Below are 56048 nucleotides of genomic sequence, written 5' to 3' on the forward strand. Positions count from 1 at the left end.
AGCCCCTGCCTGAACCGGCCGCGCGGCCGGTTCAGGCAGGGGCTGCGCCGGGCGAAGGGCTGCAGCTCGGCCAGCAGCGGCGCGATCTCGTCGGCCGCCGCGATCATCGCCCGGCCGCTCGAGGACAGCTGGGCGGGGGCGATGTCCGGATCGGCGAAGCGGCCGCTCAGCCGGATCGGCACGTCGAGGGCGAAGCTGCTGGTCGTGGCGCTCTCGCTGGCGACCAGGACGTCCATCCAGCGGCGCGACAGGTCGAAGCGGCCCTGGCCATAGAGGGTGCCCTGGTCGGTGCGGATGCGCAGCGGCGCCACCTGCCCCTCGGCCCCGCGCAGGTCGATGACGGCGACCAGGCAGCGCAGCGGCACCATGCCCGGCGCCCGGCGCAGCAGCCCGCGCAGGTCGGTGGACGCCGCCTCGATCACCGCGCGCTCGATGCTGCCGGCGCGCATGGCGATCACCGCCGAGGCCTGCGCCGCATGCCAGGCGGCGTTCAGGGTCGCGCCCTGCCCGGTCACCGCGGCATGGCCGTCGAGGCGGCCCTGCAGCGGCAGGGCGCCGAGGCCCAGCGTGCGGCCGAGCACCTGCACCTCCAGCCCGGTCGCGTCGATCCGTCCGCTGACCGCGCCGCCCGCCCCGTCCTCGGTCGCAGGTCGCCCCTCGATGGCGCCCTCGCCGCGCAGCGACCCGCCCTGCCAGCCGATGGCCAGCTCCGGCACGGCGATGCGGCCGGCGCTCTGGCTGAGGCGCAGCTTCGCCTCGGCGGCGCGCAGCCCGGCATAGACCAGCTGCCTCGCGCCGATCGTCAGCTCCAGCAGCGTCCCCGGCGCCGGGTCGACGGCCAGCGGAAGATCGGCATGGCCGGGCGGGGCGTCGCGCCCGGCCAGCAGGGCGTTGAGGTCGAGCCGGTCGAAGCCGAGCTCGAGCGCAAGCTGGTCGGGCTGGCGCGGCCCGCCCTCGCGCAGACGGATGCGGCCTTCGGTCAGGGTCGAGCCACCCAGCGCGCCGCGCGCCTCGGCCAGCTCCCATTGCCGGTCGTGCCGGGTCAGCACGCCCTCCAGCCGCAGCGGCATGGCCCAGGGGCTGGGCTTCTGCAGCATGGCCAGCAGCGCGCCGGGATCCGGGGCGGCCAGGGTCAGCTTGCCGGTCGCCTCGTCGACCGCCACGGGATCGGCGAAGCGGCCGTCGAAGTCGAGCCGGGTCTCGCCGGAGCGGAAGCCGAGCCTGGCCGGAAACGGCCGGCGGGTGTCGCGCAGATCGGCGAAGCTGCCCAGCGCCGCGTCGAGCGCGAGCGGCACGCCCTGATAGGTGCCGGCGGCGGTCAGCCGGGCGGGCGCCGCCTCGTCGCCGGCCTCCAGCGCCGCCTGGTCGAGGCCGATGGCGATGCGCTTGCCTTCCAGCGTGTTGATGGCGAGGCTGCCGCCGGCCAGCCGCAGGCCGAGCAGCGTGGGGAAGCCCCTGCGCGACTCCTCGGGATGCGGCGCGGCGCGCGGGCCTGCGCCAAAGCGCCAGTTGGCCTGGTCCCCGGGGCCGTGCTCGAGCAGCAGATCGGCGCCCTCCAGCGTCAGGTCGCGCAGCCGCAGCGGCCCGGAGAGGATCGAGAAGACGTCGAGGGAGGCGGTGGCGCCGGCCAGGCGCAGCATCTCCGGCCGGCTGCCGCCCGGCAGGTTGGCGACGGAGAGACCCTCGAGCCGCAGCGCCATCCAGCGGCCGGGCTCCACCCGCAGGGAGGCGATGGCGACGTCGCGCCCCAGCCGCGCCTGCAGCCGCGCCGCGGCGAAGCCGCCGAGCTCCAGCCGCGGCAGGGCCAGCACGGCGCCGGCCAGCAGCAGGACCGCCAGCAGCGCGACGCCGGCCAGGACACGCGGCAGGCGGCGCCGCCGCGGTGGCGGGGCTTGCGGGATCAGGGTCAGCGACATGCGATGAAGGTAGAGGCTGGGGGCGTCGCTGTCGCCCCCAGCCGGCCGCGCCGCGGAAACTAGCGGCTGAGCAGCACGTCCGGCAGCCAGGTGACGATCACCGGGAACAGGGTGATCAGCGCGACCGTGACGACCAGCATCAGGAAGAAGGGCAAGGACGCCTTGGCGACGTCGGTCTGTTCTCGTCCTGTCATGGTCTGCATGACGAAGAGGTTGAAGCCGACCGGCGGCGTGATCTCGGCGATCTCGACCAGCAGCACGATGAAGATGCCGAACCAGATCAGGTCGAAGCCGGCGGCCTGCACCATGGGGACGACGATGGAGGTGGTCAGCACGATCATTGAGGTGCCGTCCAGCGCCGTGCCCAGGATGACATAGACCACGGTCAGCATGGCGATCAGCCCGTAGGGGCCGAGGTTCAGCGCCGCCACCGCCTCGGCCAGCGCCGCCGGGATGCCGGTCAGCGCCATGGCCTTGGTCAGATAGGCGGCGCCCGCCAGGATGAACATGATCATGCAGGACAGCCGGGTGGCGCCCTTCAGGCTCTCCAGGAAGCTCTCCCAGGTCAGGCAGCGGGTGACCGCGGCGAGAGCCAGGCTGCCGAGCACGCCGAAGGCCGCCGCCTCGGTGGCCGTCGCCCAGCCGACGAACATGGTGCCGATGACGGCGATGATCAGCAGCGCGCAGGGGATCAGCTGCGCCGACTGGCGGAGCTTGTCCATCAGCGGCATGCGCGGCTCCATCGGCGGCTGCTTGTCCGGGTTCAGCTTGGCCCAGACGGCGATGTAGAGGCTGAACAGCAGCATCACCAGGAGGCCCGGCAGGCAGCCGGCCAGGAAGACGCGGACGATCGAGACCTCGGCCGCCACCGCATAGACCACCATGATGATCGAAGGCGGGATCATGATGCCGAGCGTGCCGGAGGTGGCGAGGCTGCCGATGGCGACATCCTCGTCATAGCCGCGCCGCTTCAGCTCCGGCAGCGCGATCTTCGACACCGTGGCGCAGGTGGCCGCCGAGGAGCCCGACACCGATCCGAAGATGCCACACGCGAGAATATTGACGTGCAGCAGGCGGCCGGGGATGCGGCGCACCCAGGGGGCCAGGCCGTTGAACAGCTCTTCCGACAGCTTGGTGCGGAACAGGATCTCGCCCATCCAGACGAACATCGGCAGGGCGGCCAGCGTCCAGGAGCCGGTGGCCTCCCAGAAGGCGCTGGCGAGATAGGTGCCGGGCTGCGGATGGACGAAGCTGACCGCGACGAAGCCGACGACCGCCAGGCTCATGCCGATCCAAAGGCCGCCCGCCAGCAGCAGGCCGAGCAGCAGCAGCAGCAGGCCCGAAAGTTCCAGCAGATCCATGGCGCCCTACACCTCGGCCGAGAAATCGCCGCGCGCCGCCCGTTCCTCGGCCGCCAGCACATAGTTGGGGCGGTTGCCCCGGAGCACCGTCACCAGCTCGTCCAGCACGGCGATCAGCAGGATGCCGGCGCCGAGCGGCATGGCGAGCTTCGGGATCCACAAGGGGACCGCCAGCGCCCCCTGCGCCACATCCTCGATCTCGTAGGAGAAGAGCACGTCGTCCATCGTCCAGAAGACGCAATAGGCGACGCCGGCCGTGGCCAGCGTCAGGGCGAAGATCTCGACCAGCCGCCGCGCCTTCGGCCCCAGCGTCTCGATGAACAGGCCGACGCGGATCAGCTCGCCGCGGCGGAAGGTATGGGCGAGGGCGAAGAAGGTGGTGGAGACGCAGAGATAGGCGCTGATGTCGTCGGCGGCAGGAAACTGCCGGTCGAGCTCGCGCAGCGCCACCTGCGCCATCATGACCAGGAAGATCGAGAGGAGGGAGAGCGCGGCCAGACCCGCGCTCGCCACGTAAAGGGCATCCAGCCCGCGACGGAGCATGCGGCGCCCGCGCTCAGCCGGCCCGATAGGCGTCGATGAGCTTCTTGCCGTCCTCGCCGGTGCGGCTGACCCATTCGTCGGTCATGGTGGCGCTGATCTTCTGCAGACCCTGCTTCAGCGCCTCGCTCGGCTGCAGCACCTGGATGCCGCGGGCGGCGAGCGTGTCCTGCGCCTCCTTCTCGGCGGCGCGGGCCATCTCCAGGCCGCGCGCCTGGGCCTTGACCGCCGCCTCCCGCACCGCCGCCTGCTGCGCCGCCGGCAGCGCCTCGAAGGCGCGGCGACTGACGAAGATCAGGTTGTTGGTGTAGGTGAAGTTCACCGGCGTGTAGACCTTGCAATAGTCCCAGGCCTGGGTGTCGACGCCGGTGGCGGCGCTGGTGACCATGCCGTTGATCACGCCGGTGGCGAAGGCCTGCGGCACTTCCGAGGCCTGCACCAGCGTCGGCGAGGCCTGGATCAGCGTCGCGAAGCGGTTGGTCATAGCGTTGAAGGTGCGGAAGCGGCTGCCCTTCAGCGCCTCCAGATTGGCGATCGGCGCGTTGGAATAGAAGCCGCCCGGTGGCCAGGGCACGGTGTAGAGGGTCATCAGCCCGCTGCGCTGGAAGCGGGCCTCGATGAAGGGCCGGGCCAGCACCTGCAGCTTCGCCGCCGCCTCGAAGCTCGGCGCCAGCAGCGGGATGCCGTCCACCTCGAAGAAGGCGTCCTCGTTGCCATAGGCCGAGGACAGGATTTCGCCCAGCTGCACCTGGCCGGACTGCACGCCGCGCTTGATCTGCGGCATCGGCAGCAGCGACTGGTTGGTGTGCAGCTGGATCGCCAGCTCGCCATTGGTCGCCTTCTGGATGTCCTCCACGAAGGCGCGGACGTTCTTGGTGTGGAAATTGGTGTCCTGATAGGGCGTGGCGAACTGCCAGCGCGTGGCGGCGAGGCCTGGACGGGCCAGGCCGCCCGTGGCGGCGAGGCCGGCGGCCATCAGAAGCGAGCGTCGGGTGGGCTGCATGGATCCGGACCCCTCATATCGGTCGATATGTGGAACTATTCCGGGGCTTTGCGGCCGCCACAAGCCGTGAACTGGTCGCATGGCCCGGCTTATGCGGCCAATGCGCAAGTTCTTGCCAAATCTTTAGGCAGGCGGGCCGGCTTCTGCCCGCCCTGCCCCGCCGCCGCTGTTTGATTTCGCGGCCGCAGCATTGCGCCGACGGGCCGAGTCACGCGGCGGCGACAGAGTCCGGCCAGGCCTGCAGGGCGGTCGCGACCACGCGCCGCAGCGCCTCGCGCCCGGCTCCGGACTTGGCCTGCACCGCCATGCCCTGGGCCAGCGCCATCACATAGCGCGCCAGGTCGTCGGGATCGGCGCCGGGCGGCAGCTGCCCGGCGGGGGCCGCGCGCAGCCGCTCGGCCAGCCGGGCCTCCACCGCCCCGCGGCGGCGGGCGAGCTCCTGCCGCACCGGCTCGGAGGCCTCGGAACAGGCCAGCGCGCCGTTGACGCCGAGGCAGCCCGCCGGCGTGTCCTGGCCCGACTGCGCATCGGCGAAGCCATAGAGCAGGCCGGCCACCGCCTCCCGTGCCGGCTCCTGCCGCATCGCCTCGGCCATGAAGCCCATCACATGGCTCTCGTAGCGGTCGAGCGCCTTGCGAAACAGCTCCTCCTTGTTGCCGAAGGCGGCATAGAGGCTGGGCCGCGTGATGCCCATCGCCTCCGTCAGGTCGGACAGCGAGGCGCCTTCATAGCCCTGGCGCCAGAACACCTCGAGCGCCTGGCCCAGCGCCTGGTCGGGGCAAAATTCACGCGGGCGGCCCATGGCGGCGGTCCATCTCCTGCTGCGGCGGCCGGATCACTAGCCATCTTGACGGCCGAGGTCCAGAACCATACCACACGGTACGAAACCGTGCGAGTCCTTTCGCGCGGCTCCTTTTCCAGGACACCGTCCGATGCCGATCCCCTTGCACGCCGCCTCCACCGCGATCTTCCTGCGCGGCCTGACCAACCTTGCCGCCCTGCTGCAGAAGGCCGAGGCGCATGCCGCGGCGCAGGGCCTGGCGCCGGAGGCGCTGATCCAGGCGCGGCTGGCCCCCGACATGCGCGACCTGGCCGGCCAGGTGCAACTGGCCAGCGACGCCGCCAAGGCCGGCGCCGGGCGGCTGGCCGATGTCGCGCGGCCGAGCTTCCCCGATGTCGAGACGAGCTTCGCCGAGTTGCAGGAGCGCATCGCCAGGACCATCGCCTATGTCCAGGGTATCGACCCGGCGGCGACCGAGGCCGGCGCCGACCGCGCCATCACCCTGACCGTCGGCGGCCGCGACTATCATTTCACCGGCGCTGCCTACCTGACCCAGTTCGCCCTGCCGAACTTCTTCTTCCACGTCACCACCGCCTACGACATCCTGCGGGCCCAGGGCGTGGGGCTGGGCAAGCTGGACTATCTCGGCCCCTTCTGAACCTTTGCGCAGCCGCGCCGGATCCAGCCACAGCCGCAGATTTTTCTGTGCTGGCCTGGATCCGGCGCAAACCACGGGCGGCGCGCCGCGTTCCGGCAGGACACCCTTCGGAACCAATCCATGGCCGCGCCGCCCGCCTCCGTCCCGCTCCGCGCGCTGCGCGGGCTGGACGCGCTCAACTTCTTCCTGGCCGATGTGCGGGACGGGCTCGGGCCCTATCTCGCCATCTACCTCGTCGCGGTGCGCGGCCCGGAGGGTGGCTGGGACGAGGCGACCACCGGCCTGGTCATCACCCTGGCCGGGCTGGTCGGGCTGGTGGCGCAGACGCCGGCCGGCGCGCTGATCGACGGCAGCCGCCGCAAGCGCGTCATCGTCATCGCCGCCGCGCTGGCCGTGACGCTGAGCTGCCTGGCCATCCCCTTCCTGCAGAGCTTCTGGGCGGTCGCCGCCAGCCAGTCGCTGGCCGCCATCGCCGGCGCCATCTTCCCGCCGGCCCTGGCCGCCATCACCCTGGGCGTCGTCGGTCCCCGCCTCTTCGCCCGCCGCATCGGCCGCAACGAGGCGTTCAACCATGCCGGCAACGCGGCCTCGGCGGCGCTGGCGGCGGGCGGCGCCATCCTGTTCGGGCCGCTGGTGGTGTTCTGGCTGATGGCGGCGCTGGCCGTGCTGAGCATCGGCGCCATGCTGATGGTGCCGGCGGCCGCCATCGACGACCGCCAGGCGCGCGGCCTGACGCCCGCCGCCGACCATGGCGAGGCGCGGCCGAGCGGCCTGGCCACCCTGCTGGCCGACCGGCCGCTGCTGATCTTCGCCCTGCTGATGGCCGCCTTCCACCTGGCCAATGCCGCCATGCTGCCGAGCCTCGGCCAGCTGCTGGCGCGCGGCATCGGGCAGGAGCATGCGACCTCGCTGATCGCGCTCTGCATCCTGGCGGCGCAGGTGGTCATGGTGCCGGTGGCCCTGGTCGCCGGGGCGAAGGCCGACCGCTGGGGCCGCAAGCCGCTGTTCCTGGCGGCCTTCGGCGTGCTGGCGCTGCGCGGCTTCCTCTACGTCGTCTCCGACAGCCCCTACTGGCTGATGGGCGTGCAGCTGCTGGACGGCATCGGCGCGGGCCTGTTCGGCGCGCTCTTCCCCGTGGTGGTCGCCGACCTGACCCGCGGCACCGGGCGGTTCAACGTGGCCCAGGGCGCCATCGCCACGGCGCAGGGGCTGGGCGCCGCGCTGAGCGCCAGCCTGGCCGGCGGACTGATCGTCGCCGCCGGCTTCGACGCCGCCTTCCTGACGCTCGGCGGCATCGCGGCAGCGGGCTTCGTCGCCTATCTGCTGTTCATGCCGGAAACCCGCCCCGGCAGCATCGCCGCGGGCGGCGAGCCGCCGGCCGCGACCCTGCAGCCGGCGGAATAGCGGTCAGCCCTTCCCGACGCCCCAGAACAGCGGGAAGGGCGCCTGCTTCACGCCTGTGACGTTGCTGCGCCAGGCGGTGTGGCCCAGGAAGAAGCCGGTCGGTATGAAGGTGACGTGGTCCATCCCGGCGCGGTTGACGCCCTCGATGGCCGCCTTCTCGGCGGCCAGGTCGGGGGCCTGGTACCAGTCGGCGATGTGCCGCTCCACCTCGGCGGACTCCGGCCAGCCGAACCATGCCTTGTCGCCGCTCGCGCTGACGCCCTTGTAGGGCGCCGGATTGATGCAATCGACGCCCGAATGCCAGCTGAAGAAAATGCTCCAGCCGCCTTCGGCCACCGGCTTCTTGCTGGTGCGGCGCGAGCCCACCGTGCCCCAGTCGGTCGCGATATAGTCGACATTCATGCCGATGCGGGCGAGCATGTCGGCGGTGACATCGCCCTGCGCCTTGGTGATCGGCACGTCGGTCGCGACCAGCAGGGCGACCTTCTCGCCGTTGTAGCCGGCCTGTTTCAGCATCTCGCGGGCGCGGTCATGGTGGCGCGGGCCCTTCAGCCGCTCGGCGCCGGCCTCGGTGTAGAGCGGCGTGCCCGGCGTGAAGAAGCTCGGCATCGTCTTCCACAGCGCGGTGTCGTCGCCGACGATGGCGCGCATATAGTCTTCCTGGCTGACCGCCAGCTGCAGCGCCTGGCGCACCAGCTTGTTGTCGAATGGCGCCTGCAGGTGGTTCAGCCGCATCGAGCCGACATTGCCCAGCGGGTCGCCGATCGCGACCTTCACGTTGCGGCCGCGGCCGAGCAGCGGCACCAGGTCGGCGATCGGGTTCTCCCACCAATCGACCTCGCCGCTCTGCAGCGCGCTGGCGGCGGTGCCGGGGTCGGGCATGGTCAGCCACTCGACGCGGTCGACCAGCATCCGCTTGCCGCCCGCCAGCCAGTCCGGCGCCTCCTGCCGCGGCTGGTAGCCGGCGAAGCGCTCGAACACCGAGCGGGACCCCGCCACCCACTCGTCGCGCCTAAAGGCCATCGGGCCGGAGCCGACATATTCGGTGATCTGCTTGAACGGATCGGTCCTGGCGATCCGCTCCGGCATGATCACCAGCAGCGGCGTGTTGCTCTTGCCGAGCGCGTAGAGCAGCTTCGGGAACGGCGCCTTCAGCCGGAAGCGGAAGTTGCGGTCGTCCACCGCCTCCAGCGCGTCCAGCTGCGACTGGATCATCTGGCCCATGCCGTCGCGCACCATCCAGCGCTGGATGCTGGTCACCACGTCGCGGCTGCGCACGGGCTCGCCATCATGGAACTTCAGGCCCGGGCGCAGGCGGAAATCCCAGATCCTGCCATCGGCCGAAACCTCATGCCCCTCGACCATCTGCGGCTTCGGCTGCAGGTCGGCGCCGATGCCATAAAGCATGTCGAAGACCAGCAGGCTGGCATTGCGCACCACCAGCTGCGTGCCGGCCACGGCATCCAGGTTCGGCAGGTCGGCCTGCGGGACGAAGCGCAGCACCTTCGAGGACTGGGCGCGGGCGTAGGACGGCGCGGCCAGGGCGGCACCGGCGGCGAGCAGGAGACTGCGGCGTTGCATCACAGGAAAAAGCTCCAAGAGAAGCAAGGCTGGGGGGAAGTATCCCCCCAGGCCCCCCTCTATTTCTGTCCATGGGCGCTGCGGGCACGGTGGGCGCGTCCCGGCCGATACATCGGCCTCCGGGCTGCCGCCGTCACGCCCCTTGCCGGCCATGAAATCCCTGAGCCAGACCGGCTTTGCCCAGCATGTCGGCATTCTCCGCGGCAGGCGGCAGCAGCTGCACTCGTCGGAAGCATCCAGCTGTCGGCATGGCCTTTTTGCAAGGCAGACTCAATTTGTGCGACGCAACATAGGCGTGTCAATTTGAAGGAATGTCGTCGACGACCACGGCGCCCTCCGCCGCTTCCCTCGCTTCCGCGCCGCGGCTGGTGCTGGCGCTCAGCACGCTGATGGCCTTCGGCGCCATGTCCACCGACATGTACCTGCCCGCCATGCCGGCGCTACAGGCTTCCCTGCAGGCCAGCCCGGCGCGCATCCAGCAGACGCTGTCGCTGTTCCTGGTGGGCTTCGCCCTCGCCCAGCTGGTCTGGGGGCCGCTCGGCGACCGCTATGGCCGCCGGCGCCCGATCATGGCCGGCGTCGCCCTGTTCATGGCGGGCTCGATCGGCTGCGCGCTGGCCACCAGCGCCGAGGCCATGCTGGGCTGGCGCCTGCTGCAGGCGGTCGGCGCCTGCGCCGGGCCGGTGCTGGCCCGCGCCATGGTGCGCGACCTCTATGGGCGGGAGCGCGCGGCGCAGATCCTCTCGGTGCTGATGCTGGTGATGGGCGTGGCGCCGCTGGTAGCACCCATCATCGGCGGCCAGCTGCTGGTCTTCTTCTCCTGGCGCAGCATCTTCTGGGTGCTGCTGGGCTTCGGCGCCCTGGCCTTCCTCGCCGCCTGGAGCCTGCAGGAGACGCTGCCGGCCGACCGCCGCGCGCCACTCGGCTTCCGCAACCTGGTCTTCGGCTATCTCGGACTGCTCGGCGACCGGCGCTTCCTCGGCTACGCGCTGACCGGCGGCTGCTTCTATGGCGGCATCTACACCTACCTGGCCGGCTCACCCTTCGCCTATATCGAGTTCCACCAGGTGCCGCCCGAGGCCTATGGCTTCCTCTTCGCGGTCAACATCTGCGGCATGATGGGGCTGAACATGGTCAACAGCCGGCTGGTGCCGCGGCTGGGCACGGACCGGCTGTTCCGCATCGGCCTTCTGCTCGGCGCGGTCTCCGGCGTGGCCCTCGCCCTTTCCGCCCGCTTCGGCTGGCTCGGCCTCTTCGGACTGGCGGCGCCGCTCTTCGTCTATGTCTCGATGCTGGGCTTCATCGTCGCCAATTCGGTGGCGGGCGCGCTCGCCGCCTATCCGCGCAAGGCCGGCCAGGCCTCGGCCCTGCTGGGCACCCTGCATTACGGGCTGGGCGGGCTGTTCAGCGCGCTGCTGGGCCTGCTGGCCGATGGCACGCCCGGGCCGATGGGGCTGCTGATCGGCGCGCTGGGGGTGTCAGGCCTCATCGCCGGCCTGCTGGTCGGATCGGGGAAGTAGCCGTCACCGCGCCGTGGTGTAGCTGGCGACGATGGCGTCGTAGCGGCCGCTGGCGCGCAGCTGCTTCAGCCCTTCGTTGAAATCGGCGCAGAGCGCCGGATCGCGGAAGCCGACGCGGTACTGCGCCGGCTCGAACAGCGGATGCAGCGCCACGGGCTGCCGGGTCTCGGCGCTGTCCGGCAGGGTGCGGTTGAACCAGTTGAAGATGTTGATGTCGCCGACCACGACATCGACCCGGCCGGCGAAGAGCATGGCGTTCTGGGTCTGCTGGTTGGCGGTTTCGGCATAGGCCGGATTGTCGGCCGTCACCGCGTTGAAGGCCGGGCCAAGATAGAGGCGGGCGTTCTGGAAGGCGCGGATGGTCTTGCCGCGCAGGTCGTCCATCGCCTCGATCTTCAGCCCGCGGCTGGCCAGGCTGATGGCGTAGTTGCGGTAGATGACGTGGACGTCGGAGAAGCAGACCCGCAGGCCTGAATCCGCGTTCACGGTCAGCGCCGCATCGCCCGTCCCGCGTTCCAGCTCGACCGGGATGCGGGCGAAGGGCACGTATTGCGGCACCATCTGGTGGCCGCGCAGCGCCAGCGCCTCCTTGACGATGTCGTATTCGACGCCGCGGTTCTCGCGCTCGATGATATAGGGGGGCAGCGAGTTGCCGATCAGCACCCGCACCTCGGCGGCCTGCGCCGCGGGCGCCGTCCAGGCGGCGCCAAGCGCGAGCAGCAGGGTGGAAAGCAGCGACAGGCGGCCACGCAGGCGCATCAGGGGATCTCCGACCCGGGAGCGGCGGCGAGTGGCACGAAGCCGATCGCCGTCATGTCGTCGCGCAGCGGCTCGGCGCCGCGATACCTGGCGAGCGCCTGCTCCAGCCGGTCCATCTGCGCCGTCATCGGCTGCCCCTGCCCGGCGCGCAGCAGCTCGGCCAGGCGCTTGCGCCCCAGCAGCCGGCGTGGGCTGCCGCCCATCTGGTCGCTGACGCCGTCGGTGCACAGATAGAAGGCCATGCCCGGCTCGACCGCGATCTCGACATCGACGAAGGAAGACGGGTCGGGCATGACGCTGCGATAGCCGAGCCCGTGCCGCCCGCCCTTGACCAGCTGCATGGCGCCCGCCGCGTCGCTATGCAGCAGCGGCAGCCCTGCACCGGCGAAGAGCATCGTCCGACGCGGCCGGTCCCAGACGCAGATGGCGCAGTCCAGCCCGTCGTCGCTCTCGGCGCCGCGCCCGTTCTGCCGCAGCCGGCTGCGCACCATGGCATCCAGCGCCGCCAGGATGGCGGCCGGGGAGTCCAGGCCGCGCTCGCTCAGCGCGCGGTCCAGGGCGGCGGCCACCACCAGCGTCATGAAGGCGCCCGGCACGCCATGGCCGGTGCAGTCGACCACCAGCAGCACGCTGCGGCCGCCGCTCTGGTCGACCCAGAAGTAGTCGCCGCCGACGGTGTGCAGCGGCTTCCACAGCGTGGCGATGTCGGCGATGGCCGGCAGCAGCACCCGCTCGTCCGGCAGCATCGAGGCCTGGATGCGCCGGGCATAGTTGATGCTCTCCAGCACCAGCCGGTTGGCGGCGCCCAGCCGCTGATGCGCGGCCTCCAGCTCGGCCAGCAGCTGCTTCGCCTCGTCGCCGCTGCGCAGCCCCTCGACCATGCGGTTGAAGGCGGTGGAGACGGCGCCGATCTCGTCGCCGGCGCCGGGTTCCACCGTGGTCCAGCGCTTGTGCTCGACCTCGCGCATCGCCGCCAGCAGCCGGCGCAGCGGCAGCACGGCGCGGCGCCGCACCGCCGCCTGCAGCGTCAGGGTGAAGACCAGCACCAGCACCAGCACGGCGGCGACGGCGATGACCGCCTGGCGGATGGCGCTGTCCCGCAGCTGCGCGGTGGAGAGCACCAGCTCCAGCCGGCCGACCGGGCGCGGCGCGCTGTCGACGCGCAGCTCGGCGCTGACCCGGATGACATTGGCGTCGCGCTGCTCCGGCCGGCCATGCACCAGCATCGGCTTGCCGGCATCGTCCAGCAGCCGCACCCCGAGGAAGGTGGAATCCAGCGCCAGGCTCTCGACCTGCGGACGGTAGACGCTTTCGTCCAGGTTCCAGACCGGCCGGGCCACGGCGCTGGCGGTCAGCTGCGCCAGCAGCTGGGCGCGTTCCGACTGATCGCGCAGCTGGTCGCTGTAATTGACCCAGGCGATGGTCAGCTGAGTGACCAGCACGACGCCGGCGACGACTGGAAAGACGCGCAGGAACAGCCGCCGCGCCAGCCCGACCTTGACCGACAGCGGCGCCGCAGCCTCAGGCGGGGCGTCAGGCGGCGTCCGCGCCAACACTGTCAGCCGGCCGCCGCCTGGTCGGCCACCGCGCGGCCGCGGCCCTGGTCCTTGGCCTGGTACAGCCCGCGATCGGCGCGGCGCATCAGCTGCTCCAGCGTCTCGCCGGGCGCGCGCGTGGCGAAGCCGATGCTGACCGAGATGCGGATGCTCTGCCCCTGCGCCAGCGGCACCTCCAGGGCAGCGGTGGCGGCGCAGATCCGCTCGGCCACGGCGCGCGCCTCCTCCAGCCCGGTCTCCGGCAGCAGCAGGCCGAATTCCTCGCCGCCCAGACGGCCGAAGACGTCGAAGCCGCGGATCATCTGCTGGCAGCAGCCGGCGAAGGCGCGCAGCGCGGCGTCGCCCGCCTCATGGCCATGCGCGTCGTTCAGCCGCTTGAAGCGGTCGAGGTCGAGGATCGCCAGCGACAGCGCCGCGCCGTTGCGCTGCTGGCGCGCGAACTCCGCCGCCGTCAGGTCGTAGAAATGCCGGCGCGAGCGCGCGCCGGTCAGCGCGTCGGTCTCCAGCATCGAGCGCAGCTCGAGCTCGAGCCGGCCCCTGAGCTCGATCTCGGCGGCCAGCGTCTCGTTCAGCGCCAGCAGGTCGGAGGCCTGCTCGGCCAGCCGCGCCTTGGCCTTCTGCAGGTCGCGCTGCATCCGGTCGGACAGCCGCACCAGCCGCTCCTGCTCGCGGTAGCTCTGGCGATAGGCCTCGGCCAGGTCGCTGACGGTGCCGCCGATGTCGCCGAGCTGCGCCAGCATCAGCGCGGCACTGCGCAGCACCTCTTCCTCCTTGTCGAAGAGGCTGAAGCGGGCGGCTTCGGGCGCCTTGGCCAGGGCCTCGGGGCCGAGGGAGCCTGCGGAGAGACCGCCGGCCGCCAGCTTCGCGACCAGCGCCTCGGACTTGGCATCCAGGGCCGCGTCCAGGCGGGCGCTGTCCAGGCGGGCGCTGCCCAGGCGCGGGCGGCCAGCGGTCTTCATGCGGGGGTCTCGATCATCTCGAAGCGGGCATGGGTGAAGTCGGCGGAGAAATCCTCCCCCGCCTCCTGCAGCGAATCATCGCCTTCCTGGTAGTGCCAGCCGATGGCGACGGCGGCGCCCGCTGCGGCCGCCTCCTCCAGCACCATGAACAGGTTCATCAGCGCCTTGGCGCTGGAGCTGTTGAAGTAGGACAGCGCCACGTCGAAGCGGATCGCGGCCGCGGGCTGCGCCTGGACATGCTGCTTCAGCCCCTGCAGCAGCGGGCCGAAGAAGGCGGCGGCGTCTTCCGGATAGGCCTCGCCCTCCAGCGCGAAGCGCCCTCCGGCAAAGTCGAAATCCACTTTCGGAGAGCGGTCCGTCGCCTCCAGCAGGATGCGGTCCATGGCGGCGGGCGCTTTCAGATATAGGCCTTCAGGCAGAAGAAGCTGAGATCGGCTCCGACGTCCTGAAAATCGAATTCAACGGGGGCGCTGGCACGGCGCACGATCTCGATCAGGCCGATGCTGCCGCCGAGGCTGCCCTCCTCCGGCGGCTCCTTGAGCTTGACGCGGTAATGCGCCTTCAGCTCCTCGGCGTTCATCCCGGCCAGCAGGTCGAGCCGGCCCTGCAGCACGGGCACGTCGCGCCGCAGCACCTCGTTGCCGCAGACCACGAAGAAGCGCCCCTCCTCGATGCCGACGATGATCATCCCGGCGCTGAGCGGCGGCGTCGGCTCCTTGGCGATGCGGTTGGCCGAATAGCGGATGACGTTCTGCGCCTGCTCGACGAAGATCGAGAAGACCCGCTTGGCGATACCGGTATCCGTCTCTTCCTGCTGCATGCGGGCGCGCAGCACCTCGCCGAGCGAGAACATCACCTTCTCGGAGACGAAGCCGCTGAAGGAAAGGATGATCCCATTCTCGCGAATGGCCTGGTGGAAGGCGGTGTACTGCTGAGCGAGCAAGCATCCTCTCCCGCAAAATCGTTGCGGCGTCGACAAGGCTGCCCAGGACGGCGACCTTTCTCGGCAATTTTCGGTGGCAATTATACCGAGGACCGCTCGCTGCGGTAGCTAAAAATTTACCTATTCGCGGGTCTCGCGGCAGGGCTTTCTGCAATTTTGTGATCGAAGCGCCAGCCTGGCAAGCTGCGCGACCGTCTTTCCAGGCAGTTACGCGACAGGATATCACTCAGGTGAAATGACAGCACAGGGCAGCTGGGACCAATACTTCATGGTTCCACCACTGCGGTTCCCACCGAACTGTGAATCGGGGACCTGCCCGCCCTGACGCAGCATGGCGCCTGATGCCGCCCCGGCACGGAGTCGCCGCCCGGCGCACCCCCGGCCCTGCTCGCCCCTCCCGGCGGCCCGTCCGCCCGGAGTGCCGCCGATGCCCGACAGCGTTGCCGACCAGTTCGCCGCCACCCTCGCCGCCGCCGGGGTGAAGCGCATCTACGGCGTGGTGGGCGACAGCCTGAACGGCCTGACCGAGGCGCTGCGCCGCCAGGGCCGCATCGACTGGGTGCCGGTCCGGCATGAGGAGGTCGCGGCCTTCGCCGCCGGCGCCGAGGCGCATGTCACCGGCAGCCTGGCGGTCTGCGCCGGGAGCTGCGGCCCGGGCAACCTGCATCTGATCAACGGCCTCTATGACTGCCACCGCTCGCGGCTGCCGGTGCTGGCGATCGCGGCGCAGATCCCCTCGGCCGAGATCGGCAGCGGCTATTTCCAGGAGACCGACCCCACCGCCCTGTTCCGCGACTGCAGCCACTACGCCACCATGGCCGCCAGCCCGCAGCAGCTGCCGCGGGTGCTGGAGATCGCCATCCGCACCGCGCTCGGCCAGGGCGGCGTCGCCGTGGTGGGGCTGCCGGGGGATGTGGCGTTGCAGCCGGCGATCCCGGCGCCGCTGCCCAAGCCGGCCGGGCTGATGCCGCCGCCGCCGCTGGCCCGCCCGGCGCGCCGCGAGCTGGAGGCGCTGGCCTATCTGCTGTCGCAGGAGGAAGCGCGGGTCACCCTGCTCTGCGGCGCCGGCTGCGCGGATGCGCAGGCCGAGGTGATGGAGCTGGCGGCCCGGCTGAAGGCCCCGATCGTCCATGCGCTGCGCGGCAAGGAGCATGTCGAGGGCCACAACCCCTATGACGTCGGCATGACCGGGCTGATCGGCTTCGCCTCCGGCTACTACGCCATGCAGGATTGCGACATCCTGCTGATGCTGGGCACCGATTTCCCCTACCGGCAGTTCTACCCGGACAATGCCCAGGCCCGCATCGCCCAGGTCGATATCCGGCCGCAGCAGATCGGCCGGCGCACCTCGGTCGATCTCGGCCTGGTCGGCGACGTGCGCGCCACCATTTCCGCGCTGCTGCCGCTGCTGGCGCAGCGCGAGGATGGCCGCCATCTGAGCAAGGCTCTCGCCCACTACCACCGCACCCGCGAACAGCTGGACGCCGAGGCGGAAGCCACCCCCGGCCGCCGCCCGATCCATCCACAGCAGGTGGCGAAGCTGGCCAGCGAGCTCGCCGCCCCCAATGCCGTCTTCGCCGCCGACACCGGACTGCCGACGGTCTGGGCGGCGCGGTATCTGAGCATGGGCGGCGGGCGGCGGCTGCTGGGGTCCTTCGTGCATGGCTCGATGGCCAATGCCCTGGCGCAGTCGATCGGCGCGCAATCGGCCCTGCCGCAGCGCCAAGTGGTGGCCTTCTGCGGCGATGGCGGGCTGGCCATGCTGATGGGCGACCTGCTGACGCTCGCCCAGCAGAAGCTGCCGGTGAAGCTGATCGTCTTCAACAACGCGACGCTGGGCTTCGTCGAGGTCGAGCAGAAGGCCGCCGGCCTGCTGCCCACCGGCACCACGCTGGAGAACCCCAACTTCGCCGCCATGGCGGAAGCCATCGGCATCAAGGGCATCCGCCTGGAAGACCCGGGCGAGGTCGCGGCCGGCCTGGCCGAAGCCTTCGCCCATCCGGGGCCGGTGCTGGTCGACGCCGTCGTCTCCCGCACCGAGCTGCCGCTGCCGCCCGCCATCACCGCCGAAATGGCCAAGGCCTTTTCTCTGTATGCCCTCAAGGCGGTGATGGACGGGCGGGGCCGCGAATTGATCGACCTGGCGAAGAACCAGTTCTGGCGCTAGCCGCGGCGGATGTTCCAGAACAGCGGCAGGGCGAGCACCCGCCCTGACAGGTCGCGGCGATGCGCGGTCGTCAGGAATGTGGCGCCGAGCGGGATGAAGGGCAGCTCGGCCATGGCGACGCGCTGGATCTCCTCTGACTTGGCCTTGCGGGCCGCCTCGTCCGGCGCCTCGAACCAGTCCTCGCGCAGCGTCTCGAGCTGGGGCACGTCGGGCCAGCCGAAATAGGCGCCGCTGCCATTGCCGCGCAGGGCGATGTTCACCGCCGGGTCGGCGAATTCGAACCAGGAGAAGGTGGTGCAGAAGACCGACCAGCCGCCCTTGTCCAGCGGCTCGCGGCTGGCGCGGCGCTGCACCACCGTGCCCCAGTCGGACAGCGCCAGGTCCAGGGTGAAGCCCAGCCGCTGGAAGACATCGGCCACCACCTGGCTGACCGCGGTCACCGAAGGCAGGTCGGTCGGCGCCAGCTGCCGCATCGGCTCGCCCTTGTAGCCGGCCTCGCGCATCAGCTTCTTGGCCAGGTCGAAGTCGCGCCTGCCGGCCAGCGGCTCCAGCCCGACCGCGCTGGCCGAGGCGGTGCCGGGGGTGAAGACCCCGACATTCTCCTGCCAGAGATCCTTGTTGTCGCCGACAACGGAGATAGCGACATCGGACTGGCTGAAGGCCGGCAGCACCGCCTGGCGCAGCGCCTTGTTGTTGAAGGGGCCGTGCAGATGGTTGAAGCGCAGCCCGGGCACCTGCGGGAAGCGGTCCAGCTTCTCGACGGTCAGGTTGCGGTCGCGGCGCATGGCGTCGGCCAGCTCCGGCGGCGGCTGCTCGTACCAGTCGACCTCGCCCGAGCGCAGCGCGGCGGCGGCCGTCGCCGGGTCGGGGATCATGTTCCAGACGACGCGGTCGAAATGCGCGACCTTCGGGCCCGCGGTCAGGCTGACCTCGCCCGAGGGCGCCGGGACGTATTGAGAAAAACGCTCATAGACGGCGCGGCTGCCGGAGACGAATTCCTCCTGGCGGAAGCTGTAGGGGCCGCTGCCGATGATCTCGCGCACCTGCTCGAAGGGGCTGGTGGCGGCCAGGCGCTCCGGCATGATCGCCGCCTGCGGGCCGACCGAGCCCAGCGCATGCAAGAGCTGCGGGAAGGGCTTTTTCAACACGAAACGCAGCCGGCGCTCGTCCAGCGCCACGAGCTCCGCGGTGACGCTTTCCAGCTTCTGGCCCATCGGGCTGCGCTTGGCCCAGCGCTTCAGGCTGGCGACGCAATCCTGGGCGCGGACGGGCGCGCCGTCATGGAAGCGCAGGCCGCCACGCAGGGTCACCGTCCAGGTCAGGCCATCCGCGGACACCTCGGAGCCCTCGGCCATCTGCGGCTGCGGGCGCAGCTGCGCATCCATGCCGTAGAGGCTGTCGAAGACCAGGTAGCCATGCACGCGGGTGACCGCGGCGGTGGTCCAGATCGGGTCCAGCGCCGTCAGCGGGGCGGAGGGCACGAAGATCAGCGTCTTCGCCCGCGAGGCCTGGGCCGCGGCAGGGCGGATCAGGGCGGGTGTCAGCAGCGGCGACACGGCAAGACTTGTCGCGGCGCCCAGCAGGTGGCGTCGTTTCATCAGGCTCGTTCCGTCAGGTGATGCGGCCGCCCCGGCGGCGGCCGCGGAGGGGGCTCAGCCCATGGGGGCCGGCACGAAGCGGATCAGCGCATTGCCGCAGGCGGTGATGTCGCGCACGGCAGGGCCGCCCGGGGTCTCGCAAGTCTCGATGCCGGCCTCGGCCAGGACGCGGCGGGCGGCGGCCAGGTCGGCGACGGCGATGTCGATGGCGGCGCCGGCATTCTCTTCCGATGCCATGACCGGCTGGGGGGCGTCGGCGAAGACGGCGCCCCAGGCGCCAGGGCGCAGCACGCGGAAGACGCCCTGCCCCGTCGCCACTTCCCAGCCGAAGGCATGCTCGACGGGGGCCACGCCGCCGAACATGGCCGACAGACGCGCCAGCACCGGCGCCGGATCGGGTGCGCGATAGGTGACGGCGCCGATGTAGCGCGCGGTGTTGGCGTGCTGCATCCAGGACGGCACCCAGATCAGCTCCGGCTTGTGCTGCTGGCAGAGGAAATGGGAGACGCGGGGCAGTGCCTTGTCGCGCAGCACCTCCAGCTCGACGACGGCTTCGTCCCAGTCGCCGCCGGGCACCTTGACGCGGCGGCGGAAATGGATGGCACCGCTGGGCTCGATGCCGCGGCTCGCCATATCGGCGCGGTCGCCGGCGGCGTCCTTGCTGTGCAGGGCAACCAGAGAAAGACCCTCGCGCTCGGCCAGGGCCTCCTGCATGTGGCGGCCGAAGAAGAAATCGCCGGTGCCGTAGCCGCCGGTCAGGCTCTCGTCATAGACGCTCATCACCTCGAGCAGCGAGCGCTCCAGAACCGCCAGCGTCGTGCTGGTGCCCCAGGGATGCAGCCCGACCGGCGTCATGGTGAAGCCGAGCCGCGCGTAGAAGCCACGGGCGCGCTCGATGTCGCGCACCAGGACCAGCGGGTGATCAATGCCGGGCATTGTGCTCATGCGGCGATCTCCAGCGCAGCCAGGTGCTGCGGATAGGGGTGGCGATGCTGGCCGCGCGCGGCAGCGGGATTGCCGGCGACCGTGGTATGCGGCGGCACGCTGCGCAGCACGACGCTGCCGCTGGCGACGACGGAGGCCTCGCCGACCTCGATATTGCCGAGGATCGTGGCCGCTGCCCCCAGCACCGCGCCGCGGCGGATCTTGGGATGCCGGTCGCCATCGGCCATCAGCGTGCTGCCCAGCGTCACGCCATGCCAGAGGCAGACGCCATCCTCGATCACCGCGGTCTCGCCGACGACCAGCCCGATGCCGTGGTCGAGGAACAGCCCGCGCCCCAGCTTTGCTGCCGGATGAATATCGGCGCCCAGGATAGCGGCGCCGGTCTTGGCGGCGATGGCCAGCTCGGTCTCGCCGTCCTGCCACAGCCGGTGCGCCAGGCGATGCGCCACCAGCATGTGGAAGCCGCGCCCGCCCAGCCAGGTGCCGACCAGCCCGCCGGGCTCGAAGTTCAGCCGGGTGATGGTCTCGAGATCGGCCAGCGCCGCGGCAACGTCGTCCGGCGCCTCGGCGAAGACACGCTCGGCCAGCGCGCCGAGGTCGAGCCAGCCGCCCGGCACCATCCGCCGCAGCAGCCCGGCCAGGCCCCGCGCCGCGTCGGGCGCCAGCGCCGTCTCGCCCAGCCCGGCCGCCAGGGCCGGCACACGATCCGCGAGCGCCGCCGCCTCGGCCTGCAGGACGGGCCAGAGCGTCATGTCAGCCGACATAGCCGAAGGCGACGCCGGGATTGGCCGCGGTCTCCACCCAGACGCTCTTGGTCTGGGTATAGGCCGACAGCGCCTCCCGCCCCGAGGAACGGCCGAAGCCGCTGCGCCCGAAGCCGCCGAAGGGCGAGGCGACATTGATGGTCTTGTAGCTGTTGATCCAGAAGGTGCCGGCCCGCACGCCGGCGGCGACGCGATGCGCCCGCCCGACATCCTGGGTCCAGACCGCCCCAGCCAGCCCGTAAGGCGTGGCATTGGCCAGGGCGATGGCTTCTTCTTCCGTGTCGAAGCCGAGCACCGCCAGCACCGGCCCGAAGACCTCTTCGCGGGCGATGGCGGCATCTGGCGTCACGCCGTCCAGGATGGTGGGGGCGAAGAAGAAGCCACCCGTCTCCTGCAGCGACGCCGGGCAGCCGCCGCCCGAGGCGAGCTGCGCGCCGGCCGCGGTCGCCGCACCCACCATGCTGCCGATCTTGTCCCATTGCCGGCGGTTGTTGATCGGGCCGATCTGCGTGGCGGGGTCGGTCGGCGAACCGACCGGGATGCGGTTGGTGGCGGCGGCCAGGCGCGCGACGAACTCGGCCTGCACGCTGCGCTGCACCAGCAGGCGGGAGCCGGCAACGCAGCTCTGCCCGGCGCCGCCGAAGATGGCGGCCTGGGCGCCGGCGACGGCGCGGCCCAGATCGGCATCGGCGAAGACGATATTGCCCGACTTGCCGCCGAGCTCCAGCACGCTGGGCACGATGTTGCGGGCGGCGGCGGCGGCGATCTGCGCCCCGGCCTCGGCCGATCCCACGAAGACCACCAGCCGCGTGTCGCGATGGCCGACGGCGGCGGCGCCGGTGGTCGGGCCGGCGCCGGCCAGGATGCTGACCAGCCCGCGCGGGATTTCCTTGACGTTGTCGATCAGCGCGCCGAGCGCCAGGCTGGTCAGCGGCGTCAGCTCGGAGGGCTTCAGCACCACCGCATTGCCGGCGCAAAGCGCGGGCGCGATCTGCCAGCCGGCGGTGAAGATCGGCGCGTTCCAGGGGGTGATCTGCACCACCGTGCCGAAGGGCTCCGGCCGCGTGTAGTTCAGGTGGCTGCTGGGGACGGGAATAACCTCGCCATGCAGCTTGTCGGCCCAGCCGGCATAGTACTCGAACATTTCCGCCACCTTGGCGACCTCGCCGCGGGTGTCGCGGATCGGCTTGCCGGCGGAAAGGGTCTCGAGCTCCGCCAGGGCCTCGGCGTTCTGGCGGACCAAGCGCGCCACCTCCCACAGCGCGCGGCCGCGGGCGGCGGCGGTCATGCCCCACCAGGCGCGCTGAGCGGTCGCCGCCGCCGCCATCGCCGCATCGACGACGGAGGCGCCGGCATCGGCAAACGACAAAATCACGCGGCCGTCGGCGGGGTTGACCAGGTCGAGCGCAGCGCCGGTGCCGGGCAGGACGTCACCCGCCACGAAGCTGCCGACCTTGCCGCCGGGCAGCAGCTGGGAGAGCAGGGCCTCGACGCGCGGGGCGCTGCTGGTCAGGGTGGCGCCATCGGGCATCAGATCGGCTCCTTGCGGAAATCGGCCATGTGGGTGAAGTCGTCGGTGTCGGCGATGCGCGGCGTGCTGTCGCGCCAGATGCGGGCGACCTCGGCCGAGAGCGGCAGGGCGACGCCGGAAGCCTCGGCCATCTCGACCGCCAGCCGCACGTCCTTGCGCATCAGCCCGGCGCTGAAGCCGCTGTCGAAGCTGCCGGGCAGGATCCAGCGCGGATACATCGCCTCGCTGATGGCGCTGCGGCCCGTCGCGGCATTGACCACGGCCAGGGCGTCAGCGGCGGAGAGGCCGGCGGCCTCGGACAGGCGCATCGCCTCGCCGGTGGTGACCAGATGGGCGGCGACCAGCAGGTTGTTGACCAGCTTGGCGATGTTGCCGGCGCCGGACGGCCCGACATGCACCGCCTTGGCCGACATGGCGTCCACCACCTTCTGCACGATGGCCAGGTCCGCCGCCTCGCCGCCGATCATCATGGTGAGCGACCCCGTCGCCGCCCCCGCCGGCCCGCCGCTGACCGGCGCGTCGAGCAGCGCGTGGCCGGCCGCCGCCAGCGTCGCCGCCAGCCGCCGCGTGGTCACCGGGTCGGAGGTCGAGGTGTCGATCACCACCACCTTGCGGTCGCGCCGCCGCAGCAGCCCGCCGGGGGCGGTGGCCACCGCCTCGACATCCTTCGCGTAAGGCAGCGAGAAGACCAGCGCATCGGCCTGGCCGAGCACGGCATTGAGCTCGGGCACGAAGCTGACGCCGGCGGCCTCGATCTGGGCGCGGCGCGCCTCGCTGATGTCATAGCCCAGCACCGTGAAGCCGGCCTTGGCCAGGGTGGCGGCCATGCCCAGGCCCATATTGCCCAGCCCCACCACGCCGATCGTCTGCACCTGCATCATCCGCTCCACCGAACCGTAACAAAGCCTCGCTTGGCCGCGGGGGTGACGACAAGCCGCAGTTTCCGCACGAAGCGTTGCCTTTTCGGCAACGCTACACGCGTTTGTCACCGCGGCCCCCCGGGGTGGGGCCATGGACAGGCGCGGGCGCGGCCGGTCATCTGTCACGCTATCGTCGCGAAATTCGCGGCCCGAGGAGCAGCCAGCGCCCATGACCCCGACAGCATGACCGAGCATTCATGACAGACCCTGGGGACCGGCGGCCGATCGCGGCCCGCAACCTGGCGGTGATGGAGCGGCTGGCCGGCTGGCTGATCCGGCAGGAGGCTTCCCCCAACGCGATCTCCGGCTGGGGGATGGTGGCCGGCCTGGGCGCAGGGCTGGCCCTGGCGGCGACGGCCTGGGCGCCGGGCGCGGCCTGGCTGTTCTGGCTGCTGGGCGCGCTGGGCATCCAGCTGCGGCTGCTGGCCAATCTGCTGGACGGCATGGTGGCCGTTGGCCGCGGCGTCACCTCGCCGGTCGGCGAGCTGTGGAACGAGGTCCCCGACCGCGTTTCCGACAGCGCCGTGCTGCTGGGTCTTGGGGTGGCTGCCGGCAGTTGGGGCCTGGGCGCGGCGGCGGCGCTGGCGGCCATGGCCACCGCCTATCTCCGCGCCATGGGCAAGGCCGCCGGCGCGCCGAGCGATTTCCGTGGCCCCATGGCCAAGCAGCAGCGCATGGCGCTCTGCACCGCGCTGGCGGTCTGGTGCGCGCTGGTGCCGGCCTCCTGGAGCCATGGAATTCAGCTGCCGGTCATCGTGCTCTGGGTGATCCTGGCGGGCTCGCTGCTGACCTGCTGGCGGCGGCTGTCGGGCACGGCACGGGCGCTGCGGGGGGGACGGGCATGAACGGGACGCTGGCCATTCCCACCGCGCCGCCGGGCTTCGGGCGCGCCTTCGAGCATCCGGTCACCCAGGGCATCGTCATCGCGACGGTCGGCGTGCTGGTCGCCGCCTCGCTGATCATCCTGGCGCTGCAGCTGACCCACCGCATCGGGCCAGCGCTGCGCAAGGAATTGTGGCTGCGCACCGGCGCCTGGGGCGTGCTGCTGCCGCTGATGCTGGGGCCGGTGCTGGCGGGGCGCGAATGGACCATCGCCGCCGTCACCCTGCTCGGCATCTTCTGCCTGCGCGAATACGACCGCGCCACGGGGCTGTTCCGCGAATACCTGCTGGCCGGCGTCGTCGCGCTCGGCATCCTGCTGGTGAATTTCGCCGCCCTCGACCACTGGTACGGCTTCTATGTCGCGCTCTGGCCGCTGATGGGCGTGCTGATCGCGGTGGCCACCATCCCGCAGGACCGGCCGGAGGGCTATATCCAGCGCGTGGGCCTCGCCACCTTCGCCTTCATGCTGTTCGGCGCGGGCCTCGCGCATCTCGGCTACATGGCGAACGACCCGGGCTATCGCCCGCTGGTGCTGCTGCTGCTGACCGCCGTGGCGCTGAACGACGTCGCCGCCTTCACCTTCGGCAAGCTGTTCGGCCGGCGGAAGATGCTGCCGGCGACCAGCCCGAACAAGACCATCGCCGGCGCGCTGGGGGCGCTGACCACCACCACCCTGCTGGTCGCCTTCGTCTCCGGCCCGATCTTCGCCGGGACCGCGATGGAACCGCTCTGGCTGCGGCTGGTGCTCGGCGTCATCGTCTCCGTGGCCGGGCAGCTGGGCGACCTGATGCTGTCCTCGATCAAGCGGGATCTGGGCATCAAGGACATGGGCACGGTGCTGCCCGGGCATGGCGGCGTGCTGGACCGTTTCAACAGCCTGCTGCTGGTCTCGCCGGCGGTGTTCCATTTCCTGCGCTGGATCATGGATCTGGGCGCCGCCGGCCCGCACCGGCTGATCACCGGGTGAGCGTGCGATGAAATGGGAGCTGCGCCCGGCGCGCGACCTCGGCCTGAGCCCGATGGACCGGCTGCGCTCCCAGGGGCGGGAGGCTGGCCTCGGCAGCCTGGCCGCGCAAGGCGTCTGGCGGCGGATGGTGCGGGGCTACCTGGCCGTCGCGCACCGGCTGGTGGTGGAGGGGCGCGAGAACCTGCCGCCCGCGCCGCCCTATGTGCTGATCGGCAACCACAGCAGCCATCTGGACGCGCTGACGCTGTGTTCCGTCCTGCGCGGTGCCGCGGCGCGGCGTGGCTATGCGCTGGCCGCCGGCGACTTCTTCTTCAGTTCCGGCGCGTCCTCCGCCTTCGCCGCCTATGCGGTGAACGCCCTGCCCGTCTGGCGCCGCCGCACCACGCGGAAGGAGCTGAACACGCTGCGCGACCGCCTGGTCGAGGACTCTCTCGTCTATATCCTCTTTCCCGAAGGCACCCGCAGCCGCGACGGCGAAATGGCAAAATTCCAGATGGGACTGGGGACACTGGTCGCGGGGACGCCAGTGCCGGTGGTGCCCTGCTATCTGGAGGGCGCCCATAAGGCCTGGCCGCCGGATGCCAGATTCCCGAAGCCTTCGCCGCTGGTGCTGCGCATCGGCAAGCCCTTGCACTTCGCCGGGCAGCCCAACGAGAAAGCCGGCTGGGCCGCCATCGCGGAGCAGTCCGAAGCAGCGGTGCGGGCGCTGATCCGCTGAGGCCTCAGCCCGCCGGCCCTACCAGGATCGGCGCGAAGCTGTCTGCCTGGGACAGCTGAAGATCGCCTTCGCGGGCGAGTTCCAGGGCGGCGACGAAGGTGCTCGACAGGTCGCCGCTGCGCCGCCGCCGGGGGAGGAATTTCTGCAGGTCCCGCGGCCTGTCGAGACCCGGCAGCAATTCCCGGAAATGCGCCAGCGCGTCGGGGATGCGCCATAGGTCCTGCGGTGGCGGGCGATAGGTCGCGGAAAAGGATTCTCCACGCGGCAGCGGCCCTTCCAGCAGCACCAGCAGGGCTTCGAAAAAGGCGAGCTGCGCCGCCGCCCTTGGCGGGCCGACTGGCCGCTCCGGCGCGCCACGCGCGAAGACGTCGCGGCCGAGCTGCGGGCGGGCCGAGAGCGCCGCCGCAGCCGACCGCATCGCCGCGAGCGTCTCCAGCTGGGCCAGGCGGCGGCTGGCTTCCTGCTCGGCCTCGACGGCTTCCTCAGGGTTGCGCGGGGCGAGCAGGCGGGATTTCAGCAGCACCAGCTCGGCCGCCATCACCAGCCAGTCGCCGCGCTGCGCCAGCGGCACCCGGCCGGCGCTGTCCTGCAGGGCGGTGGCCAGCTGGTCGGTGGCCTCGGCGATGGAGAGCGCCGCCAGGTCGATGCGCTTGCGCCCCAGCATCTCGAGCAGGAAGTCGAGCGGGCCTTCGAAGCCCTCCAGGCTCAGAAGCGGCGCATCAGATGTCGTCACGAGGAGGCATCGTCGTAGATCGGCCGCAGATCGAAGATCAGATCCGGCCAGGCGCGGCGCAGCCTTCGCAGCGCCTGCCAGGGCGACCAGTCGGCGGAGAAGAATTCCAGCTCGACCCGGCCGCTGCGGGTCAGGCGGCGATCCTCGGAGGGCAGCGCCCGCACCTGGCGCAGCGCCCGCAGCGTGCCCCAGCGCTGCCACAGCCAGGCGCGCGCCTCGACATCGTCCGGGCCGCGGCGCAGCAGGCTTTCGGGGATCGGCAGCAGCCGGTGCAGGTCGAAGGGGCAGCGCCGGTCGGTGGCGGCACGGGCCAGCAGCGCCGCCTGGTTGGCGCCGGCCGCGTCGCGCAGCCGCCGTGCCAGCAGGCGCGCGCCCGCAGGGCTGATCGCCGGCGGGCCTTCCACAGGCGCCAGCAGCTGCAGCCGCCAGTCTTCCTCGAGCCGCTCCAGGTCGAGATGCCAGGGGATCTCGCCCGGCCCGGCGGCGGCCTCTGAGAAAGCGGCCATCGGCCCGGCCGGGCCGCTGACGGTCAGGCGGTGGCGCAGCCAGTCGGTCCAGTCGGGCGCGAGCGGATCGCTGGCCAGGGCTCAGAGATCCAGCAGCCGCGCCGGGCTTTCGGCGGTGATCTTGGCGCGGCGGCGGTAGGATTGCGTGGTGCTGAAGTCGCTCTGCCGGGCGTGCTGCATCACCTGCTCGTCGCGGGCGCCGTTCAGATAGGCCTCGGTGATGAAGCCGGCGCGAAGCCCGTGCGGCGACAGGCGCTCGGCCGCGTCCACCGTGATGCCGGCGCGCTCCGCCCGGCGGCGCAGGATGCGCCAGACGCCCTGGTCGCCGAGGCGCCCCTCCAGCGTGCCGGCGGCGGTGACGCGGCGGAAGACGGCGCCATAGTCGATGCGGGCGCGCTTCAGCCATTCCTCGACGGCGCGCACCGGGCAGGAGAGCGGGTTGTTGCCGCGCGGGATGCCCAGCCGCGCGCCCTCCCCCTCCTGGTCGCGCTTGGAACGCGGGATCTCCAGCGTCATGCCCTCGCTGGTGAAGCGGAGGTGCTCGCGGTCGATGGCGACCAGCTCCGACCGGCGCAGCGCCGCGGCGAAGCCCAGCAGGAACAGCGCGCGGTCGCGCAGGCCCGCCAGATCGGTGCCGCAGGCGCGCAGCAGCTGCTTGACCTCGACCGAGGTGAGCGCCGCCGCCGGCCGCGTCGGCTTGCCATGGCTGGCGAGGATCCCGCGCAGCGTGGCGCGGATGGCGGGATGTCCCGGCTGCCAGGGCAGATTGGCCTGGCGATGCGCATGGGCGATGGCGGCCAGCCGCCGCTTCAGCCCGCTGCGGCCGAGGCTGCCCGCCAGGCTCGCCAGATGCGCCGCGATCAGCACCGGATCGGCCGGCAGGGCGGGCTGGTCCAGCCCGTCGCACCAGGCCGCGAAGGCGCGCCAGTCGCTGGCATAGGCGCGGCGGGTGTTCTCCGACAGCGACTTGCCGGCATAGGCGGCGGCCTGGGCGATGGCGGCGCCCAGCGGCCCCGCCAGCAGCGCGGCGGCCTCGGGCGGGGCCTGCTGCAGCACCCGCGCGAGGGATTTGTCGTCAGCGGCATGGCGATGTCCCATGCCGCGGTTCTGCCAGAGAGCCCGGCCCCGGGGCAAGGGATGCCGCCGCTTCCGCCGCCCCCGGCCACATGCGAGGCTGGCCGCGGAACGACGAGGAATCGGCATGGAGATCCTGGTGGTGGGGGCCGGCGTCGCCGGGCTGAGCCTGGCGCTGACGCTGCAGCGCGGCGGCCGGCCGGTGACGGTGATCGACCCGCTGCCGCCGGCGGGCGGCGCCAGCTTCGGCAATGCCGGCATGATCAGCGCCGACACCGCCATCCCCATCGCCCTGCCGGGGATGCTGCCGCGGGTGCCGGGCTGGCTGCTCGATCCGGACGGCCCGCTGGTGGTGCGGCCGCGCCACCTGCCGCGCGCCCTGCCCTGGCTGGCGCGCTGGATGGCCGAGGGCCGCGCCGCCGCCGCGACGCGCAATGCCGACGCCATGCGCGCCTTGCACAAGGATTCCTTTGGTCACTGGCGGGCGCTGCTGGGTGATGCCGATTGTTCGGACCTGATCCGGCAGACGGGACAGGCCTATCTCTGGGAGGACGCCGCCCCGCCGCCGGGCCACACCTTCGAGGACGGGCTGCGGGCGCGGCATGGCGTGGAGACCCGGCTGCTCGACCGCGGCGAACTGGAAAACCTGTTTCCGGGGATCGCGCCGAGCGTCAATCGCGGGCTGCTGCTGCCGGGCAATGGCCAGACGGTCAATCCCGGGCGGCTGGTGCAACGCCTCGCGGAAAAATTCCTGGAAGCCGGCGGCGCGCTCCGCGCCGAGCGGGTGCTGAAGCTGCTGCCGGCGGCGCCGGGCTGGCGGGTGCTGACCAATATCGACAACCACGACGCCGCGGTGGTGGTGGTGGCCGGCGGCGTCTGGTCGAAGCCGCTGCTGGCGCCGCTGGGCTACCGCCTGCCGATCGAGCCCGAGCGCGGCTATCACGCGCTGCTGCCGGCGCCCTCGGTCACCCTGCCGATGACGGTGACGCTGAAGAGCCGCGGCTTCGGCCTGACCTCCATGGAGATGGGGCTGCGTGCCGCCGGCACGGTGGAATTCGCCGGCATCGAGGCGCCGCCCGACGAGCGCCGGGCCGAGGCGCTCGTCGGCCAGGTGCGCGCCATCTTCCCGGGCATCACCCACGGCCCGCCGAAATTCTGGATGGGGCATCGCCCGGGCACGCCGGACAGCCTGCCGCTGCTGGGCGGCGTGCCGCGGCACGGCGGGCTTTTCCTCTGCTGCGGTCACGGGCATTTCGGCCTGACCGGGGCGCCGGCAAGCGCCGCCCTCGTCGCGGCGATGATCAACGGGCGGAAGCCGCCGATCGATCCGGCGCCCTATGCGCCGGGGCGGTTTCTCTAGGCGCCGTCGCCCAGCAGCGCCTGAATCCGCCCCGCCAGCGCCTCCATGGCAAAGGGCTTGGTCATCAGATGCATCCCCGGCTCGAGTTGGCCCTCGCCGATGACGACGCTCTCGGCATAGCCGGTGATGAACAGCACCGGCAGGCCGGGACGCAGCGCCCGCCCGGCATCGGCCATCTGCCGGCCGTTCATGCCGCCCGGCAGGCCGACATCGGTGACCAGCAGGTCGATGCGCTGCTCGGCGCGCAGGTGTTCCAGACCGCCGGCGCCATCCGCCGCCTCCAGCGCGGTGTAGCCCAGATCCTCCAGCACCGTGCGCAGCAGCATGCGCAGCGTCGGCTCGTCGTCGACCACCAGCACCGTGCCGGCCCGCGCCGGCCGCGGCGAGGCCAGGTCGGCCGGCGGCTCGGCACCCGATGCGCCCTCGGCCTCGCCCTGGTGGCGCGGCAGGTAAAGCAGCAGGGTGGTGCCCTGCCCGGGCGTGGTGCGGATCTCGGCCTGGCCGCCGGACTGGCGGACGAAGCCGTAGATCATCGACAGGCCGAGCCCGGTGCCCAGGCCCAGCGGCTTGGTGGTGAAGAAGGGGTCGAAGGCGCGGCGCGCCACCTCGGGGTCCATGCCCGTGCCGCTGTCGCTGACCGAGAGCGCCAGATAGGGGCCGGGCGGCAGCTCCAGCCGGCGGGCGGCGGCGCCTTCCAGCCGCAGGTTCTCGGTGACGATCCGCAGGGTGCCGCCGTCGGGCATGGCGTCGCGCGCATTGATGCAGAGGTTGAGCAGCGCGTTCTCGAGCTGGTTGGGATCGACCAGCACGGTCCAGAGATCGGGGTCCGCGGCCAGCTCGGTGCGGATCGCCGGACCCATGGTGCGCTCGACCAGCTCGGTCATGCCGGCGATCAGCCGGTTCACGTCGATCGGCTTCGGGTCGAGCGTCTGCCGGCGCGAGAAGGCCAGCAGCCGGTGGGTCAGCGCCGCCGCCCGACGCGCCGCCTCCTGGGCCGAGCCGATGAAGCGGCCGAGATCGTCGGTCTGGCCGCGCGCGACCCGGAACTGCAGCAGCTCCAGGCTGCCGGTGATGCCGGTCAGCATGTTGTTGAAGTCATGCGCCAGGCCGCCGGTCAGCTGGCCGACGGCCTCCATCTTCTGGCTCTGGCGCAGCTGCTCCTCGGCCAGCTGCAGGGCTTCGGCCTGCTCGCGCTCGGCGGTGAAGTCGCGGCCGCCGGCATTGACCATCCCCTCGCCCGGCACGGCGTTCCAGGCGATCCAGCGATGGCCGCCGTCGCGATGCCGCAGCCGGGTGTCGAAGCGGCAGCCGGCCAGCCCCCCGGCCATGCGCTGCAGCGCGTCTCCCAGCGCCGCGCGGTCGTCCGGATGCAGCAGATCGGCCAGGTCCTGGCCGACCAGCGCGGCCTCCTCCCAGCCGAGCACCGCGGTCCAGGCCGGGTTGACCACGACGATGCGGCCGTCGAGGCGCGCCACCAGCATCAGGTCGGTGGTCAGCTGCCACAGCCGGTCGCGGTCGGCGGTGCGCTCGGCGACGCGGCGCTCCAGCGCCGCGTTCATCTCGGCCAGCCGCGCGCGCTCCTGGCGCAGCGCCCGCTCGGCCAGAACCTTGCCGGTGCTTTCCATCACCGTGTCGATCATGCCGACGACGCGGCCCGCCTTGTCGCGGATCGGGCTGTAGCAGAAGGTGAAGAAGGCCTCCTCGGCATAGCCGTGCCGGTCGGTGCGCATCGCATAGTCCTCGATGAAGGTCGAGGTGCCGGCCATGGCGCGCTCGGCGATCGGGCCGATCTGCTCCCAGGTGTCCTGCCAGACCTCGGCCATGGGCCGGCCCAGCGCGTCAGGCTTGGCGCCCAGCAGCGGCAGATAGGCATCGTTGTAGATGCTGATCAGCGCCGGGCCCCAGAACAGGCATTTCGGGAAATGCGACGCCAGCGCCAGGTCCACCGCCAGGCGCAGCGCCGAAGGCCATTTGGCGATCGGGCCGAGCGGCGTGGTTTCCCAGGGGAAGTCGCGGATGCGCGCGGCCATGGCGCTGGCCGTCGCCGGGAAAGGCGCGGCGGCTTCGGCCAGGGCCGGCGAGGGGCTGCCGGAAGTGGACGCGATCATGCGGCGATCCGGGGGCTGGCGGGACGCGGCGCGCCGGAGACCCCGGCGCCCGAGGAGCGATGCCATGACCCCCCCACCCCTGTCAAAGCCCTCCGCCGCCAGCCGGCCGGCAGCCTATTCGAAAGAGGGCGCCACCATCAGCCCTCCGTCGCGCCACAGCCGGTTCGGCCCGCCCTCGCGCGGGATCTGCACCGGCGCGGCGGGGCCGAGGTTGCGGTCGTAGAGCTCGGCATAGTTGCCGACCTGGCGGATCGCCTCATAGGCCCAGGCCGGATCGAGGCCCAGCGCGCGGCCCAGCGCACCATCCTGGCCGAGCAGCCGCCGCGTCTCCGGATCGGTGCCCCCGGCGCGGCGCTCCGCGACATTGGCCGAGGTGATGCCGCGGGCCTCGCCGCCGACCAGGGCATTCAGCGTCCAGCGCACCACGCTGGCCCAGGGCGCGTCGTTGCCGCGCACCACCGGGCCGTTCAGCGCCACGGTGATGGTCTCCGGCAGGATCAGGTGCTGCGACGGGTCGCGCAGCCCCTTGATGCGGGCCTGCAGCGTCGACTTGTCGGTGGTGTAGGCGTCGCAGCGCCCGGCCTCATAGGCGCCGATGGCCTCGGGCGCGGTCTCGAAGACGACGGGGGTGAAGGCCACACCCTGCGACCGGAAGTAATCGGCCAGGTTGCGCTCGGTGGTGGTGCCGCTCTGGGTGCAGATGCTGGCGCCCGACAGCGCCTTGACGTGGGCGATGTTCAGCGCGCGCCGCACCAGGAAGCCCTGGCCGTCATAGAAGGTGGTGCCGGTGAAGGCGAGGCCCAGCGCCGCCTCGCGCCCCAGGGTCCAGGTGACCGAGCGCGACAGCAGATCGACCTCGCCCGACTGCAGCTGGGTGAAGCGGGCGACCGGGGTGGCCGGCTTGAAGGTCACCTTCGAGGCGTCGCCCAGCACGGCGGCGGCCACGGCGCGGCAGACATCGACGTCGAGGCCGCGCCACTCGCCCTGGCTGTCCATGGCGAAGAAGCCGGGAAAGCTTTCGCCTACGCCGCAGAACAGGCGGCCGCGCTCGCGCACCTGCTCCAGGGTGCCGGCATCGGCCGCCATCGGCGCCAGGCCGCCGGCCAGCGCCGCCAGGGGGAAGAGGACGCTGCGCATGGACCGGGTTCCGTTCGCGAGGGAGGGTGACCAACGCATCAAAGCGCAATCCGCCCTGCCTCGCCAGCGTCAGGCCTTTCGGTATTCACACCTGCGCAGGCCGGGCCTATCCTCGATGAATTGATTGTCATGCTTGAGAACAGGTGAAATACCATGATGTGGAAGTGGTCGGTTGCCGCTGTCGCTCTTCTCTGTGCCGCCCCGCTGCAGACTGTCGCTGCCGCCGACCTGACCATGGGCAACAGCGCCTTCCCGCTGTCGGTCGACCCGCATTTCTACAACGGCATTGCCGACCGTAACCTGTCGCTGCATGTCTTCAGCCGCCTCATCGAGCAGCGCGGCGACATGTCCCTGGCCCCGGGCCTGGCGACCGAGTGGAAGCTGGTCTCCGACACCGTCTGGGAATTCACCCTGCGCCCCGGCGTGACGTGGTCGGACGGCCGGCCGGTGACCGCGGATGACGTGGTCTTCTCGCTGAACCGCTCGGCCAATATCCCGAACAGCCCGCTGGGCTACGCCCCGTTCACCCGTGACATCGCGTCGGTGGAAGCGGCCGGCCCGGGCGTGGTGCGGATCACCACCAAGCAGCCCTCGCCCAACCTGCCGATCAACATGACCGCCATCTCGATCGTCGCGAAGCACGCGGTCGAGGCCGGCGAGAACGATTTCGACGGGCTGCGCGCCGCGGTCGGCACCGGCCCCTATCGCGTCACCCGCTTCCTGAAGAACGAGCGCGTCGAGCTGGAGCGCAACCCGAACTGGTGGGGCGACCGGCCGGAATGGGACCGCGTCTCGATGCGCTTCATCGCCAATGAGGGCGCCCGCAGCGCGGCGCTGCTGTCCGGCGACGTCGACCTGATCGACAGCCCGTCGCGCAACGACCTGCCGCGCTTCCGCCAGGACAGCCGCTTCCGCGTCGCCTCCACCCCGGGCAACCGCTCGATCCTGCTGCTGCCGAACTTCGAGGCGGACAGCAGCCCGCAGGCCGCCGACAATGACGGCAAGCCGCTGCCCGCCAACCCGCTGCGCGACATCCGCGTCCGCCGGGCGCTGAGCCACGCCATCGACCGCGTCTCGCTGGCCGAGCGCGTGCTGGAGGGCACCGCCCAGGCGGCCGGGCAGTTCATGTGGCCGGGCGCCTATTCCTACACGCCCGACATCGCCATCCCCGCTTTCGACCAGGCCCGCGCCCGCGCGCTGCTGGCCGAGGCCGGCTTCCCCCAGGGCTTCCGCCTGACGCTGAGCGCCTTCGCCGACCGCCCGGACTTCCGCACCGTCGCCCAGGCGATCGCCCAGATGTGGAGCCGCGTCGGCGTGCGCACCACCGTCGACGCCATCCCGGCCTCGGTCTATCTGGGCCGCGGCGCCAAGCATGAATTCGCCATGCCCTTCTTCAGCTGGGGCATCAGCACCGGCGAGGCCGGCTACGCCCTGACCAACATGTTCACCACCATGGACCGCACCACCGGCCGGGGCCCGGCGAACTGGGGCGCCTACTCCAACCCGGCGCTGGACACGCTGATCGACCGCTCGCTGTCCACCATGGACGATGCCGCGCGCGAGAAGCTGCTGATCGAGGCGCAGAAGATCGTGGCCGACGACGTGGCCGGCATCCCGCTGTACCAGCTGGTGAACTTCTGGGCGACGCGCGCCAGCATCACCTACGAGCCGCGCCAGGATCAGCGGACGGTGGCTTTCTCGGCGACGACGACGAAGTAAGAGACTGGCAGGTCGGGGGAATGAATTCCCCCGAACCCCCTTCTTTTTTCTGATCACCGGCCGTTGTATGACCTGCGCCCCGACGGATGCGTCACACAGTCATCATGGCGGGGCGCATTTTTTATGAGTGCAGCGTCCCGCTTTGCCGGGAGACCGCGGCAGCGCTGACAGAAAAAAGAAGGGGTCCAGGGGAATTCATTCCCCTGGCCTTTTTCTGTCTTCTCTTAAACCCCGTATTTCTTGAACCAAGCCAGCATCCTTCCCCAACCATCCTCCGCGATCTCCTTGCGGTAGCTGGGGCGGTAATCCGCGTGGAAGCCGTGCGGCGCGTCCGGGAAGACGACGATCTCCACGGTCTTGCCCGCTGCCCGCGCCTTCTCCGCCGCGGCTTGGACGGTGGCCGGCGGGATGCCGGTGTCGGCGGCGCCGTAGAGGCCCAGCAGCGGCGCCTTCAGCTCGGCCGCCACGTCGGTCGCGGTGCGCGGCTGGATGGCGCTGGTGGCGCCGGCGACCGGGCCGTACCAGGCGACGGCCGCCTTCAGCTTCGCATTGTGCGCGGCGTAGAGCCAGGTGTTGCGGCCGCCGCGGCAGAAGCCGGTGACCGCCAGGCGGGATGCGTCGCCGCGGCCCTCGGTCGTAGCCCAGGCGAGCGCGCTGTCGAGGTCGGACAGCACGGTGGCGTCGGGCGCCTTGCTGATGACGTCGCGGACGATGGTGGCGGCGTCGGTCATCTTCGACAGATCGGCCAGGCGCGCATAGAGCTCGGGCGCGACGGCCAGGTAGCCGGCCTTGGCCAGGCGGCGGCAGGTGTCCTTGATGTACTCGTGGACGCCGAAGATCTCCTCGATCACCAGCACCACCGGGAAGGGGCCGGCGCCTTCGGGGCGGGCGTAGTAGGTGGGCATGCGGCCATCGGCCACCGGGACCTGCACCTCGCCGGCGGAGAGCCCTTGCGTGTCGGTGCTGATGACCTGGGCGCTGGCGCCGTGGGGCACGGCCAGGGTCAGGCCGGTCATCAACGAGGTCATCATGAAGCCGCGGCGGGCCAGGTCGCCCAGCAGCGGGTTGGGGGCGGGCATCAGCCCGTCCAGGCCGTGGAGGTCGTTCATCGCCGGTCGCTCCTGCGGGGGGGGTTTCCGGCGATGCTAGACCTGCGTTCAGCGGCTGAACAGCCGGCCGCGCTCGGCATAGAGGACGCAGGCCAGCGCCGCGATGCCGCAGGCGGCGAGGCCGGTGAGCATGGGCACGGCGGTTCCGTTGAAGTGCTGGCCGATCCAGAAGCCGATGAGGGCGCCGCCCAGGGTGGTGACGAAGCCCTGCACCGCCGAGGCCGTGCCGGCGACATGGCCGAGCGGCTCCATGGCCAGCGCGCCGAAATTGGGCACCGCCAGGCCGAAGCAGAACATCAGGGGCGCCTGCAGCAGGATGAAGGTCCAGAGCGTCTCGTAGCCGGCCAGCGCCACCAGCGCATGGAGCGTGCCGATGACAATGTAGCCCAGCAGCGCCAGGTGGCTGATGCGGCGCGAGCCGTGGCGGACCACGACGCGGGCATTGGTCAGGGAGGCCATGGCCATGAAGCCGGCGATGAGGGCGAAGACGGCGGGAAACAGCGCCTCGGCGTGGAAGACATCGGCGAAGAGCTGCTGCACCGAGTTGATGAAGCCAAAGATGCAGCCCAGCATCATGGTCATCGCCAGCATGTAGCCGACGGCACTGCGGTGCCCGAGCACGGCGCCGAAGGCGCGCGCCACGCGGCCGGGGTTGATCGGCATGCGGTCGGCCGGGTTCAGCGTCTCCGGCAGGCGGAAGGTCACCCAGGCGGAGACCAGCGCGCCGAACAGGGCGAGGACCCCGAAGATCCAGGGCCAGGGTGCGACGGCGACGATCGCCTGGCCGATCGAGGGGGCGATGATCGGCACCGCCAGGAAGACGATGAAGGACAGCGACATGACGCGCGCCATCTGCGGCCCGGCATAGCGATCGCGCACGATGGAGATGGTCAGCACCCGCGCCCCCGCCGCCCCCACCCCCTGCGCCGCGCGGGCCAGCAGCATGCTGTCCAGCGTCGGCGCCAGGGCGCAGGCGATGCTGCAGAGGGTGTAGATCACCAGCCCGGCCAGCAGCACTGGCTTGCGGCCGAAGCGGTCGGCCAGCGGCCCGTAGAAGATCTGCGCCGCGCCGAAGCCCAGCAGATAGGCGGTGATGATCCATTGCCGGTCGTTGTCGGCGACGATGCCCAGCGACTGCCCGATGGCGGGCAGCGCCGGCAGCATGGAATCGATGGCCAGCGCATTGACCGCCATCAGCGCCGCGATCAGCGCGACGAATTGCCGGAAGCCCATGCCGCCGCCGCGGGCCGGTTGGTCACGCACCTGTCGGTCTCCCCTGCCCCCAAGGCCTGGACGCCGACGCCGCCCCGCGGATTGCCAAGGGGGGGAGCGTCGCCGCGGCCTTCAGGGTGTCACTGTCGTATGGCTGCCGCCCTCAGCGCCAGCCGCCGCCGAGGACCTTGTACAGGGTCACCAGGCTGGCCAGCCGGTCGCGCCGCAGGGTGATCAGGGTCTGCTGGGCGGCATAGAGCTCGCGCTGCGAGTCCAGCGTGGTCAGGTAGCTGTCCACGCCGCTGCGGAAGCGAAGTTCCGCCAGTCGGTAGCTGTCGGCATAGGCATCGGTCAAGCCCTGCTGCGCGGTCAGCTGCTCGCCATAGGTGCCGCGGGCGGCCAGCGCGTCGGCCACCTCGCGGAAGGCGGTCTGGATCGCCTTCTCGTAATTGGCGACCTGGATGTTGCTCTGCACCTTGGCGAGGTCGAGACTCGCCTGGTTGGTGCCGCCGGAGAAGATCGGGATGTCGATGGACGGCGCGAAGCTCCAGCTGCCCGAGCCGGGCTGGAACAGCCGCGACAGCGCGGCGCCGGCCGTGCCGTAGTTGCTGGTCAGGGTGATGGAGGGGAAGAAGGCCGCGCGCGCCGCGCCGATATCGGCATTGGCGGCCTGCAGGCTGTGCTCGGCCGAGAGCACGTCGGGGCGGCGGATCAGCAGCTCCGACGAGAGCCCCGCCGGCACGTCGGCCAGCATCAGCCCCGAGGACAGGCTGCTGGCCGGCAGGTCGGCCGGGATCGGCTGGCCCAGCAGCAGCGCCAGGGCATTCTCGTCCTGCGCCAGCTGGCGGGTGTATTGCGCCTGGTTGGCGCGCGCCGTCTCCACCGCGGTCTGCGCCTGGCGCAGCGTCAATGCGGTCGCCGTGCCGCCGGCGGTCACCGCCTGGGTCAGGCGGTAGGACTGCTCCTGGCTGGCCAGGGTCTGCTTCGTCAGGGCCAGCAGCTCGCGGTCGGCCAGCACCGTCAGCCAGGCATCGGCCACCTGGGCCACCAGCGTGATCTGCGCGGCGCGCCGGGTTTCTTCCAGCGCCAGGTAGTCTTCGAAGGCGGCGCGGCTCTGGCTGCGGACGCGGCCGAAGAGGTCGAGCTCCCAGGCGGTGAAGCCGAGGCCGGCGCTCCAGCTCCGGCTGGTCACCGGGCTGGTGCGGCCGGTGGCGGCGCCGCCCGCCAGGTCGGCCGGGGTCTGGCCGTAGCTGACGCCGCTGCTGGCGCCGAAGGAGGGGAACAGCCCGCCCCGCTGCGCCCGGTAGGTCGCCTCGGCGGCGGCGACATGCAGCGTCGAGACGCGCAGGTCGCGGTTGCTCTCCAGCGCGATGCCGACCAGGCGGCGCAGCGCGGGATCAAGGAAGAAGTCCTGCCAGGCGATGCTGTCGGCCGTCTGCGCGCCGGACGCCGGGGCCGCATAGGCGGCGCCCGTCGGCCAGCTGGCGGAGACCGGGGAAGCCGGCCGGACATAGTCGGGGTCCAGCGAGCAGCCGGCCAGCAGCAGTGCCGCGAGGCCCAGCAGAGGAGTGGTGCGGACCATGGTGCTCAGGACTCCAGGCTCGGCTGCGCGGCGGCCGGCTGCCGGTCGCGGCGGCGCTCGGTGCGGAACAGCTTCAGCACCAGCACGAAGAAGACGGGGACGAAGAAGACGGCCAGCACGGTGCCGGCGACCACGCCGCCGATCACGCCGGTGCCGATGGCGGTGCGGCCGCCGGCGCCGGCCCCGGTCGCGATAGCCAGCGGCACCACGCCGAGCACGAAGGCCAGCGAGGTCATCAGGATCGGCCGCAGCCGCTCCTTCGCCGCATGCAGGGCGGAATCCACCAGGCTTTCGCCGCTCTCGAAATGCTCCTTGGCGAATTCGACGATCAGGATGGCGTTCTTGGCGGAGAGGCCGATGGTGGTCAGCAGGCCCACCTGGAAATAGACGTCATTGGCCATGCCGCGCAGCAGCGTCGCCAGCACCGCGCCGAAGACGCCGAGCGGGATGACCAGCAGCACCGAGGCCGGGATCGCCCAGCTTTCGTACAGCGCCGCGAGGCAGAGGAAGACCACCAGGATCGAGATGGCATAGAGCGCCATGGCCTGCGAGCCGGCCGCGCGTTCCTCGTAGGACAGGCCGGTCCAGTCGATGGCGATGCCGGCGGGCAGCTCGGCGGCCAGGCGCTCCATCTCCGCCATGGCGGCGCCGGTGCTCTGGCCGGCGGCGGCGTCGCCTAGGATTTCGACCGAGTTGGTGCCGTTGTAGCGCGACAGCTTCGGCGAGCCGACTTCCCAGCTGGCGCTGGCGAAGGCGGAGAAGGGCACCATGCTGCCGGCCGCGTTGCGGATCTGCCAGCGGTCCAGATCCTCGGGCAGCATGCGCGAGGCGGCGTCGCCCTGCATGTAGACGCGCTTGATGCGGCCGCGGTCGAGGAAGTCCGACAGATAGGTGGAGCCGAAGGCGGCCGACAGGGTCGCGTTGACGTCGCCGACCGCGAGGCCGAGCGCGCTGGCCTTCTCCCAGTCGATGTTCAGCCGGTATTGCGGTTCGTCGCGCAGGCTGTTCGGGCGGACGCCCATCAGCACCGGGCTCTGCGCCGCCGCCCCCAGCAACTGGTCGCGCGCCGCGGCCAGCGCCGCCTGGCCGAGGCCGCCGCGGTCCAGCAGCTGCATGTTGAAGCCCGTCGCATTGCCGAGTTCGGAGACGGCGGGCGGCGAGAAGGCGAAGATCTGCGCATCCGGATAGCTGGCGAAGCGCGCCATGACGCGGCCGGCGATGGCGGCGACCTGGGCCTCGGCGGCCTTGCGCTCGCCCCAGTCCTTTAGCCGGACGAAGGCCATGGCCGAGCTCTGGCCACGGCCGCCGAAGCTGAAGCCGGTGATGCCCATCACCGACTGCACCCGCTCGCCTTCCTCCTTCAGCAGGTAGTCGGTGACCGCGTTGATCGCCTGCTGGGTGCGCTCGACGGTGGCGCCCGGCGGGGTGGCGACCTGGACGAACATCACGCCCTGGTCTTCGGCGGGGAGGAAGCTGGCAGGCAGGCGGAGATAGAGCACGCCCATGCCGCCGGCGATCACCGCATAGACCAGCATGACGCGCAGCGGCCGCGCCACCAGCCGCTTCACCCCGCCGCCATAGGCGCGGTTGGTGCGGTCGAAGTTGCGGTTGAACCAGCCGGAGAAGCCCTTCGTGCCGGCGCCGTGCCTGGGCTTGCGCAGGATGGTGGCGCAGAGCGCGGGCGTGAAGACCAGCGCCACGATGACGGACAGCGTCATGGCGGTGACGATGGTGATGGAGAACTGCCGGTAGATGACGCCGGCCGAGCCCGCGAAGAAGAACATCGGCAGGAAGACCGCCGACAGCACCAGGCCGATGCCGACCAGCGCGCCGGAGATCTGGTCCATCGACTTGCGGGTCGCTTCCAGCGGCGACAGGCCTTCCTGCTCCATCACCCGCTCGACATTCTCGACGACGACGATCGCGTCGTCGACCAGCAGGCCGATGGCCAGCACCATGCCGAACATGGTCAGCGTGTTGATCGAATAGCCGGCGAAGGACAGCACCGCGAAGGTGCCGAGCAGCACGACCGGCACGGCGAGCGTCGGGATCAGCGTGGCGCGCAGGTTCTGCAGGAACAGCAGCATCACCAGGAAGACCAGCACCATGGCCTCGACCAGCGCCTTCACCACCTCCTCGATCGAGATCTGCACGAAGGGGGTGGTGTCGAAGGGATAGACCACCTCGAGCCCATGCGGGAAGCTCGGGCGCAGGCCGTCGATGGTGGCGCGCACCGCCTCCGCCGTGGAGACCGCATTGGCGCCGGAGGCCAGCTGCACGCCGATCGCCGCCGTCGGCTGGCCGTTGTAGCGGCTGCTGATGCTGAAGCTCTGTGCGTCCAGCTCGATGCGGGCGACGTCGCGCAGCCGCACCTGGCTGCCATCGGTCTTCACCCGCAGCAGGATGGCGCCGAACTGTTCCGGCGTGTTCAGGTAGGAGGGGCCGATCAGCGTCGCGTTCAGCCGCTGGCCGGGCACCGAAGGCAGCGCGCCGAGCTCGCCGGACGCGACCTGGACGTTCTGCGCGGCAATCGCCGTGCTGATGTCAGACGGCATCAGGTTGAAGGAGAGCAGCTTGTCCGGGTCGATCCAGACGCGCATCGCGTATTGCGAGCCGAACAGCTGGAAGTCGCCGACGCCGGTGGTCCGCGTCAGCGGGTCCTGCACGTTGGAGGCGATATAGTCGGCGATGTCCGGCCCCGACATGCTGCCATCGGTCGAGACGAAGCCCAGCACCATCATGAAGTTGGACGTCGCCTTGGCGACGCGGATGCCGGTGTTGCGCACCGTCTCCGGCAGGCGGCTCTCGGCCAGCGACAGCTTGTTCTGCACCTGCACCTGGGCGGTGTCGGGGTTGGTGCCCTGACGGAAGGTCAGCTTGATCACCGCGCTGCCGTCGCGGTTGCTGTCCGAGCTGAAATAGAGCAGCCCGTCGAGGCCGGTCATCTGCTGCTCGATCACCTGGACCACGGTGTTCTGCACCGTCTCGGCCGAGGCGCCGGAATAGTTCAGGCTGATCTGGATCGCCGGCGGCGCGATGTTCGGGTATTGCGCGACCGGCAGGCTGCGCAGCGCCAGCAGGCCGGCCAGCATGATGCTGAGCGCGATGACCCAGGCGAAGACCGGGCGCGCGATGAAGAAGCGGGCCATGGCGGGCTCAGCTCCCCGCCTGCTGGCGGGTGCGGGCATCGAACTCGGCGGCGGAGACTTCGGTCACCTGCGGCTTCGCCCCCGGCGCGATGCGCTGCAGCCCCTCGACCACGACGCGGTCGCCGGCCTGCAGCCCGCCGGAGACCAGCCACTTGTTGCCGATGGCGCGCTCGGTGCGCAGCACACGGCCGGCGACCGTGCCGTCCGCCTGCACCACCATGGCCGTGGCCTCGCCCTTGTAGTTGCGGGTCACGGCCTGCTGCGGGACCAGCAGCGCGTCGGGGGCGATGCCCTCCTCCAGCCGCTGGCGGACGAACATGCCGGGCATCAGCACGCCGTCGGGATTGGGGAACTGGGCGCGCAAGGTCACCGAGCCGGTCTCGGCATCGACGGTGGCTTCCGAGAATTGCAGCTTGCCGGCATTCGGATAGGCGGTGCCGTCCTCCAGGACCAGATGCACTTCCGCCGCGGCGTCGCCGCTGCTGCGGATGCGGCCGGCGGCGAGCTCGCGGCGCAGCCGCAGCAGGGTGGCCGAGGGCTGGGTCACATCGACATAGATCGGGTCGAGCTGCGTCACCGTCAGCAGCGCGCCCGTCTGGTCGGCGGTGACCAGCGCGCCGACCGTCAGGCTGGAGCGGCTGGTGCGGCCGGCGATCGGCGAGCTGACCCTGGTATAGTCCAGGTTGATCTGCGCCGTCTCGACGGAGGCCTTGCCGGCGGCGACATCGGCCTCGGCCTGGCGCTGGGCGGCCACCGCATTGTCGTAGTCCAGCCGGCTGACCGCGTTCTGCGCCACCAGCGGGCGGTAGCGGTTGGCGGTGACCCGGGCGGCGCTCAGCGTCGCCTCGGCCCGCGCCAGGGTGGCCTGGGCGCTGGCCAGCGCCGCGCGATAGGGCGCCGGGTCGATCTGAAAAAGGGTCTGGCCGGCGGCGACGGTCTCGCCCTCGCGATACAGCTTCTCGCGGATCACGCCGCCGACCTGGGGGCGGATCTCGGCGGTCTGGAAGGCGGTGGTGCGGCCGGGCAGCAGGGTCTCGAGCGAGACAGCCTCGGGCGCCAGGCGGACCACGGTGACCGGCGGCGGCGGTGCCGCGGCGGCCTGGCCCTGCGCCTTCGCCTCCTCCTTGCAGCCGGCCAGCGCCAGGGCGCCGAGCAGCAGCCCGCCCAGAGGCACCAGGCCCCGGCGGGCCAAGAAAGCTTGTGACGGGAGGGTCATGCGGGGGCATCCTCGGCGGGGCTTGTCGTGGCGCTTGGAAACCGTGTAGTTTCCGGGGGCCGGAAACTGTCCGGTTTCCACGCTTCGGTCAAGCCGATACCGCACTGCACAATTCTTTGACGGATGGCGTTACAGATGGATACGAAAGCGGCCGGCGAACCGGCCCTGGATGGCGGGGGGGCTCCGGTGGAATGCGCGCTGCGCGGCCGCGTGGTGGCGGCGGCGGCGGCCGAGTTCCGCGCCCGCGGCTTCCACCTGGCGACCATGGACGCCATCGCACGCGGCGCCGGCTGCTCGAAGAAGACGATCTACAAGCACTTCGCTTCGAAGGACGACCTGTTCTTCGCGCTGCAGGACCAGCGCGAGGACGCCTTCCTGCGCATCCGCATCGACCATGCCCTGCCGCCGGCCGAGGCGCTGGGCGGCTTCCTGCGCGCGGTCGCGGCCCTGCTGCTGAGCGACCAGGCGATCGCCGGGATCCGCATGGCGCTGGCCGAATACACCCACAGCCCGGCGCTGCTGGACGCGGCCGAGCGGCGCGGCGTCGGCAAGGCGCGCAGCGCGCTGGAAGACTATCTGGAAGCGCTGGAACGCCAGGGCGGCCACCGCTTCGGCCCGCCGCCGGAGGCCGCGCGGCTGCTGATGGGCATGGCGATCGGCGCCTTCCACCATGAGCAGCTGATGGGCTTCGTGCCGCATTTCCCGCAGGAGGTGGTCGAGGCCCGGATCGACCGCGCCATCGCAATCTTTCTGAACGGCTGCCGCAAACCCTAGGTAAATTCGGCGGTTTCGACGAGCGAAGCGGCGACGGCGCTTGCGCCGGCGCCCGCGCGCCCCCATCTTGTCGCCATCAGCTCGTTTGGTTCGGCCTGCTCTCCCTGCTCACGCTTGAGTGCCGAGCCCGGTGTCCGTCTCCCCGCGAAGTTCGATCCAGGCCGCGATCCCGCGGCGTGGTCTCTTGTTGCGAGCAAGCTTCATCATGGCATTCGGCACCGTCAAGTGGTTCAACGCGACCAAGGGCTTCGGCTTCATCCAGCCTGAGGACGGCTCGAAGGACGTCTTCCTGCACATCTCCGACGTGCAGCGCGCCGGCCTGGCCGAGCCGCGCGAAGGCGACCGGCTGCAGTTCGACCTGCAGCAGGGCCAGCAGGGCAAGGTCTCGGCCGGCAACCTGCGCAAGGGCTGAGGCTGCGGCCATGACCGGCGCCGGTGCGGCGCCGGTCAGCAGCCTGCCCGGGGACCGGGTCAGTCGGACCCTGGAGCCCGGGCAACCCGGCGAGGGCGGCGCGTCCCGCGCCAGCCCCGCCCCACAGCGTCACGCGGAGGATCAGCATGCAACCCCATGGTTTTTCCGTCGGCCAGGTCGTCGAGGTCCATCCCGGCAAGCATGAAGGCCATGTTCCGGGTGGCATCTACACGGTGGAGCGGCTGCTGCCGAACGAAGGCACCGACCGCGAGTACCGGGTGCGCAACCAGAAGGACGGGCATGAGCGCGTGGTGCGCGAAAGCCAGCTCCGCCGCGGCGCCAGCCCGGTCACGCCCTGACTGCCTGACGCGCTGACTGCCTGACGCCCGGACTTCTGACACCCGGACTTCTGACACCCGCACTTCTGACGCCCCGACGGTTTGACGTCCCGGCGTTCTGACGCCCCGGCTTCCTGACTTCTTGACCCCGCAGCGACGCGCCGCCCTGTCGGCTGCGCGTCCTGCCGAAGGCTCGCTGGCGCGGGCAGGAGATCGACATGCTCGCCAAGGACAGCAAGCCCGCCCCCGCCGCGGCCCAGAGCCAGGCGGTGGACGAGGCCGAGATCGACTACCTCGCCCGCCGCCACCGGGTCTCGCCGGCGGTGGTGCGCGAGATCATCCGCCGCACCGGCTCGGCCGAGCGCTCTGCCGTGGAGCGCGAGATCCGCAAGGGCATGATGCGGCGCTGAGCCGGCCCCCGGCGCAGCAGGCGCCGGTCCGCGCGGCCTGGCTGCCCCGCCGTCCAGGCGCGCGCCACCAAGGGGCGGGCGCCTGCGCCGCTCCTGGCAGGCCTGCCCGGGACCGCTGATCAGGCGGGCACGGGCACCAGGCTGCCGACGCGCGCCAGGGCCCGGCCAAAGCGCTGCACCACCTCGGCAATCAGCGGCGCCGTCATCACCGTGGTGGTGGTCATGGCGCAGCGCGGCAGCGGGAAGAGCCCTTCCAGCAACATGGCGAGGTGCAGCTCCTGGGTGAAGGCGGCGTCCGGCCGGCTGGCCGCGAACACCGGCGCCTGGCCCGGATCATAGAAGAACAGCCCGAGCATGGAGCCGACGCGGCGGGTGTGCAGCGGCAGCGATTTCGCCGCCGCCTCGGCCTGCAGCCCGGCTTCCAGCAGCTGCGCCAGGCGGTCGATATGGGCGATGGCCGCGGGCGTCAGGGCGCGGACCGAGGCGAGGCCCGCCGCCATGGTCACCGGATTGCCGCTGAAGGTGCCCGAGGCCAGCGCGCGGGGCGCTGCCGGGTCGACCACCGCCAGGAGCTCGGCCCGGCCACCGACGCCGCCGACCGGAAAGCCGCCGCCGATCACCTTGCCCAGCATGACCAGGTCGGGGGCGAAGTCGAGCGCGCCCTGCGCGCCGTTGAAGGCCAGGCGGAAGCTGATGACCTCGTCGAGGACGAAGACGATCCCCGTGGCCCGCGCCGCCTCGTAGACCGCGCGCAGGAAGCCGGCCGGCGGCAGCGCGAAGCCGCCCGAGCCCAGCACCGGCTCCAGGAAGACCGCGGCAATCTCGTCCCCGTGCTGCTCGATGACGGACAGGAAAGCCGCGGTGTCGCCGTAAGGCGCCGAGAAGTGGACCGGCCCCGGCGCAGCGCGGCCGCCCAGGTTGGTGTCCCACATCGTGCCGTGATAGCCGCCCTGGGCCATCAGGAAGCGGTGGCGCCCGGTCTGGCCGCGGGCGATGTTCAGCGCCAGCGAAAAGGCCTCTGTGCCGGAATTGCAGAACAGCACCTTCTCCACGGCGGGCAGGCGGGCGACCAGTTCCTCGGCCAGCTCGATCTGCGCCGTGTTGTTCGCCGGCCAGGCGCTGCCCTGGGCCAGCTGTGCCGCCGCCGCCTGCACCACCGGCGGGAAGGCGTTGCCATGCACCAGGCTGTACATGTTGCTGGCGAGATCGATGTAGCGCTGCCCGTCCGCATCCCACAGGAAAGACCCCTCGGCCCGCGTCACCGTCAGCGGATAGGGATCGTGGAAGGCGATGGCGCGGGAGCTGGCGATGGGCATCACCACCCTGCCCCGCGCCTCCCATTCGGCCGAGGCGCTGCTGGCCTCGCGGAAATCCTGCTGCAGGCTGGCATTGCGCATCGGCGGGGCCCCTTCTCGCTGGCCGGTCCATTCAGGACCGGCGGCGCGCGGAAATCCAGCCCTGGCTCAGGCGCCGCGCAGCAGAATCTCGGCGCGCAGGCCGGGGCTGGCCACGCGGTTGCGCAGCGCCAGCGCCCAGCCGCCCTGGCGCAAAGCAAGCTCGGTGATGGCGAGGCCGAGGCCGCTGCCGGTCGGGCTCTTGTGCCGGCCGCGGAAGAAGCGCTGGGTGACCAGCGGCAGCTCCTCGGCCGGGATGCCGGGGCCTTCATCCTCGACGAACAGCCGGTCGCCATCCTCGAGGCCCCAGCGCACCAGGCCGCCGGGCGGCATGTGCTGCACCGCATTCTCGTGCAGGTTCCGCAAAGCGAGGGCCAGCAGCGCCCGGTTGCCGCGCAGCACCAGCCCGCGCAGCTCGGGGGCGATCTCCACCCGCCCGGTGGCGCCGCGCTGCGGCTCGGTCACCTCGGCCAGCAGCGCGGCCAGGTCGATCTCCTCCAGCCGCTCGGCCTCGCTGGCGGAATCCAGCTTGGCCATGCTGAGCAGCTGCCTGACCAGACGGGTGGTGCGGTCGACGGCGACCAGGATCTGCCGCAGCGCCCCGTCGCGCACCGCCGCGTCATGGCTGGCGGCGATGGCGATCTGCGCCTGCGCCTTCAGCCCGGCCAGCGGCGTGCGCAGCTCGTGCGCGGCGAAGGCGGTGACCGCGCGCTCCTGCCGCCGCGCCGCCTCGACCTTGGCGAAAAGGTCGTTCAGCGCCTGCACGACCGGGCGGATCTCCGTGGGCGCGTCGGGCGCCGCCTCGATCGGGCGCATGTCCTCCTCGGAGCGGCGGTTGAGCTCGCCGGTCAGCGCCCGCAGCGGCCGGAAGCCGCGCGCCAGGCAGGCCCAGATCAGCAGGCCGAGCAGCGGCAGGATCAGCAGCCCCGGCACCAGCAGGCTCTTGATCAGCTCGGCCAGCAGCGCCTGGCGCTCCACCAGCCGGTCGCCGACCAGGATGCGCAGGCCCTTGGCCGGGTCCTCGACGACATAGACGCGCCAGGGCTCGCCACCGACATCGTGGTCGGCGAAACCCGGCGGCTGGTCCGACAGCTTTGCCAGCGGCGCGCCCTCGGAACGGGCGACCAGGCGCCCATCCAGCGACCAGACCTGACAGGAAAGCGGCCGCCCCGCTCCCTCCAGCGAGGGGATCCGCGCCGCCCCGGGGCTGGCCGCCACCAGATTGCCGTCGGTCAGCAGCGAGGCGACCATATGCGCCGAAGCCTGCAGCCGGCTGTCCAGCACCTGCTGCAGCCGCTGGGTCGCGCCCGCATAGATCCAGGCGGCGGCGCAGAGCCAGAGCAGCCCGGTGCCGGCAAGGAGGATGGCGAAAAGCCTGCCTTGGATGGATGTCATCGCGGAGCCCGCATCCGGTAGCCGACGCCGCGCACCGTCTCAATCGCCTCGCGACCCAGCTTGGCGCGCAGGTTGTGGATATAGACCTCGACGGCGTTGCTCTCGATCTCCTCCTGCCAGCCATAGAGGCGGGTCTCGATATCGGGGCGCGACTTGATGGTGCCCGGCCGTTCCATCAGCGCGGCGAGGACGGCGAATTCGCGCCGCGACAGCTCGACCGGGCGGCCGGCCAGCGTCACCCGCTGCGCCGCCGGATCGAGCAGGATATCGCCGAGCTGCAGCAGCGCCGCCGCCCTTCCCGCCCCGCGCCGGGCGATGGCGCGGACCCGCGCCGCGAGCTCATCCAGGTCGAAGGGTTTTCCCAGATGGTCGTCGGCGCCGGTGTCGAGGCCGCGGATACGGTCGGCGACCTCGTCCAGCGCGGTCAGCAGCAGCACCGGCGTGCGGTCGCCGCCGCGCCGCCAGGCGGAGAGCAGGTCGAGGCCGGAGCCGTCGGGCAGCATGACATCCAGCACCACCGCGTCGAAGCCGCCGGTCGACAGCGCCGCCCGGGCATCGGCGCAGCTGGCGACGCCGTCCACCGTGGCGCCGGCCAGGCCCAGCCCGACGCGGACGGCATCCAGCAGCACCGCATCATCCTCCACCACCAGCACCCGCATTCTTCTGCCCGAAGCCCCATCGCTGTTGGAACGGTGTTGCCTGGCTGGCTTAAGGGCGGCTTAAGGGAGGCGCCCCCGCGCGATGCTTGTCTGCACCGGCGGGCATGCGTATATCCTCAAGGCCACGGCCGCCAGCCGGCCTTGCGGAGGGCCCGATGGGCGCGACCGCCCCGGATGCCGTCGCCGCGGAAGACGGCGCCCGCCTGGACCTGGCCAGCAGGTCGCCCAGATCGAGCGCGCCCAGGCCGAGACCCGCAAATTCGCTGCCCTGCAGAACAAGCTGGCCGAGGTAGCCACCCACTTCGCCGCCGAGCAAAGCGAGCTGACGGAAAAGGCCCGCAAGCTCGGCCAGGAAGCCAGCAAGACGGGCGCCGAGGCGCTGAAGCTGGCTGCCGAGCAGCTCAAGCTTTCCGCCGAGCAGATCTAGCTGCAGCGCGACCGCAGCCTGTTGTCCTGGCTGGCCATGGGGGCCGCCGCCGGCGGCGTCACCCTCGCCACCCTGCTGCTGCGCGCCCTCGGCGTGTTGCGCTGACGCCTTCTCGGCGTCCTGGGCCGACGTCTTAAGCCGCCCTTAAGCTCTACCGGTCAGACGCGGCGCGATCCCCTCCTCCCAGGATCGCCGCGGCGGCTGGTCCCGCGCCGTCGCGGCCCCCTTTCCACTCACGGCTGCAGCATCGGCAGCAGGTCGTGGCGTTTCGCCGCCTGCTCCAGCAGCCCGTCGGCCCGGGCCTCCTGCAGGAAGCGGTTGACCTCGGCCAGCCAAGCAGCGTCGCCCGGGCGGAGCGCATAGGCATAGCGGGTGACGCCGAAATCCTCCGGCATCTCGATGATGCGGAACAGGTCCTGGCCGCGCAGCAGCCGCCGCGTGTAGGGATAGTCGGAGATGAAGATATCGGCGCGGCCGGCCTGCACCTCGGCCTCCCGCGTCTGCGGCGGGCGCACCACCGACAGCGTCGCCTGGCGCAGCTTCTGCCGCATCATCGGCTCCATCAGCGTCCCCGCCGCCACCGCCACCACCACGCCAGGCTGATCCACCGCCTGCCAGCGCTGCAGCCCCTGATGGCCGCGATCGGCGACGCCATAGACCCGGCCGCGCAGATAGGGCTCGCTGAAGGCGACCCGGGCGGCCCGCTCCGGCGTCACGCCGACGCCGAACATGGCGATGTCGCAGTCGCCCTGCTCCAGCGCCTCGATGAAGCGGGCGAAGCTGCTGTCGACGAATTCGAGCCGCACGCCGAGGCGCCCGGCCAGTGCCCGGGCCATGTCGATGTCGAAGCCTTCCAGGGCACGGTTGCGCGGGTTTCGGTAACTGATCGCGTAGTATTCCGGCCAGATGCAGACCCGCAGCAGGCCGCGCGCCTGGACCGCGGCCAGGACCGGGCGCGGCGACAGGGAGGGAGGGGCGGCTTCGGCGGCCTCCATCGAGACCCGCTCGGCCCCGGGGCCGGGGCGCGACGCCGCTGCCTTGTCGAGAAAGGTAGCCGCGGGGATACGCGACCAGCTCGGCCGCGTTTCAGCAACAATCACGAAACAGATCGCCAGCAGAAGGATCATGAGCCCCCCTGCCCCTCGTCCCGAGGCCGGCCAGCCGGAGACGCAGCGCCTGCCCCTGGATGCTCCCCCAGATGCTCCCTCGCATGCTGCATCGGATGTCATCGCCAAGCCTCCTGCCGATCCGCCGCCGAGGGCTAGCATACCGGGTCTGACCACCGGGTTGCGGCGCGCGGCGGCTCGGGTGGCGAGGCGCTGGGCCGGGCCGCGCAGCGTGGTGGCCCTGGCCCTGCTGCTGCTGGCCGGGGTGCTGGGATCAGCCTACGGCATCCTGGCCGAGCGCCGCGAGTCCCGCGCGCAGGCCTCGGCGGCGCAGCTGACCCAGGCGCTGGCCTCTGGGCTGGCCGACCAGATCTCGGGCGCCATCGAGGCCGCCGGCCTGGTGCTGACCGAGCAGCGCAGCCGCATCGCCACCGGCCAGCCGCCGCAGCTCTCGCCGGAGATGGGCAGCCTGCTGCGCGACATGCCGCAGCTGCGCGCCCTGCTGCTGACCGACCAGACCGGCCGCGTCGTCTCCGCCTCGGTGCCGATGCTGGTCGGGCGGGAACTTGGCAGCCAGCCCTGGTTCCAGGGCCTCGACCCCCAGGCCGGCGAAGGCCCGGCGCGCGACATGCCCGGCATCGACTTCTTCCTCCTCCCGCCGCAGCCCGGGCGCTACCTGGACGGGCGCGGCCATGCCGATCCCTGGGAGCGCTGGACCCTGCCCATGGCGCTGCCGCTGATCGCGCCCGAGGCAGGCTTCGTCGGCGCCGCCATCGCCCTGCTCAACCCCGACTACCTGACGGCGCTGGCCGCCCGCCCCGCCCAGGCCTTCGGCTTCGCCATCCGCCTCTACGACTTCGAGGGCCGGCTGGTGGCGCGGGCGGATGGCGGCAGCCTGGGCATCGGCCAGGCCATGCCGGACAACTGGCTGTTCCGCGACTTCCTGCCGCGGCGGGAGCTCGGCTCCTTCAGCGGCCGCGACCTGCGCGGGCGCGAGGTGACGGCCAGCTTCGCGGTCAGCCGCCAGGCGCCCGTGGTGGTCGAGGTGGCGCAGGAACGCGCCGACGTCCTCGGCGCCGCGCGCGAGCAGGACCGCATCCTGCTCGGCGCCGCCGCCGCCGTGCTGGCCATCGCCGGCGCAGCACTTTGGCGGCTGCTGCGCCAGGGCCAGCGGCTGGAGGCCAGCGAGGCGGTGGCGCAGAGCGCCTCCCGCGCCAAGGCCGATTTCCTGGCGACCATGAGCCACGAGATCCGCACGCCAATGAACGGCGTCATCGGGCTGAGCGGGCTGCTGCTGGAGACCGAGCTCGGCGCGGTGCAGCGCCGCTATGCCGAGACCATCCAGAGCTCGGCCGGCCACCTGATGGCCGTGCTCAACGACATCCTCGATTTCTCCAAGCTGGACGCCGGGGAGATCGAGCGCGAGGCGGTGGAGTTCTCGCCCGAGGAGCAGCTGGGCGGGCTGCTGGCGCTGCTGGCGCCGCGCGCTGCCGCCCGCGGCGTCGCCCTGCTGGGCGAGGTGGCCGCCGGCCTGCCGCCGCGCGTCTCGGGCGACCTGCTGCGCTTCCGCCAGATCCTTCTCAATCTCATGGACAATGCAGGAAAGTTCACCGAATCCGGCTGGATCCGGGTGGTGCTCTCGGCGGCGCCGGAGCCCGGGGACGACCGGGCCTGGCGGCTCTGCGGCACGGTCAGCGACACCGGCATCGGCCTCGATCCCGCCCAGGTGCCGATGCTGTTCGAGCGCTTCACCCAGGCCGATGCCTCGACCAGCCGGCGCTACGGCGGCACCGGGCTGGGCCTGGCCATCACCCGCCGCCTGACCGAGCTGCTGGGCGGCGGCATCGAGGCCTGGCCACGCCCCGGCGGCGGCTCGGTCTTCCGCTTCGAGATCCTGGTGCATGCCGCCGCCAACCCGCCGCCGCCCGCCCCGGGCCCGCTGCAGGATCTGGTGGTGCTGGTGGTCGAGCCCTGCGCGCCGGAGCGCGAGGTGCTGGTGGCGCAGCTGCGCCAGCTCGGCTGCCGGCCGCGCATCGCCGAAAGCGCGGCTGGCGTGCCCGCAGCCCCCGGGGCTGCCCTGGTCCTGGCCGCCGGCGCCGAGGCCGCGGCACTCGCCGCCCGCCCGGCACCGCCACCGCGGCTGGTGGCGCTGCAGGCCCCGGGCGAGGCCGGGCCGGGCCGTGCCGCCCGCTTCGCCGCGGCCCTGGCCAAGCCGGTGCTGCCTTCCTCCCTGCGCGCTGCGCTGCTGCAGGCGCTGGGCCGGCCGGAACGCGCCGAGCCGGGCGCACCGCCGCCGGCGGTGACACCCAGCCCCGCCGCCGGCCGCGCCGTGCTGCTGGTCGAGGACAATGCGGTGAACCAGCTGGTGCTGACGCATATGCTGCAGCGGGCGGGGATGGCGGTGACCGCCGTGGCCAATGGCGCCGAGGCGGTGGCCAGCGCCGGCGAGCGCCGCTTCGACATCATCCTGATGGACATGCAGATGCCGGTGATGGACGGGCTGGACGCCACCCGCGCCATCCGCGCCGGCGCCGGGCCGAACAGGGCGACGCGCATCATCGGCCTGACCGCCGCGGTCGGCCCGCTCTACGAGCGGCAATGCCGCGAGGCCGGGATGGACGACTACCTGACCAAGCCGGTCGACAAGGCGCTGCTGCTCGCCGCCATCTCCGCCTAGCCGCAGCGCACCGACATGCCGCCATCGACCACCAGCTCGGTGCCGGTGATGAAGCGCGCCTCGTCGGAGGCCAGGAACAGCACGGCATGCGCCGTGTCGCGGCCGTCGCCGGCGAAGCCCAGCGGGATGCGCGCCAGGCGCTGGGCCAGCAGCGCCTGGGCGTCGCCGCCGGTCCGCTGGCCGGCCAGGCGGACCTCGACCATCGGCGTGTGCATCTGGCCGGGCACCACCGTGTTCACCCGGATGCCCTTGGCCGCGTATTGCACGGCGACCACCTTGCCGAACTGGATGACGCCGGCCTTGCAGGCGGCATAGGCGACCTGGGCCGAGCCGGTCCAGCGGATGCCCGAGGTCGAGGCCAGGTTGACGATGGCGCCGGACCCCTGCGCCTCCATCAGCGGCAGCACGTGCTTGCAGGTCAGGAAGACGCTCTTCAGGTTGAAGTCGACCTGGGCGTCCCAGACTTCCTCGGCCATCTCGACCGGCCCGCCGGCGGCGGACCCGCCGACATTGTTGACGAGCACGTCGATTCGGCCCGCCGCACCCTGCACCGCCTGCACCATGGCGAGGACCGAGGCATTGTCGGTGACGTCGCAGGCCAGCGGGGTGAAGCTTCCGCCGGCCTCGGCGATGCGGGACGCGGTTTCTTCCATGGCAGCCAGGTCGCGGTCGACGCCGAAGACCCGCGCGCCCTCGGCGGCGAAAAGCACCGCCGCCGCCCGGCCATTGCCCCAGCCCGGCCCGACCGAGCCGGCGCCGGTGACGATCACCACCCTGTCCTGGAACCGTGCGGCCATGGCGTTCTTCTCCCTGTTTCGGCCGCAGGCTAAGCGCCACTTCCACCACGCGCAACACACTTCCGAAATGGCGCTGACGCGGCTATCATCGTGGCGTGAGCAAAACGTCCGACTCCTCCAGAAGCCTGGAACGACAGGCCGCGACTCCGCCGCGCCGCCGGGCCGCCCGGCCCAAGCGCACGGCCGAAACGCCGCCCGCCGAGGGCGAAGGCAGCGTCCGCGCCGTCGACCGGGCGCTCGCCCTGCTGGCCGCCTTCCGCGAGGAGGACGGGCCGCTCGGCCTGGCCGAGCTGTCGCGCCGCGTCGGCCTCAGCATGACCACGGCGCTGCGGCTGCTGCAGACCCTGGAGGGCCAGGCCTTCATCCGGCGCCTCTCCAGCGGCGGCTATGTGCTGGGCCCGACGCTGATGCTGCTGGGCGACCGCTGCCGCCGCTCGCTGCGGCTCGAGGACCATGTGCCGCCGGCGCTCGAGCGGCTGCGCGGCGAAAGCAGCGAGAGCGCCACCTTCTTCATGCGCGACGGCGATCAGCGGCGCTGCGCCTTCCGGCTCGACAGCCCGCAGATCGTCCGCGACTACGCCCGCGTCGGCGAGGTGCAGCCGCTCGGCCGCGGCGCGCATGGCCGGGCAATCATCCTGTTCGACGGCGGCGCCGTCCCCGGCCCCGTCCTGCCCTTCGTCACGCTGGGCGAGCGCCATCCGGATCTCGCCGCCATCGCCGCACCGGTGATCGACGCCCAGGGCGAGGTGCCGGGCTCGATCGGCATTTCCGTGCCCCTTTACCGCTTCACTCCCGCGGTCGAGGCGCTGTGCCGCCGCCTGGTGCTGCGCGAGGCACTGGAGATCACCGCGGCGCTGGGCGGCGATGTCGCCCGGCTGCAGGCCGCCGCCGCCGAAGACCTGAAGGAGCCCGCCTGACATGGCCCGCCTGTCCCTGCCCGCCGAAGACGCCCGGACCGAGGCGCAGCGCCTGGCCGTCGCCGAGGTGACCGCCGGCCGCCGCGGCCGCGTCCCCGCCCCGATGATCGCCTGGCTGCAAAGCCCGGAACTCGCCCGCCGCGGCCAGCACCTCGGCGAGATGCTGCGCTATGAGACGACGCTGGAGCCGAGCCTGTCGGAGCTCGCCATCCTGGTCACCGCGCGGCACTGGACGGCGCATCACGAATGGGTGGCGCACAAGCGCGAGGGGCTGAAGGCCGGCATGGACCCGGCGGTGATCGCCGCCATCGCCGCCCGGCGCGAGCCCGTCTTCCGCGACGACCGCGAGCGCGCGGTCTTTGCGGTGTCGAAATCCCTGCTGGAGACGCGCGGCGTGCCCGATGCGCTCTACGCGCAGGCCATTGCGGTGCTGGGCGAGCGCGGCCTCGTCGAGCTGGTCGGCATCCTCGGCTATTACGCGCTGGTCTCGATGACGCTGAACACCTTCGAGCTCGGCCTGCCCGAGAACGTCGCCCCCGAGCTGGCGGAGACGCCCTGATGCCCGCCTGGGACCCGACCCCGCGCTACCCCGACCCGGCCGTCCGCGCGCTGCATCCGTCCTTCGAAAAATACCACCTGCCGCTGGCGGCGGTGGAGCGGCTGACCACCGGCTGCCGCTGGGCCGAGGGCCCGGTCTGGTTCGGCGATGCACGCCACCTGCTGTGGAGCGACGTGCCCAATGACCGCATCCTGAAATGGGACGAGGAAAGCGGCACCGTCAGCCTCTATCGCGGCGGCGCCGGCCACTTCGCCAACGGCAATACCCGCGACCGGCAAGGGCGCCTGGTCACCTGCGAGCATGGCGGCCGCCGCGTCACCCGCACGGAGCATGACGGCAGCATCACGGTGCTGCTCCATCGCTTCGACGGCAAGCGGCTGAATTCGCCGAACGACGTGGTGGTCAAGTCGGACGGCTCGATCTGGTTCACCGACCCGCCTTTCGGCATCGTCGGCAACTACCAGGGCTTCGCCGCCGAGCAGGAATTGCCGGCCAATATCTACCGCATCGACGGCCTGACCGGCGCCGCGCAGATCGTGGCGGAAGGCGTCGCCGGCCCGAACGGCCTGGCCTTCTCGCCCGATGAGCGGCAGCTCTATGTCATCGAATCCCGCGCCCGGCCGCGCAACATCCTGGCCTTCGACGTCACCGGCGACGGCACGAAGCTGGGCGCGCGCCGCGTGCTGATCGCCGCCGGCGACGGCACCCCCGACGGCTTCCGCGTCGATCTCGACGGCAATCTCTGGTGCGGCTGGGGCATGGGCAGCGCCGAGCTCGACGGCGTCCGCATCTTCAATGCCGCCGGCGAGCCGATCGGCCACATCTCGCTGCCCGAGCGCTGCGCCAATCTCTGCTTCGGCGGGCCGCGGCGGAACCGGCTGTTCATGGCCGCCTGCCGCTCGGTCTACGCCCTCTATGTCAACACGCAGGGGGTGGCCGGCGGCTGAGCGCCGCGACACGCCCCTGGCCTTTACCCAAGACCAACAAACAAGGAAGTCCATGTTCAGCCGTCGTAACCTGGCCGCGCTCGGCGCGGCCGCTGCCGTGCTGCCTGCGCTGCACCGCCCTGCCCTGGCCCAGGCCAGCCTGCCCGAGACGCCGATCCGCCTGATCGTCCCCTTCCCGCCCGGCGGGCCGAACGACCTGATCGCGCGGCTGCTGGCGCAGAAGATCGGGCCGCTGATCAAGCGCAACGTGGTGATCGAGAACCGCTCCGGCGCCGGCGGCGTGGTCGGCACCGACGCCGCCGCCAAGGCCGCGCCCGACGGCACCACCATGGTGCTGACCAGCGCCGGCGCCATCGCCATCTCGCCGACGCTGATGCCGGCCATGCCCTTCGATGTCGCCCGCGACCTGGCACCGCTGACGCTCGTCGCGCTGATGCCGGAGCTGCTGGCGGTGAACCCGAAGCTGCCGGTGAAGACGCTGGCCGAGCTGATCGCCTATGCCAAGGCGCGCCCGGGCGAGGTCAACTTCGCCTCCAGCGGCAATGGCAGCATGCCGCATCTGGCCGGCGAATCCCTGCGCTTCGCGACCGGCGTCGAGATCATCCACATCCCCTATCGCGGCGCGGCGCCGGCGGTGACCGACCTGATGGCCGGCCAGGTGCAGATGATGTTCGCCGACATGCCGGCGCTGCTGTCCCAGGTGCAGGCCGGCGCGCTGCGGCCCATCGCGCTGGCCGGCGACGCCCGCTCGCCGCTGCTGCCCGAGGTGCCGACGCTGGCCGAGGCCGGCCAGCCGACGGTGGCGCCGGTGAACTGGTACGGGCTGGTGGTCTCGGCAAAGACGCCGGCGCCGATCCA

50 protein-coding genes (1 of these 50 running past the window's edge) are annotated in these 56048 nt (G+C 71.7%); 19 read left to right on the plus strand and 31 right to left on the minus strand.

Going from position 1 to position 56048, the window contains the following annotated elements; all coding sequences use genetic code 11:
* From BKE38_RS01290 to BKE38_RS01310, 5 genes are all read right to left on the minus strand, one after another.
* Positions 1-1916: AsmA family protein (locus BKE38_RS01290; protein ID WP_076955568.1), on the minus strand; the 1916-nt coding region annotated here is incomplete at its 3' end.
* 59 nt (positions 1917-1975) lie between these two features.
* Positions 1976-3277 carry a TRAP transporter large permease gene (locus BKE38_RS01295; protein ID WP_076955569.1) on the minus strand — a complete coding sequence of 434 codons (1302 nt, stop codon included), beginning with the start codon at positions 3275-3277 and terminating at the stop codon, positions 1976-1978.
* A 6-nt stretch (positions 3278-3283) separates the two neighbouring features.
* Entirely contained in the window at positions 3284-3790 is a 507-nt protein-coding gene (locus BKE38_RS01300; protein WP_165694088.1) for a TRAP transporter small permease, read from the minus strand.
* A 43-nt stretch (positions 3791-3833) separates the two neighbouring features.
* Entirely contained in the window at positions 3834-4820 is a 987-nt protein-coding gene (locus BKE38_RS01305) for a TRAP transporter substrate-binding protein (RefSeq protein WP_076955571.1), read from the minus strand.
* Positions 4821-5028: 208 nt separating this feature from the next.
* Positions 5029-5622: a TetR/AcrR family transcriptional regulator gene (locus BKE38_RS01310; RefSeq protein WP_076955572.1), complete on the minus strand. Its 594-nt coding sequence runs from the start codon at positions 5620-5622 to the stop codon at positions 5029-5031.
* A gap of 130 nt (positions 5623-5752) precedes the next feature.
* Between BKE38_RS01310 and BKE38_RS01315 the strand changes: the two genes are divergently transcribed.
* Both BKE38_RS01315 and BKE38_RS01320 read left to right on the plus strand, forming a co-directional pair.
* Positions 5753-6259, plus strand: coding sequence for a DUF1993 domain-containing protein (locus BKE38_RS01315; RefSeq protein ID WP_076955573.1), 507 nt, complete (start codon positions 5753-5755; stop codon positions 6257-6259).
* Between the two features lie 120 nt (positions 6260-6379).
* Positions 6380-7663: an MFS transporter gene (locus BKE38_RS01320; protein WP_076955574.1), complete on the plus strand. Its 1284-nt coding sequence runs from the start codon at positions 6380-6382 to the stop codon at positions 7661-7663.
* Between the two features lie 3 nt (positions 7664-7666).
* Here the strand turns inward: BKE38_RS01320 and BKE38_RS01325 are convergent, their stop codons facing one another.
* Positions 7667-9244, minus strand: coding sequence for an ABC transporter substrate-binding protein (locus BKE38_RS01325; protein ID WP_076955575.1), 1578 nt, complete (start codon positions 9242-9244; stop codon positions 7667-7669).
* Between the two features lie 311 nt (positions 9245-9555).
* Between BKE38_RS01325 and BKE38_RS01330 the strand changes: the two genes are divergently transcribed.
* The gene (locus BKE38_RS01330) at positions 9556-10764 is read left to right on the plus strand and encodes a Bcr/CflA family multidrug efflux MFS transporter (protein ID WP_076955576.1); all 1209 of its coding nucleotides are present in this window, start codon (positions 9556-9558) and stop codon (positions 10762-10764) included.
* 3 nt (positions 10765-10767) lie between these two features.
* Here the strand turns inward: BKE38_RS01330 and BKE38_RS01335 are convergent, their stop codons facing one another.
* The 5 genes from BKE38_RS01335 to BKE38_RS01355 are packed head-to-tail and all read right to left on the minus strand — an operon-like array spanning position 10768 to position 14981.
* The gene (locus BKE38_RS01335) at positions 10768-11523 is read right to left on the minus strand and encodes a substrate-binding periplasmic protein (protein WP_083747223.1); all 756 of its coding nucleotides are present in this window, start codon (positions 11521-11523) and stop codon (positions 10768-10770) included.
* Positions 11523-13076 carry a SpoIIE family protein phosphatase gene (locus tag BKE38_RS01340; RefSeq protein WP_207553455.1) on the minus strand — a complete coding sequence of 518 codons (1554 nt, stop codon included), beginning with the start codon at positions 13074-13076 and terminating at the stop codon, positions 11523-11525. Before BKE38_RS01340 ends, BKE38_RS01335 begins: the two co-directional genes overlap by 1 nt.
* A gap of 5 nt (positions 13077-13081) precedes the next feature.
* Entirely contained in the window at positions 13082-14038 is a 957-nt protein-coding gene (locus BKE38_RS01345; RefSeq protein WP_083747225.1) for a GGDEF domain-containing protein, read from the minus strand.
* Positions 14035-14421 carry a DUF1987 domain-containing protein gene (locus BKE38_RS01350; protein ID WP_076955577.1) on the minus strand — a complete coding sequence of 129 codons (387 nt, stop codon included), beginning with the start codon at positions 14419-14421 and terminating at the stop codon, positions 14035-14037. The genes BKE38_RS01345 and BKE38_RS01350 overlap by 4 nt, the downstream gene beginning before the upstream one ends.
* A gap of 14 nt (positions 14422-14435) precedes the next feature.
* Positions 14436-14981, minus strand: a complete 546-nt coding sequence (locus BKE38_RS01355) for a SiaB family protein kinase (protein WP_076955578.1) — start codon at positions 14979-14981, stop codon at positions 14436-14438.
* A 427-nt stretch (positions 14982-15408) separates the two neighbouring features.
* Between BKE38_RS01355 and poxB the strand changes: the two genes are divergently transcribed.
* Positions 15409-17148, plus strand: a complete 1740-nt coding sequence (poxB, locus tag BKE38_RS01360; protein ID WP_076955579.1) for a ubiquinone-dependent pyruvate dehydrogenase — start codon at positions 15409-15411, stop codon at positions 17146-17148.
* On the opposite strand, the gene BKE38_RS01365 is transcribed toward poxB, so the two are convergent.
* Genes BKE38_RS01365 through BKE38_RS01385 form a run of 5 tightly spaced genes read right to left on the minus strand, consistent with a single transcriptional unit; the run spans position 17145 to position 22864 of the window.
* Entirely contained in the window at positions 17145-18746 is a 1602-nt protein-coding gene (locus BKE38_RS01365; protein WP_076955580.1) for an ABC transporter substrate-binding protein, read from the minus strand. The two genes, poxB and BKE38_RS01365, sit on opposite strands and share 4 nt — an antisense overlap.
* A 54-nt stretch (positions 18747-18800) precedes the next feature.
* Positions 18801-19691, minus strand: coding sequence for a VOC family protein (locus BKE38_RS01370; protein ID WP_083747226.1), 891 nt, complete (start codon positions 19689-19691; stop codon positions 18801-18803).
* Complete coding sequence (locus tag BKE38_RS01375) at positions 19688-20443, minus strand: LbetaH domain-containing protein (RefSeq protein ID WP_207553456.1); 756 nt, start codon at positions 20441-20443, stop codon at positions 19688-19690. Before BKE38_RS01375 ends, BKE38_RS01370 begins: the two co-directional genes overlap by 4 nt.
* Before the next feature lies 1 nt (position 20444).
* Entirely contained in the window at positions 20445-21986 is a 1542-nt protein-coding gene (locus tag BKE38_RS01380; protein WP_076955583.1) for an aldehyde dehydrogenase family protein, read from the minus strand.
* Positions 21986-22864, minus strand: a complete 879-nt coding sequence (locus tag BKE38_RS01385; RefSeq protein ID WP_076955616.1) for an NAD(P)-dependent oxidoreductase — start codon at positions 22862-22864, stop codon at positions 21986-21988. The genes BKE38_RS01380 and BKE38_RS01385 overlap by 1 nt, the downstream gene beginning before the upstream one ends.
* A 239-nt stretch (positions 22865-23103) precedes the next feature.
* Here BKE38_RS01385 and BKE38_RS01390 point away from each other — a divergent pair, with 239 nt between their 5' ends.
* From BKE38_RS01390 to BKE38_RS01400, 3 genes are read left to right on the plus strand one after another with little or no spacing between them, the layout of a single operon-like run.
* Complete coding sequence (locus BKE38_RS01390) at positions 23104-23751, plus strand: CDP-alcohol phosphatidyltransferase family protein (protein ID WP_076955584.1); 648 nt, start codon at positions 23104-23106, stop codon at positions 23749-23751.
* Positions 23748-24755, plus strand: a complete 1008-nt coding sequence (locus BKE38_RS01395) for a phosphatidate cytidylyltransferase (protein WP_076955585.1) — start codon at positions 23748-23750, stop codon at positions 24753-24755. The genes BKE38_RS01390 and BKE38_RS01395 overlap by 4 nt, the downstream gene beginning before the upstream one ends.
* Before the next feature lie 7 nt (positions 24756-24762).
* A complete protein-coding gene (locus BKE38_RS01400; RefSeq protein WP_076955586.1) occupies positions 24763-25473 on the plus strand; it encodes a lysophospholipid acyltransferase family protein in 711 nt (236 codons plus the stop codon).
* 4 nt (positions 25474-25477) lie between these two features.
* Here BKE38_RS01400 and BKE38_RS30675 read toward each other — a convergent pair whose 3' ends face one another.
* The 3 genes from BKE38_RS30675 to BKE38_RS01415 form a co-directional block, all read right to left on the minus strand.
* Positions 25478-26206 carry a segregation and condensation protein A gene (locus tag BKE38_RS30675; protein WP_076955587.1) on the minus strand — a complete coding sequence of 243 codons (729 nt, stop codon included), beginning with the start codon at positions 26204-26206 and terminating at the stop codon, positions 25478-25480.
* A complete protein-coding gene (locus BKE38_RS01410) occupies positions 26203-26712 on the minus strand; it encodes a hypothetical protein (RefSeq protein ID WP_076955588.1) in 510 nt (169 codons plus the stop codon). The genes BKE38_RS30675 and BKE38_RS01410 overlap by 4 nt, the downstream gene beginning before the upstream one ends.
* 81 nt (positions 26713-26793) lie before the next feature.
* Positions 26794-27810 (minus strand): tyrosine-type recombinase/integrase, encoded by a 1017-nt coding sequence (locus BKE38_RS01415; protein ID WP_083747227.1) that lies wholly within the window; start codon positions 27808-27810, stop codon positions 26794-26796.
* A 103-nt stretch (positions 27811-27913) separates the two neighbouring features.
* Here BKE38_RS01415 and BKE38_RS01420 point away from each other — a divergent pair, with 103 nt between their 5' ends.
* Complete coding sequence (locus tag BKE38_RS01420; protein WP_076955589.1) at positions 27914-29146, plus strand: NAD(P)/FAD-dependent oxidoreductase; 1233 nt, start codon at positions 27914-27916, stop codon at positions 29144-29146.
* On the opposite strand, the gene BKE38_RS01425 is transcribed toward BKE38_RS01420, so the two are convergent.
* The gene (locus BKE38_RS01425) at positions 29143-31254 is read right to left on the minus strand and encodes a hybrid sensor histidine kinase/response regulator (protein ID WP_242662128.1); all 2112 of its coding nucleotides are present in this window, start codon (positions 31252-31254) and stop codon (positions 29143-29145) included. The two genes, BKE38_RS01420 and BKE38_RS01425, sit on opposite strands and share 4 nt — an antisense overlap.
* Before the next feature lie 114 nt (positions 31255-31368).
* Complete coding sequence (locus tag BKE38_RS01430; protein WP_076955590.1) at positions 31369-32391, minus strand: amino acid ABC transporter substrate-binding protein; 1023 nt, start codon at positions 32389-32391, stop codon at positions 31369-31371.
* Positions 32392-32544: 153 nt separating this feature from the next.
* Here BKE38_RS01430 and BKE38_RS01435 point away from each other — a divergent pair, with 153 nt between their 5' ends.
* The gene (locus BKE38_RS01435) at positions 32545-34110 is read left to right on the plus strand and encodes an ABC transporter substrate-binding protein (protein WP_076955591.1); all 1566 of its coding nucleotides are present in this window, start codon (positions 32545-32547) and stop codon (positions 34108-34110) included.
* Between the two features lie 224 nt (positions 34111-34334).
* Here the strand turns inward: BKE38_RS01435 and BKE38_RS01440 are convergent, their stop codons facing one another.
* The 5 genes from BKE38_RS01440 to BKE38_RS01460 all read right to left on the minus strand — a co-directional run bounded on the left by BKE38_RS01440 (position 34335) and on the right by BKE38_RS01460 (position 42378).
* A complete protein-coding gene (locus BKE38_RS01440) occupies positions 34335-35219 on the minus strand; it encodes a dienelactone hydrolase family protein (protein ID WP_106409104.1) in 885 nt (294 codons plus the stop codon).
* A 48-nt stretch (positions 35220-35267) separates the two neighbouring features.
* Positions 35268-36482 carry a multidrug effflux MFS transporter gene (locus BKE38_RS01445; protein WP_242662129.1) on the minus strand — a complete coding sequence of 405 codons (1215 nt, stop codon included), beginning with the start codon at positions 36480-36482 and terminating at the stop codon, positions 35268-35270.
* A gap of 112 nt (positions 36483-36594) precedes the next feature.
* Positions 36595-38013 (minus strand): efflux transporter outer membrane subunit, encoded by a 1419-nt coding sequence (locus tag BKE38_RS01450; RefSeq protein ID WP_076955593.1) that lies wholly within the window; start codon positions 38011-38013, stop codon positions 36595-36597.
* Positions 38014-38018: 5 nt separating this feature from the next.
* Positions 38019-41162 carry an efflux RND transporter permease subunit gene (locus BKE38_RS01455; protein ID WP_076955594.1) on the minus strand — a complete coding sequence of 1048 codons (3144 nt, stop codon included), beginning with the start codon at positions 41160-41162 and terminating at the stop codon, positions 38019-38021.
* Between the two features lie 7 nt (positions 41163-41169).
* Positions 41170-42378, minus strand: a complete 1209-nt coding sequence (locus BKE38_RS01460; protein ID WP_076955595.1) for an efflux RND transporter periplasmic adaptor subunit — start codon at positions 42376-42378, stop codon at positions 41170-41172.
* A 135-nt stretch (positions 42379-42513) separates the two neighbouring features.
* Between BKE38_RS01460 and BKE38_RS01465 the strand changes: the two genes are divergently transcribed.
* The 4 genes from BKE38_RS01465 to BKE38_RS01480 all read left to right on the plus strand — a co-directional run bounded on the left by BKE38_RS01465 (position 42514) and on the right by BKE38_RS01480 (position 44312).
* Complete coding sequence (locus BKE38_RS01465; RefSeq protein WP_076955596.1) at positions 42514-43152, plus strand: TetR/AcrR family transcriptional regulator; 639 nt, start codon at positions 42514-42516, stop codon at positions 43150-43152.
* A 205-nt stretch (positions 43153-43357) separates the two neighbouring features.
* Complete coding sequence (locus BKE38_RS01470; RefSeq protein WP_076955597.1) at positions 43358-43564, plus strand: cold-shock protein; 207 nt, start codon at positions 43358-43360, stop codon at positions 43562-43564.
* A 146-nt stretch (positions 43565-43710) separates the two neighbouring features.
* On the plus strand, positions 43711-43923 hold the full coding sequence (locus BKE38_RS01475) for a hypothetical protein (protein ID WP_076955598.1): 213 nt from the start codon (positions 43711-43713) through the stop codon (positions 43921-43923).
* 197 nt (positions 43924-44120) lie between these two features.
* Entirely contained in the window at positions 44121-44312 is a 192-nt protein-coding gene (locus BKE38_RS01480) for a hypothetical protein (RefSeq protein WP_076955599.1), read from the plus strand.
* A 119-nt stretch (positions 44313-44431) separates the two neighbouring features.
* Here the strand turns inward: BKE38_RS01480 and BKE38_RS01485 are convergent, their stop codons facing one another.
* The 3 genes from BKE38_RS01485 to BKE38_RS01495 all read right to left on the minus strand — a co-directional run bounded on the left by BKE38_RS01485 (position 44432) and on the right by BKE38_RS01495 (position 47760).
* Positions 44432-45709: an aminotransferase class III-fold pyridoxal phosphate-dependent enzyme gene (locus BKE38_RS01485; protein WP_076955600.1), complete on the minus strand. Its 1278-nt coding sequence runs from the start codon at positions 45707-45709 to the stop codon at positions 44432-44434.
* 66 nt (positions 45710-45775) lie between these two features.
* Positions 45776-47101: a sensor histidine kinase N-terminal domain-containing protein gene (locus BKE38_RS01490; protein ID WP_076955601.1), complete on the minus strand. Its 1326-nt coding sequence runs from the start codon at positions 47099-47101 to the stop codon at positions 45776-45778.
* Complete coding sequence (locus BKE38_RS01495) at positions 47098-47760, minus strand: response regulator (RefSeq protein ID WP_076955602.1); 663 nt, start codon at positions 47758-47760, stop codon at positions 47098-47100. The genes BKE38_RS01490 and BKE38_RS01495 overlap by 4 nt, the downstream gene beginning before the upstream one ends.
* A gap of 82 nt (positions 47761-47842) precedes the next feature.
* Between BKE38_RS01495 and BKE38_RS01500 the strand changes: the two genes are divergently transcribed.
* Positions 47843-48187, plus strand: coding sequence for a hypothetical protein (locus tag BKE38_RS01500; protein WP_076955603.1), 345 nt, complete (start codon positions 47843-47845; stop codon positions 48185-48187).
* A 233-nt stretch (positions 48188-48420) separates the two neighbouring features.
* Here the strand turns inward: BKE38_RS01500 and BKE38_RS01505 are convergent, their stop codons facing one another.
* On the minus strand, positions 48421-49182 hold the full coding sequence (locus BKE38_RS01505; protein WP_076955604.1) for an ABC transporter substrate-binding protein: 762 nt from the start codon (positions 49180-49182) through the stop codon (positions 48421-48423).
* A gap of 313 nt (positions 49183-49495) precedes the next feature.
* On the opposite strand from BKE38_RS01505, the gene BKE38_RS01510 reads away from it, so the two are divergent.
* Positions 49496-51970, plus strand: a complete 2475-nt coding sequence (locus BKE38_RS01510) for a response regulator (RefSeq protein WP_165694089.1) — start codon at positions 49496-49498, stop codon at positions 51968-51970.
* Here BKE38_RS01510 and BKE38_RS01515 read toward each other — a convergent pair.
* Positions 51967-52767, minus strand: a complete 801-nt coding sequence (locus BKE38_RS01515; RefSeq protein WP_076955606.1) for an SDR family NAD(P)-dependent oxidoreductase — start codon at positions 52765-52767, stop codon at positions 51967-51969. The two genes, BKE38_RS01510 and BKE38_RS01515, sit on opposite strands and share 4 nt — an antisense overlap.
* Positions 52768-52862: 95 nt before the next feature.
* Here BKE38_RS01515 and BKE38_RS01520 point away from each other — a divergent pair, with 95 nt between their 5' ends.
* The 4 genes in view from BKE38_RS01520 to BKE38_RS01535 are tightly spaced (at most 52 nt apart) and all read left to right on the plus strand, a layout consistent with a single transcriptional unit that may run on beyond the window.
* Positions 52863-53684 (plus strand): IclR family transcriptional regulator, encoded by an 822-nt coding sequence (locus BKE38_RS01520; RefSeq protein ID WP_083747231.1) that lies wholly within the window; start codon positions 52863-52865, stop codon positions 53682-53684.
* A gap of 1 nt (position 53685) precedes the next feature.
* On the plus strand, positions 53686-54243 hold the full coding sequence (locus tag BKE38_RS01525; RefSeq protein ID WP_076955607.1) for a carboxymuconolactone decarboxylase family protein: 558 nt from the start codon (positions 53686-53688) through the stop codon (positions 54241-54243).
* Entirely contained in the window at positions 54243-55190 is a 948-nt protein-coding gene (locus BKE38_RS01530) for an SMP-30/gluconolactonase/LRE family protein (RefSeq protein ID WP_076955608.1), read from the plus strand. Before BKE38_RS01525 ends, BKE38_RS01530 begins: the two co-directional genes overlap by 1 nt.
* Before the next feature lie 52 nt (positions 55191-55242).
* Positions 55243-56048: the 5' portion of a Bug family tripartite tricarboxylate transporter substrate binding protein gene (locus BKE38_RS01535; RefSeq protein ID WP_076955609.1), read on the plus strand. 178 nt of this gene lie beyond the right edge of the window; 806 of the gene's 984 nt are visible here — the first part of the coding sequence; its start codon is at positions 55243-55245; the stop codon falls past the right edge of the window.

It is taken from the genome of Teichococcus deserti (assembly GCF_001982615.1).
In the GTDB taxonomy this organism is placed as follows: domain Bacteria; phylum Pseudomonadota; class Alphaproteobacteria; order Acetobacterales; family Acetobacteraceae; genus Pseudoroseomonas; species Pseudoroseomonas deserti.

Bases quoted from the DNA above. Each gene is read 5' to 3' on its own strand.
- BKE38_RS01295 (WP_076955569.1), bottom strand. From the start codon at position 3,277: ATGGATCTGCTGGAACTTTCGGGCCTGCTGCTGCTGCTGCTCGGCCTG.
- BKE38_RS01305 (WP_076955571.1), bottom strand. From the start codon at position 4,820: ATGCAGCCCACCCGACGCTCGCTTCTGATGGCCGCCGGCCTCGCCGCC.
- BKE38_RS01310 (WP_076955572.1), bottom strand. From the start codon at position 5,622: ATGGGCCGCCCGCGTGAATTTTGCCCCGACCAGGCGCTGGGCCAGGCG.
- BKE38_RS01315 (WP_076955573.1), top strand. From the start codon at position 5,753: ATGCCGATCCCCTTGCACGCCGCCTCCACCGCGATCTTCCTGCGCGGC.
- BKE38_RS01320 (WP_076955574.1), top strand. From the start codon at position 6,380: ATGGCCGCGCCGCCCGCCTCCGTCCCGCTCCGCGCGCTGCGCGGGCTG.
- BKE38_RS01325 (WP_076955575.1), bottom strand. From the start codon at position 9,244: ATGCAACGCCGCAGTCTCCTGCTCGCCGCCGGTGCCGCCCTGGCCGCG.
- BKE38_RS01330 (WP_076955576.1), top strand. From the start codon at position 9,556: ATGTCGTCGACGACCACGGCGCCCTCCGCCGCTTCCCTCGCTTCCGCG.
- BKE38_RS01335 (WP_083747223.1), bottom strand. From the start codon at position 11,523: ATGCGCCTGCGTGGCCGCCTGTCGCTGCTTTCCACCCTGCTGCTCGCG.
- BKE38_RS01345 (WP_083747225.1), bottom strand. From the start codon at position 14,038: ATGAAGACCGCTGGCCGCCCGCGCCTGGGCAGCGCCCGCCTGGACAGC.
- BKE38_RS01350 (WP_076955577.1), bottom strand. From the start codon at position 14,421: ATGGACCGCATCCTGCTGGAGGCGACGGACCGCTCTCCGAAAGTGGAT.
- poxB (WP_076955579.1), top strand. From the start codon at position 15,409: ATGCCCGACAGCGTTGCCGACCAGTTCGCCGCCACCCTCGCCGCCGCC.
- BKE38_RS01365 (WP_076955580.1), bottom strand. From the start codon at position 18,746: ATGAAACGACGCCACCTGCTGGGCGCCGCGACAAGTCTTGCCGTGTCG.
- BKE38_RS01370 (WP_083747226.1), bottom strand. From the start codon at position 19,691: ATGAGCACAATGCCCGGCATTGATCACCCGCTGGTCCTGGTGCGCGAC.
- BKE38_RS01375 (WP_207553456.1), bottom strand. From the start codon at position 20,443: ATGACGCTCTGGCCCGTCCTGCAGGCCGAGGCGGCGGCGCTCGCGGAT.
- BKE38_RS01380 (WP_076955583.1), bottom strand. From the start codon at position 21,986: ATGCCCGATGGCGCCACCCTGACCAGCAGCGCCCCGCGCGTCGAGGCC.
- BKE38_RS01385 (WP_076955616.1), bottom strand. From the start codon at position 22,864: ATGCAGGTGCAGACGATCGGCGTGGTGGGGCTGGGCAATATGGGCCTG.
- BKE38_RS01390 (WP_076955584.1), top strand. From the start codon at position 23,104: ATGACAGACCCTGGGGACCGGCGGCCGATCGCGGCCCGCAACCTGGCG.
- BKE38_RS01395 (WP_076955585.1), top strand. From the start codon at position 23,748: ATGAACGGGACGCTGGCCATTCCCACCGCGCCGCCGGGCTTCGGGCGC.
- BKE38_RS01400 (WP_076955586.1), top strand. From the start codon at position 24,763: ATGAAATGGGAGCTGCGCCCGGCGCGCGACCTCGGCCTGAGCCCGATG.
- BKE38_RS01410 (WP_076955588.1), bottom strand. From the start codon at position 26,712: ATGGCCGCTTTCTCAGAGGCCGCCGCCGGGCCGGGCGAGATCCCCTGG.
- BKE38_RS01415 (WP_083747227.1), bottom strand. From the start codon at position 27,810: ATGGGACATCGCCATGCCGCTGACGACAAATCCCTCGCGCGGGTGCTG.
- BKE38_RS01420 (WP_076955589.1), top strand. From the start codon at position 27,914: ATGGAGATCCTGGTGGTGGGGGCCGGCGTCGCCGGGCTGAGCCTGGCG.
- BKE38_RS01425 (WP_242662128.1), bottom strand. From the start codon at position 31,254: ATGATCGCGTCCACTTCCGGCAGCCCCTCGCCGGCCCTGGCCGAAGCC.
- BKE38_RS01430 (WP_076955590.1), bottom strand. From the start codon at position 32,391: ATGCGCAGCGTCCTCTTCCCCCTGGCGGCGCTGGCCGGCGGCCTGGCG.
- BKE38_RS01435 (WP_076955591.1), top strand. From the start codon at position 32,545: ATGATGTGGAAGTGGTCGGTTGCCGCTGTCGCTCTTCTCTGTGCCGCC.
- BKE38_RS01440 (WP_106409104.1), bottom strand. From the start codon at position 35,219: ATGAACGACCTCCACGGCCTGGACGGGCTGATGCCCGCCCCCAACCCG.
- BKE38_RS01450 (WP_076955593.1), bottom strand. From the start codon at position 38,013: ATGGTCCGCACCACTCCTCTGCTGGGCCTCGCGGCACTGCTGCTGGCC.
- BKE38_RS01455 (WP_076955594.1), bottom strand. From the start codon at position 41,162: ATGGCCCGCTTCTTCATCGCGCGCCCGGTCTTCGCCTGGGTCATCGCG.
- BKE38_RS01460 (WP_076955595.1), bottom strand. From the start codon at position 42,378: ATGACCCTCCCGTCACAAGCTTTCTTGGCCCGCCGGGGCCTGGTGCCT.
- BKE38_RS01465 (WP_076955596.1), top strand. From the start codon at position 42,514: ATGGATACGAAAGCGGCCGGCGAACCGGCCCTGGATGGCGGGGGGGCT.
- BKE38_RS01470 (WP_076955597.1), top strand. From the start codon at position 43,358: ATGGCATTCGGCACCGTCAAGTGGTTCAACGCGACCAAGGGCTTCGGC.
- BKE38_RS01475 (WP_076955598.1), top strand. From the start codon at position 43,711: ATGCAACCCCATGGTTTTTCCGTCGGCCAGGTCGTCGAGGTCCATCCC.
- BKE38_RS01480 (WP_076955599.1), top strand. From the start codon at position 44,121: ATGCTCGCCAAGGACAGCAAGCCCGCCCCCGCCGCGGCCCAGAGCCAG.
- BKE38_RS01485 (WP_076955600.1), bottom strand. From the start codon at position 45,709: ATGCGCAATGCCAGCCTGCAGCAGGATTTCCGCGAGGCCAGCAGCGCC.
- BKE38_RS01490 (WP_076955601.1), bottom strand. From the start codon at position 47,101: ATGACATCCATCCAAGGCAGGCTTTTCGCCATCCTCCTTGCCGGCACC.
- BKE38_RS01495 (WP_076955602.1), bottom strand. From the start codon at position 47,760: ATGCGGGTGCTGGTGGTGGAGGATGATGCGGTGCTGCTGGATGCCGTC.
- BKE38_RS01500 (WP_076955603.1), top strand. From the start codon at position 47,843: ATGCTTGTCTGCACCGGCGGGCATGCGTATATCCTCAAGGCCACGGCC.
- BKE38_RS01505 (WP_076955604.1), bottom strand. From the start codon at position 49,182: ATGGAGGCCGCCGAAGCCGCCCCTCCCTCCCTGTCGCCGCGCCCGGTC.
- BKE38_RS01515 (WP_076955606.1), bottom strand. From the start codon at position 52,767: ATGGCCGCACGGTTCCAGGACAGGGTGGTGATCGTCACCGGCGCCGGC.
- BKE38_RS01525 (WP_076955607.1), top strand. From the start codon at position 53,686: ATGGCCCGCCTGTCCCTGCCCGCCGAAGACGCCCGGACCGAGGCGCAG.
- BKE38_RS01530 (WP_076955608.1), top strand. From the start codon at position 54,243: ATGCCCGCCTGGGACCCGACCCCGCGCTACCCCGACCCGGCCGTCCGC.